Raw genomic sequence first — 57,110 nt, 5'->3', positions numbered from 1 at the left:
CCCTGGCCCTGCTCGTTGCAGGCGTTGTGTCAGGGTGCGCGACGGGCCCCGACCGCAAACCGGGCGACCCGCTGGAACCCATGAACCGCCAGATCTTCAAGATCAACGACGCGATCGATCGGACCATCGCCCAGCCGGTGGCGAAGGGGTATCAGAAGGTCACGCCGCAGCCGCTGCGCCAGGCCATCAGCAACTTCTTCTCGAACCTCGGCGATCTGGGCAACGCTGCCAACAACCTGCTGCAGTTGAAGATCACGGATGCGACCGAAGACGTGATGCGCTTCGCGATGAACTCGACGTTCGGGATTGGCGGTCTGATCGACTTCGCCACGCCGGCCGGCTTGCCGAAACACCACCAGGACTTCGGCTTGACGCTTGGACGCTGGGGCGTGCCGGCGGGCCCGTATCTGGTGCTGCCGCTGTTCGGACCGAGCTCGGTGCGCGACAGCACAGGCTATGTGGTCGACTTCCGCTTCAACCTGATGCACTACATGGACCCCCCGGCGCGCAATCCGCTGTACGTCGTGCAGTTCGTCAGCGCGCGTGCCGATCTGCTCGGCGCGACCAGTCTGTTGGAGGCAGCCGCGCTCGACAAGTACTCGTTCGTGCGCGACGCCTATACGCAGCAGCGCCAGTCGCTGCTGCGCGGTTCCAGTTCGACGCCCGCGCCGCTGCCGAACTACGGCGACCCGGATGCACAAGGCGGCGCGAACACGGCGCCGGCTTCGGGGGCATCGGGCACCGCGCCGGCCGGCTTGCCGGACTACAGCGATCCGGGTGATTCGGCGATGCCGGCGGCACCGGCTAACGGCGCGTCGGGCGCCGCACCTGCGGACTTGCCGAACTACACCGATCCGGGTGATTCGTCGGCGCCGGCCGCGCCGGCCAACGGCGCGTCAAGCACCGCACCGGGTGCGGCAGCAAGCCCTGTGGACAAAGGCCAAGCGGCGCAAGGCGCGCTCAGCGCGAGCGCGGCAAAGGCTGCCAGCGCTCCGGCGGCGGCCGCTGCGGCCTCCGGCACAGCGGCGTCGGTTCCGCCCAAACAGTAGTCGTTGCCGGTCGCGCGGCAACGCAGACTGTTCGTTGGCGCGGCGACACATCAACCGCCGCAGCCAACAAATGCAAAACAGCCCGACCGGCTAACACCGGTCGGGCTGTTTCATTTTCAGCGCTGACTTTGCCAACAACAGTGCGGCTTCGTCTCGGAAGACCCGTGCGCACGCCATGCACACCGCACCCGCTGCCGTCACGTCTGCAGCGCGCCAGGCACTAACCGCATTCAGTGCATCGTATCGGCTTCGAGGCGCGCCGCCACCGTTTCTTCGGCGCTCGCCACCGCCTGCGTCATTGGCTCCGAGCCAGCGCGATAGTCCTGGAACGCTTCGTCCGCATAGCGGATCTGCGTGCGGCCGTGAGGCGCCGGGTCGCCGTTCTCGTCGAGATTCACGAACACCATCTTCTCAACCGTGAGGATGCTCTTGCGCGTGATCTTGTTGCGCACTTCACAGCGCAGCGTGATCGACGTGCGACCGAAATGCGTCGCCGTCATGCCGAGTTCGATGATGTCGCCCTGGCGCGCGGAGCTGACGAAGTTGATCTCGGACATGAACTTGGTCACCACGCGCTGGTTGTCCATCTGGCAAATCGCGTAGATAGCCGCTTCTTCGTCGATCCAGCGCAGCAGGCTGCCGCCGAACAGCGTGCCGTTCGGGTTGAGATCTTCGGGCTTGACCCACTTTCTGGTGTGGAAATTCATTTGGTACCCCTCGTGTGAGGTAGTGCGGGCCGGCATCGAAACCGGAACCTAGGGTTAATACCTATATTGTACCAAATATAAGGGTTTTCCCTAGTGCATCAAAAAAGCCCGGACCAACCATTTGGGGTCGTTTCAGGCAGTCTTTACGAGCTTCGGCGCACCCTTTTTCAGCCGGCCCGCTGCAGCGCGCCGGCCGCAAACAGCGCATGCCGCGCCTGAACCAGCGCCGTGCGGGCGGCACGTGCATCAGCGGCAACCTGCAGCAGCGGCCCGAGTTGGGAGGGTTGTTTCAGCAGTTCGCGCAGGATCGGCGCAATCGCCGTGCTGCCATCGTCGCGCAAGCCGGCCGTGGCGGCCGAAGGCAAGGTGCGCCACGCCGGATCGACAATCGCCCGGCAGACGGCGAACGGCACGCCGTGCGCGGCAGCAATGGCCCCGGCAATGTGCGATTCCATGTCGACCGCGAGCGCGCCGCTCGACCGATGCAGCACGGCTTTGTCGTTGGCGCCCGTCAGCGGCGCCGTGACGCCCGCCAGCAAGCCGCGCCGCAAGCGAGCGCCAAGCGGCGTCGCGGCCAACGCCGCGGCCAGATGCTCCGACCAGAGCACGTCGGTGGCGAAGCGCCCGAGCGGACCTTCGACGGCATTCGCAACGATCACCGCTCCCGGCTCCAGATCGGGGGCGAGGCCACCGGCCGTGCCGAAGCTGATGATGCCCGAGCAACCGCGCGCCAGCGCCGCGCTCAGCGCCCGCTCGAGCAGATCGGCACGCGCCGCAAACACGACTTCGATGCCCTCGCCGCGCACGATGCGCGCCTCGAAGGCCATGCCGGTGACTGCGATCACGGGCAAGCCGCCGGGCTGGGACGACGCAGACGACTGCCTGGAAGCGCTGGAGCGGGTCGACGAAAACACCATCACATCCCGACCACGACGCGCGTCACGCCGTCACGTTTCAGTTGGCGGTAACGCGCCAACGCCCAGAGCGGGAAGAACTTGCGGTAGCCGTGGTAGCGCAGATAAAACACGCGCGGAAAGCCCGTGGCGGTGAAACGGGTTTCGTCCCACAGGCCGTGCTCGCGTTGCTCGCGCAGCAGGTACTCGACGCCGCGCGCCACTGCCGGATGCTCGACGCAGCCCACCGCCATCAGTCCCAGCAGCGCCCAGGCCGTCTGCGACGCCACGCTCGGGGCACGCTCGTAGCCGCGGTAGTCGAGCTTGTAGCTCGTACCGTCCTCGCCCCAGCCGCCGTCTTCGTTCTGGATCGATACGAGCCACTGCGCAGCGCGCTTCATACGCGGGTCGTCGTGTGCGATACCGCCCGCGTTCAGCGCACACAGCGCCGTCCACGTGCCGTAGATGTAATTCATGCCCCAGCGGCCATACCAGCTACCGTCGGACTCCTGCTCGTTGAGGATGTAGTCGTACGCGCGACGCGCCGGCTCGCTGTTGGCGGGCATTTCGCCCAGTTGCGCGAGCATCGACAAGCAGCGGCCCGACACATCGGCAGTAGGCGGATCGAGCAGCGCGCCGTGATCGGAGAACGGAATGTTGTTCAGGTAGTACTGAGTGTTTTCCGGTTCGAAAGCGCCCCAGCCACCATCGCTGCTCTGCATGCCGACCACCCATTCGCGCGCGCGGGCAATCGCTTCGCCGTCGACGTTCGATTGCGTGAGCGCGGCCGAGCGGTGCATCGCCATCACGACCACCGCCGTATCGTCGACGTCCGGATAGTACGGATTCGCATACTGGAACGCCCAGCCTCCGGGGCGCACGTTCGGACGACGCGAGATCCAGTCGCCACGCACGTCGAGAATCTGCAACGGGCGCAGCCATTGCAGGCCGCGCTCGGCCGCCGCCTCGGCGCGCGGGTCGCCGGTTTCGAGCAGCGCGTGCGCGGCAAGCGAGGTATCCCACACCGGCGACAGGCACGGCTGGCAATATGCTTCGTCATCCTTGATGACCAGCAGCTTGTCGATCGACTGGCGAGCAATCGCACGATTCGGATGATCGGCCGGATAACCCAGCACGTCGTACATCATCACAGAGTTGGCCATGGCCGGGAAAATCGCACCGAGCCCGTCTTCGCCATTCAGACGCTCGTCGACGAAGGCGAGAGCCGCCTGGACCGCACGCTCGCGCGTGTACTTCGGAAACAGCCCGTCGACCAGACGCAGCACGTTGTCCACGCCGCGGAAGAACGTGAACCAGCCCTGGCTTTGATGCGGCGCACGCGGCAGCAGGCCGGTCGTGACGGGCGCACCGTGGAACAGTTCGTCGATGCGCACGCCGCGCGGGTTGCGCGCCACCGGCCGCCGGGCGTTGAGCACCAGCAGCGGCACGATCACCGTACGCGCCCAGTAAGACACCTTCGATAGATGGAACGGGAACCACTGCGGCAGCAGCATGATTTCGACGGGCATCATCGGCACGGCGTACCACGACACCACGCCGAACAGCGCCAGCAGAATCCGCGTGAACACGTTCGACGCTTCCGCGCCGCCATGCGCGAGAATCGCCTCGCGGGCGCGGCGCATGTGCTCGGCGTCTTCCGGATCGCCGATCATCTTCAGCGCGAAGTACGCCTTCACGCTCGCGCTGACGTCGAGCGCGCCGTCGGTGAAGAGCGGCCAGCCGCCATTGGACAACTGGATGCGGCGCAGATAGCGGGCAATCTTCTGCTCCAGCTCCACGTTCGGCGTTTCGCCGAGGTAGTGGACCAGCAGCACGTATTCGGCGGGGATCGTCGCGTCGGCTTCGAGTTCGTAGACCCAGTGGCCATCCGGGCGTTGCGCCTCGAGAATCGCGTCGGTTGCGCGTGTGACGGCGGCTTCCAGTGGGGCGGCGGAGTCGTGTGAGTCGTCGCTCATGGTCGGAGCAAGGGAAATATCGTTCATCTGCGTTCCATCGGTTCGTTCAGCAGCATATCCGCGGCCTTCTGGCCGGAGCGGATCGCCCCTTCGATCGTCGCGGGCAGGCCGGTGGCCGTCCAGTCGCCCGCGAGCATCAGGTTATTCCAGCGTGTGCGCGTGGCCGGACGACGCATCTCCTCGCCAGGCAGCGCCGCAAAGGTCGCCTGAGGTTCCGTCACGACCTGCCAGGCCGGCATCGGCTCGGGCGGTAGGCTGGCCGCCTGGGCCACTTCGCCCCAGACCGTTTTCGCGAGCGCGTCGGGCGGGGTATCGACGAACCGCTCGGCGCCGCTGATCGTCACCGAGAGCCGCCCTTCATAGGCGAACAGCCACTCGGCGGTGCCGTTCAGCAGCCCCATCAGCGGCGGCACGCCGAACGGCGGTTCGACCGCGAAGTGAAGACTCACGGTGGCGCTATGGTGGCGCGGCGCCTGCAGACCGGGGACGAGCGTCTGCGCCACCTCTGGCGGCACCGCCAGCACGACCGCTGCGCCGGCTTCAAGCGCGATGCGGTCGTCGGCAAACTGCAACGCGCCGACACGACCGGCCGCATCGAACTCGATTGCCTTCAACGGCGCGCCGAGCCGGATCGCCACGCCGCCATGCTGCAACAGCCGCAAGGCCGGCTCGACAAAAGCGCTGCTCAGGCCGTTGCGCGCCAGCAGCGGCCGGCACGCCGAACCGCCCCCAACGAGCGTCTCGCGCGCCACCGCAGCGGCCAGTTCGGCGCTCGCGCCGCGCGGCTCATGGTTCAGCACGAGCCGGAACAGCGGCTGCAGCAGACGGTCCCACAGCACGCCGTCGCAACGCATGGTCTGCGCCATGGTCCGGCCCGGTTTGGCGAACAGCAGCGGGGCGAGCATCAGGTAGTCGCTCGGATGCGTACTCGGCACCCGTGCCGCCTGATCGAAGACCCACCACGGCAAGCGTCCGGCCGACAGGCGCACGCTCCAGCGCGCCCGTGTGGCGAGGTCCATGAACGGATATTCGGGCTGCGCCGGGCCGCTCAGTTCGTCGGCCGCGCCGATCGCGCGCAGGTAATTCAGCGTCGCCTCGTTCCCCGACAGCACGAGGTGATTGCCGCTATCGATCGTGATGCCAAGCGCACCGTCGTAGTACGAGCGGCACCGTCCACCTGCCTGCGAAGCTGCCTCGTGCAACACGACCTGCGCGCCGCGCCGCTGCAATTGCACGGCGGCGGCGAGGCCCGCGAGGCCCGCGCCGATCACGTGGACAAGCTTCGGCATCAGAAGAAAGCGTACCGGGCAACGATCCACAGCAGGCGCGCACGCGGCTTGCTGACCTTCGTGCGCGGCAGATCGAAGCCGCGCTCAACGGTACGATCGAGAAGACAGCGATAGACCCCGGACATGATGCGCGGCGCGCGGACCTGGTTGCGCGGGGCGGCGTCCATGATCGCGTCGGCCTGGGCAAAGTGCTCGCGAGCCCGCGCCACCAGCTTCGTGCAGACGCGCGGCAGCGACGGATCGTCGGCGATCGTCGCCGGGCTGGTGGTGGCGATGCCTTCCAGCGCAAGCAGCTCGCGCGGCAGATAGCAGCGGTTGATATCCGCGTCTTCGTCGATGTCGCGCAGGATGTTGGTCAACTGCAGCGCCCGGCCCAGGTGATGCGCCAGCAAACGCCCCGGCTCTTCCTGCATCCCGAATATCCTCACCGATAGACGGCCGGCGGCACTGGCGACGCGGTCGCAATACAGGTCGAGGGTGTCCTCGTCCGGTGCGCAGATATCGGCGGCGGCGTCCATCGCCATGCCGTCGATCATCGCGTGAAAATCCTCGCGTTGCAGATGAAACGTGTGAATGTGCCGCGTCAACGCGCGCAACGAAGGGCGCGGCGCGCCTGCATAGCAGTCGTCGATGTCGGCGCGCCAGCGCTCGAGCCCCGCCGAACGCTCGGCGCGCGGCAGGTCGCTGTCGGCAATATCGTCGACAGCGCGGCAGAAAGCGTAGACCTGATACATCGCGTCGCGCTGTGCGGCCGGCAGGATGCGCATCGCAAGATAAAACGAGCTGCCCGATGTGGCGGCAGCGGCGTCGGTTTCTGTATCGTCCACGACAAGATTGGAAACAGCCAAGACGATCTCCGCTGAGGGGCCCTCTGGAGGCGGTCAAGAAGTAGTCAGAAGTCGTGCCTACCCGCAGGGTAAGCCGCGCGCGCGGACACGCGCGAATACACCGGCAAGGGTTGCCGGAAACGGCGAAAAGTATAACAACCTTTACGGGATAACGCAGTTTGAGGGTGGAATCCACCGTTAAGGCGGGTTACACGCGGCACGGCGCGGTGGCACTCCGCGGCGCGGCAGCTCAGATAAACGCGATCGAGCGGTTGCGCCCCTGGCGCTTGGCGCTGTAGAGCGCCGCATCGGCTTCGTTGATCAGCACGTCGTAACTGGGCACGCCAACCCGCGCCGCAGCGCCGCCGACGCTCGCGGTCACCGGCACGGACACGCCCTGCACGTCGACCGGTGCGTCGCTGATCGTGTGCCGGATCTTTTCGGCCACGAGCATCGCATCTTCGATCGGCGTGCACGGCAGCAGCAAGGCGAATTCCTCGCCGCCGAACCGGCCGAACGTGTCCTGCACCCTGACGACCTGGGCGACCCGCTGCGCCATCTCGCGCAGCACCGTGTCGCCGACCCCGTGGCCGAACTGGTCGTTGATCTTCTTGAAGTGATCCAGATCGAACAGCAGCACCGACATCTCGCCGCCGTAGCGCTGCCAGCGCGTGTATTCGTCACGCAGCCGCGCTTCGAAATAGCGCCGGTTCGCAATGCCGGTCAGGCCGTCGCGGTCCGCATACTCCTGCAGCTTGGCGACCGCATCTTCGCGTTCGCGCTGCACGATACTCACGTGCGTCACGTCGGAGATGGTCACGCACACGGCCACCACTTCGCGCTCGCGCATGAGCGGCATGAAGGTGCAATCCTGCTGCATGAAATCGACACCGCCGGTGATCGGCCGGTCATGGTCGAACTTGAACAGATAGGGACGCTGCTCCCACGAACTGAAGGCAAAGCTGCCGAGCTGGAACACGCTCTCGAGCTTGCGGGTCAGCCACACGCGCGGCAACTCGGGGAAACTGGCGAAAATCGACTTGCCGACCACCTTCTCGGCTGACAGACCGCTGTGGTCCTGCATGAAGCGGTTCCACATCAACACGTTCATCTCGCGATCGAGGACAAAGATGCCGAAACCAACGCGCTCGACAACGAGATCGCTCAACGAAGCTGGGGGAACATTCATAGACTGGACAGCAACGCGTCAAGCGCGTGATTCATATGGCGGATCGATTCTTCAGCCATCAGCATGACAAGGTGGGCGCGAAAACTCTGGTCTTCGAGCGCGAAATTGACTTCGACCAGCAGCGCAACTTCCCAGGCGAGCACACCGGGCTGAAACACGTCGTCGAGCGACATCGAATCGCCGAGCAGTCCCGGCGCCGAAAACACCGGCGTGCGACCGAGCTGTTCGAGAATGCATGAAACGCATGCGCCCGTCAGCACGTTGGCGACGTCGAAAATCAGCTCCTGCTGGCTGACCTTCTCATAGGCAGAACGCGGATACGGGTCGTTCACCAGCCCGCAAAGCTGCTCGATACTGCCGCTGCGGCAAATCACCAGCGCCTCGCCCTTGATGTCGGAGCGAAAGCCCTGACGCACCGCGCTCACCGGCTCCTGGATGCCGGTCATCTCGCGCAAGGCGGCCGCCGCCTCGCTCACCTCCACCACCTGCACCCGCGGCACCGACAACTCGATAAACGTATCGAGCAATCGCGCCAGACGTGTCGCGGCCTGGCCCATTGCGAGGTTGGCGACCTCCTGCAGCGCGTCGCGCCGATCTTCGTTGAGGACTGGCTCAGACATACAACCCGTACTCCTTGAGGATGGGTAGTACCGCCTCGGGGGTGACGGGCTTGGCGATGAAGGCAACGGCGCCGAGCGTGCGCACGCGCGCCTGCGCCATCGGCTGCACGTCCGCGGACACGACGATCACGAACGTGTTCAGGTCTTCGTGCTGCATCGCCTCCAGCACCTGATAGCCGGTCAGATCCGGCATCGTCAGGTCGAGGAACATCACGGACGCCTTGCCTTCGCGGTATAGCGCGAGCGCTTCGCGCCCGTTGGAGGCGTAGCTGACGTCCACATCCCAATCCGGCGGCAGCGCCTTTGTGAGCACCTTGCGGGCAAGCAGCGAATCGTCGGCGATCACAATGGGCAATGACATGGCGGAGGGTCGAAAAGCGGGATTGGCTCGGTCGCGTTAACGGCGCAGATCAGAGATTCTTTAGCGGGCTGAACAGGAATGGCCCGAAGGATACTCCGGTGCGAGCGGGAGTGCAGATTGCGAAAAGCAGGGGGCGCCGCGCACGCGGGCGCGTGCGACGGGAATGCTGCGCATGCGCATGAGCGCACGCGGGACGATAACGAAGACCAGCATGTTCGGCCTACCCCGTAGGTGGTTCTGCGCGGCCGGGTGGATCGGGAGTCTATCGACCTGCCGCGCGCGTTTCCGCGAACCCCCTCCGTCACGCTTGCTATGCGTTGTTTGGCTGGCCCTCGCGGCACAAGCATCCGAACATGGCGGACGCAATATTTATCGTGGCAAGATTCTCAAATTAAACTGACGGAAAGGCAACTCGCCAATAACGATTTAACGAACAGGAATTACTCATGTAATGCCAATTTTGGGATTCTTTCAAATCATCAGACGGGAAAATTACGCTGTTTATACTTTTGTGTACGTTTGCGCTTCTGGATTCGTCGCTGTTTGGAAAAAAACTTCCGCATATCGATTACGGTCTATTGTTACCGGCTCAAGAGATCCTACCCGGCAAATTCCGGGTTCTCGTATTATGGTAACCGTAAGATTTTCCGTCCCTGACGATTGCAGCGCTATTTGAAGATGACACCCGACCGGTCCGAGCCGCGCGAAGCGAGCCGCCTCTCCTCCAACCGGCAGGACGAGGCGCTGTTCCCGGTTGTGCCGGAACAGAATTTCCATGTCCGGCGCATGACGCTGATCGCGTTGCTGGTCGCGGCCATCGTCCTGCCGTGCGTCTACGTCGTGACCATGGCGTTTGGCGACCTGCGGGCCCGCGAAGCCGACGCCACCGACCTGACGCTGCGCACCGTGCGCGTCGCCGAAGAACATGCGCTGAAAGTGTTCGACATGAACGAGGCGCTCGATGCACGCGTCGTCGACCTGGTGCAAGGCCTCGACGACGACGGCATCCGCACCCGCCAGGCCGAGATCCACACGAAACTGGGCACCATGGGCGGTGGCTATCCGCAGGTCGCGGCGGTGTCGATTTTCGGCCGGGACGGCGCCTTGCTCGCGAGCAGCCGTTTTTACCCCGCCCCGTCGGTGTCGATTGCCGAACGCGACGACTTCACCGGCATTCGCGACGGCAAGGTGCTCGAGCACGTCTCGAAGGACATGATGGGACAGGTCGCCGGCGAGAACGTCTTCAATACCGGCGTGGCGCGGCGCGATCTGGACGGCACCTTTGCCGGGGTGGTTTCCGTCGCGCTGCGGCCGGGTTATTTCACCAGGTTCTATCAGGAACTGCTCGGCGGCAACGACGCGCCGATAACGATGGGGCTGACCCGCGCCGACGGCTCGATCCTCGCCCACTACCCGTCCGCGCCCGGCCAGCCCACCATGGTCGCGCCGCATACGCCGTTCATCGACGCCCTCACCCAGGGCAGCCGCGCCGGCGTGGTCCGGATGCACTCGGTGCTCGACAACGACAATCTGATCGTCGCCTACCGGCGCGTCGGCGCCTATCCGGTGTACGTGTCGTGCGGCTACCGCACCTCGGCGATCTGGGCGGCCTGGTACCGTCATCTGAGCGTGCTGATTCTCTCGATGTTCACGCCCTCCATCGTGCTGTGGTGCGTGATCTGGCTGTCGCTGCGGCGTCTGGGCGCGGAAGAGGAAGCGTGGGAGCGCTGGCAGGCCGAAGCGTCGATGCGCCGCTCGATCGAATCCGCCTACCGGCAGTCGCGCAAGATGGAAGCGCTCGGCAATCTGGTGGGCAGTGTCGCGCACGATTTCAACAACCTGCTGATGATCGTCTCGGCAAACGTGCAGATTGCAAGGCGGCGCGGCGCACCGGGGCTCGATCGCGAGCTGTCGGCCATCGAGCGGGCGCTCAAGAACGGCCAGTCGCTCACGCGCCAGCTACTCGGCGTGGCGCGCAAACAGCCGCTGCGCAGCGAAACGCTCGCCGTCGACCGGTGGCTGCCGGCCTGCCGCGAACTGCTGCGCGCGTCGCTGGGCGCGAAGATCTCGCTCGTGATGGATATCGGCCCCGACGTCTGGCCGATGCGGGTCGACGTCGCCGAACTCGAACTCGCGCTGATCAACCTCGCCGTCAATGCGCGCGACGCGATGCCCAATGGCGGCCGCTTCACGGTACGGGCGGCCAACATCACGTTCCGTCATGAGGACGGGTTTCCGCTCACCGGCGACTTCGTGCAGGTCTCGCTCGAGGACACCGGTGTCGGCATGCCGCCGGAAGTGCTGGCGCGGGCCTTCGAACCGCTCTTCACGACCAAGCCGAAAGGCATGGGCACGGGCCTCGGCCTGCCACAGGTGTTCGCGTTCTGCGAGCGCTCCGGCGGCCTCGCCGCAATCGACAGCGCGATCGGCGCCGGCACCTCGGTGCGCCTCTACCTGCCGCGGGCGGCGGCCGCCCCGGAGGCCGAGCGTCCCGCCACCGAGCCGGCGGTCGAGGAAGCGGGCGCGCCGCACGGCCTGCGCGTCCTGCTGGTCGAGGACAACGACGAAGTCGCCGCCGGCACCGAAGCCTTGCTGCAGATGATGGGCCACCAGGTCACCTGCGTATTCAACGCCGATACTGCCCTGCGTCTGTTCGACGACGCGCACGCCAGGCACGAGCCATTGCCCTTCGACCTGGTGATTTCCGATATCCACATGCCCGGAACCACGAACGGCATCGATCTGGCGGAAACGGTGCAGGCGTTCGAAAGCCGCTTGCCGGTGATCCTCGTCACGGGCTACGCGGAAGAGCTCGACCGCGCGCGTCACGTCAACGTGCGGGTGCTGTCGAAGCCCTTCGATATCGCCCTGCTCGACAAGCTGCTGCAGGACATTCAGCACGATCTGGCGCAAACCAGCGCGCATCCCGCGGCTTGATTGCGCTGGAGGTGGCTGGGACTGGCCGTGGCTGGCGAGCGATCGTGCGCGTGGGCCGAACGTCGGTTATTTGCGCGTCCGGCGACCCTGTTCAGCCCGGTGGGAATTACCAGCTTTTGTAAAAGCGCCTCACCGGCTTTCCAGCCGACGTCCCGCGTTGCCCCCTATGCGCGACACGGCCCTGTTGCCAGGCCTCTGGGCGACGCCGCGCTTCCCGGCACGATCGTTGCGACTCCTGATGGAGGAAGGCCCCGCGCCGTTGCGACGGCCACCCGGCAAGCAGTGGGGAGACAGCCATGCGACACACCGTGATTGGTCTATTCGACACCTACACCCAGGCGGAAAGCGCGCGCGATACGCTCGTCCAGACCGGCTTCGCCGCCGACACCATCGAACTGCAAGCCAACCCCATCTCCTCGGCCACCGCGGCGAGCGACGCCGCGGCCGGCGCCGGCCTCCTTGCGAATATCGAACGTTTCGTTGCCAGCCTGTTCGCGAAGGAACAGCGCACGGCTCAGGCCGAGCACTACGCGGACGCCGTGCGCCGCGGCGCCGTGCTGGTCTGCGTGAATGCGGCCAGCGAAGCGCATGCGGAGCTAGCGAGCAAAACACTGGCGCGGCTGGGCGCCACCGATATCGGCGAACGCCTCCCAGGCTGGGATGCCGCACTGGATGATCCGGACACGCGCCGCGAACACTCGGTGCTCGACGAACTCGGGCTGAGCAGCGCCGCCCCGGCGCGAGACCACTCCGCCAGCACCGGCAGCAATCCGCCGCGGGATACGCCGGCAGCGCCCGCCGAGCCTCGTGCCGAAGAACAGCGGACGACGCGCACGCTCAGCGAGGCGGCGACGCTCAACACCATCGCCGCCGGCAGTGCACCGGGCTTTGGAGCCGTGTTTACGCCCGTCGATGTCGCGCCTGCGGCGCGACGGCCGGAACCCCTGGAGGGCGAGACCATTCCGGACGAATTTCTCGAGTACGAAGAGGACTTCCGCAATCACTACGACGAGCAATACGCGAGCGGCGACACCCGCTATGAGGACTACGTGCCCGCGTACCGGTACGGCGCGAGCCTCGCCCGCGACGCGGTCTATCGCGACCGTCCCTGGGACGAGGTGGAGCCGGAAGCGCGGCGTCACTGGGAGACCACCTCGCCCGAGGCGACCAATACGTGGGAAAGGTTCAAGGTAGCCGTGCGGCACGGCTGGGATCGGGTGACGGGACATCATCACGTGTGACGTCACAGGGAGAAGCGCCGGGAGCGGCGCGGCGTGCGAAAAGGCGGGCGGCATCGCGCCGCCCGCCGTGTGCGATGTGCAGGGGATGCAGGTCCGCGCTGCAGCTAGCACAGCTACTTAACCCGCAAACCGCTTCACCCACGCAACATAGCGATCGACGAACGTTTGCAGGAACTTGCGGGTGTCGTCGTTGAGGATATTGCCGCCGGCGTCGATTGCCGCAGGGTTATGCTTGATGAACATTTCCGGCTGACCGAGCAGCGCGACATCCAGATAGGCCAGCACATTGCGCAGATGCTGCTGTGCCAACGCCGTGCCGGTCGCGCCCAACGACGTGCCGGCCACGCCACCCGGCTTGCCCGCCCACGAATTCGTGCCCCACGGGCGCGAACCCCAGTCCAGCGCATTCTTCAGCACGCCAGGGATCGAGCGGTTGTACTCGGCCGTGACGAAGAGCAGGCCATCGGCAGCTTCGATCTTCTGCTTGAACTGGCGGGCGACTTCCGGAAAGTCCGCGTCATAGTCCTGGGAGTAGAGCGGCAAGTTGCCGATGTCGAGAAATTCGAATGAGAGGTCAGCGGGGGCAAGGGAAATCAGCGCTTGTGCCAGTTGCCGGTTGTACGACTCCCGGCGCAGGCTGCCAACCACAACGGCGATATGAAGGGCCATGGTTCGTTTCCTCAGTGAAAGCGCGCGCAGCGCGAAAGGGTCCGCGTTCTAATCATAAGCGGCGCCTGCGCGAATTGAGGAGCGAACCCGGCCGAAAAGCGCGGCTGCGGAGCGGAAAAATAAGGGGTTGCATCACTCTGTCTGCGCGGCCCGGTGGATAACCTGGAGTGCCGGGAAGTTATCCACAATTTCACTGAATAACCTTGTGGATAAGTGAGGGATTTGCCTTTCCAGTCAAGCACGTCTCCGGCCTGCGGCGATTTAAGGCAAATGACCATTTTGTTAAGAATCAGCGCGAAAGCGTAACAAGATGCGTCAGGCGGCCCTGACAGCCGCCTGGGCGCCGCGATAGTCGCGCAGGCCTCGCGGCGCCTACGGACTATGGCTGCGATTCTGGCGGCAGGCAATCCTGCCGCAGGTGCGGGCGGCGCCGATACGCGCGAACGACGATCGCTTCCGACACAGCGGAGTCACCGCAGCGCAGATGCACAGCAATGGATCGTGATTTTCGAACGACACGAGACGGCTTGTCAACGGTTGCTGGTCGAGCCACGTGCATGCCCCAAATTAAGGAAAACGGATATTTTGCTTTGCTGAATAAAAATGGGCGCCTTAATAAAGGCGCCCATTTTTTCGGATCAACAAGCCACGCGATAAGCCGCGCCGCGTGGCTGGAAACGCTTACTGACCGAAGAACACGTTGCAGTACGACGCAGGGCCGTTGCACTTGGCCGGAGCAGCGGCGTCGGCAGTGCCCGACACGGCGGCGAACAGTGCAACAGAGGCGATCAGGGCCGACAGGATGCGTTTCATGGTGATATTCCTCAACTCAGCGTGGGTTTCGCGATCGCGGGACGATCGATTCGATGGCTGGAGAATATCGATGAAGCGTCTACATAAAAACAGCGAAGTTGCGAAGACATTCTCTTCAAAAGCGCAATAATCGCCTTTCCAGCAGCGGTCCGAACGACGGCTCGATGCAAGCAGAGGCCGGCACAGCAAGGCGGAGCAGCTATTGCGCCGGACGGCTACTTTCAAATTGAGAAATAATGAATTTCCTGCGCTGCGACTGTCATAAATTCGCCCTCCAGCCGACTCAAACATATTGAGGTCACCGATGGTGGGCGGAGCGATGTCGAATTCCAGTTTGCTCCGGCAGGAACGTGCGAGAGAATGGGCGCCAAGCCCGCCTCGGGCGCTTATAAAAATATTCCCCTATGAAGATGACCGATTCACGAGCAGGCTCGGGCAGGCTAAGCATGCCGGCGGGGATGCCGGCCGCCTCGCACCCAAGCTCGGTACGCCGGAGGCTCGCATGACGCAGACGGCCGGCCCCGCCTTCGACGACCCGCTTTACCTCACGCAACTGCGACGAGACCTGCTGCGCTTTGCCCGGCTCCAATTGCGCGATGCCGCAGCCGCCGAAGATGCCGTCCAGGAAGCGCTCGCTGCCGCGTGGTCGCAGGCCGACCGGTTCGCCGCGCAATCGGAGCATAAGACCTGGGTGTTCGGCATCCTGCGCCACAAACTCGTCGACACGCTGCGCGCCCGCAAACGCACGGTCAACCTGGCGGACCTCGATTCCGAACTCGAAGACGAAGCGCTGCTCGACCGCGAACTGTTCAAGGACAACGGCCACTGGTCCAGCGAGGCCAAACCGCGCCCCTGGCCGACGCCCGAGACAGCGCTACGCCAGCAGCAGTTCTGGCAGCTCTTCGAGATATGCCTCGATCATCTGCCCGAGCAGATTGGGCGGGTGTTCATGATGCGAGAGTTCCTCGATCTCGAAACCGACGAGATCTGCACCGAATTGCAGATGACCGCCAATCACTGCAGCGTCCTGATCTACCGTGCGCGGCTCAGGCTACGCACTTGCCTGACCGAAAAAGGCCTTTCCAGAGAGGATGCGAATGGGGAAGTGTAAAAACATCACGCGCCTGCTATCGGACGCGCTCGACCGGCCGTTGCGGGCGGGGGAATGGATCGCGGTCGGCTTGCATCTGCCGACCTGCAGCGGCTGCCGCAACTACCGCAAGCAGATCAGTCTGTTGCGTGCCGCTTCGCGTGAGATCAGCGGCCGCAACGAAATTCGTTCGGATGACTAACTCGCGGGTGAGCCGAGGGGGCCGCCTAGCGCTCGCCGGGCGGCGTCAGACGATATCGCTCAAGAAAAGCCGCATGCCCGGCTTCGTCAACGTGCGGTGTGCGCGATTCGGTGCTGCCGGGATGCTTCGCAAGCATCGCGCGCGGGCGGATGGGTCGATGCTGGAAGTTGCCGCCACAATTCGGACAGACATTAGACAGCGCGCTCAACGCGCAGACCTCGCAGAACGTGCATTCGTAGCTGCAGATCATGGCGTCGGGTGCGTTGGGGGGCAGGTGCTTGCCGCAGCGTTCGCAGGACGGTCTCAGTTCCAACATCGCAGACTCCCGATTCAGACAGAAAAACGGCGCGTCGTATCACGCCTTCGAATGCCATGCTGTAAAAGCGGGCGCGGGGCAGACGATGTGCCGGTCCAGTCCGGTATTAGTCGCCGCCCGCCGCGCCGGCGCCCTCCGTTCAGGTCAGCACGCCCCACAGCAGCAGGGTGAGCGCGAGGCCGACCACGGAGACAATAGTCTGCAGGATCGACCAGACGAACACAGTCTGCTTCAACTTCAGGCCGAAGTATTCGCGCACCATCCAGAAGCCCGCATCGTTCACGTGGCAGAAAAACACCGAGCCGGCACCGATGGCGAGCGCCATCAGCGAATTGTGGGCCGGGCTGAGGCCCAGCACGACCGGCGCGACGATACCGGCTGTCGTCGTCGTGGCGACGGTGGCGGAACCGGTGGCCTGACGCAATGCGACGGCGATCAGCCACGCCAGCAGGATCAAAGGCATGTGCGCGCCCACCGCGATCTTGCCGATGGCCGTGCTGATGCCGGCAACCACCAGCGCCTGTTTGAGCCCGCCACCGGCGCCGATGGTCAGCAGCAGAGCGGCGATTGGCGGCAGGCTTTTGCGCAGGATGCCGCTCACGCGATCGCGCGGCATGCCTCGCGACCAGCCGAGTGCCACGATCGCGAACAACACCGTCAGACCGAGGGCCACCAGCGGCTCGCCGAGGAAGTTGAGCGCATTGAAGAGGAACGTCTCCGGCTGGAGCAGCAGCTTGGCGACGGTGCGGCCCAACATCAGAATGACCGGCAGCAGGATGGTGATCAGCGAAATGGCGAAGCTCGGAGGCTCGGCTGTGTCGTTGTGGGCCGTGAAGAGTTGGCCCATTTCCTCCGGCTCGACCACGTGCATGCGTTTGGATAACCAGATGCCGTACAGCGGTCCGGCCAGAATCACCGCCGGAATCGCAACGATCAGACCGAGACCCAGTGTGAGGCCGAGGTCGGCGTGCAATGCGCTCACTGCGATCAGCGGACCCGGGTGCGGCGGCAGCAGCGCGTGGAGTGTGGTCATGCCCGCCAGCGCGGGAATCGCGATCCGCAAGATCGGCTGTTGGGAGCGGCGCGCCATCACGAAGATGATCGGCACCATCATCACCAGACCCACTTCGAAGAACAGCGGCAGGCCGATGATGATCGCCACCAGCGCCATCATCCAAGGCAGCAAGCGTGGCGTGGAATGCTTGAGGATCGTCGACACCAGCCGGTCGGCCGCGCCGGACTCGGCCATCAGCGCACCGAGCATCGCGCCTAGCGCAATGATGATGCCCACGTCGCCGAGGAGTGCGCCCGCGCCCTTGCTGAATGCGCCGGCCACTGCTTCGAGCGGCAGGCCTGCGGCAAAGCCCGCGGCGAAGGTGCCGACCAGAATCGACAGAAACGGGGCAAGTTTCAAGACACTGATGAAAACGATGATCAGTGCAAGCCCCAGCACGCACGAAAGAATCAGTTGGGTGTCGTGGGGCGACCACGACGCGAGTGTTGTCGGTAAATGCACGATGTCCCTTTTTGTCGATTGACGCCGCCACGGCTATGCGCGGATGACGGCGATTGTAGCGGGCGGCCGGGCTGAGGCGTAGCGAGGTGTGCTAGCACAGGTGGGCCGGATAATTTTCGGTGCGTAGTGCAGGTTGTTTCGTAGCGTGGTTACTTGCGTCGCTTGCCGGGTGACGTGACTCGATCGTGCCGGCTCACTCGAATAGTGTTTTGACATTCTCGGGCGGGCGGCCGATTACGGCCCGACCATTGCGCACAACAATCGGACGCTGCATCAGGATGGGATGCTGCTCGATCGCTTCGTATAACTGATCGTCAGAAAGCTCGGGGTTGCCCAGACCAAGTTCCTGGAATGCGGATTCCGTGTCGCGCAACATTTCGCGGACTGGACAGCCGAGCATGGCGTTGAAGGTTTTCAGTTGCGCCGCTGATAGCGGGTGTTTCAGATATTCGACGATTTCTACGGGTTCGTTGGCCGTGTTGTAGGTGTTGGTGATCAGTTCGCAGGTGCTTCGGGATTTGGAGCAGCGGGGGTTGTGATAGATCGTGATCATGAGGACAGGTCGGTCGCAAGAGCGCGTTGGGAGGTGGGAATTTTAGCGTTCATTGGAGGGATGGTTTGGTGGCGGAGAGTCGCAAAGTGGGAAGCAGGTGTTGGGGGGCGCCGTCGCCGGGATCGATTGGAGTTGAAGGCGCGCGCTATTGCTGGATGAGTAAATTGCGTTTTATATTTTTATCGCTGTTATCCGTGATTAACCGAGAGGTGGGCGAGGGGGCGGTTTGGATAGCGTAGGCAGGGTACGAGACGCTAGGTCGTGGTGGAGTGAGCGGTCGCGGGTGTGCGAGCGCTTAATGTCAGCACTGACCTTTGGGGGGGAGGACTCGTCGGTTCTGTGCGGCGTCGCGCATCTGCGATGCTAGGCAGCAGGCGCGTTGTTTATGCGCATAAAGTCAATGTCTTGACCGTACCTTAAGCGTCGTTTTGGTGCTGTCGTTCTAGTCTCGCCGTTCTCCTGATCTCGCGGTGGATCTAACCATCAAATCGTCTCGCCGTTCCACCTTGATCTGATCGCACAAAGACCAACCTCCAGATCGCACCACCTAACTACCCAGGCACGATGCCGCAAGAAGTGCCTGAATCATGAGTTCACACGCGGGCGAACCGTAATCACTACCCAGTTGCCTCAGTCCTCCGGGTCCACACACCCAAGGTCGAGCACGCATCTCTCAAGTGGACTCACTCGCCCGACGCAATGGCCACATCACCGCCACGTTGCCAGCCCATAGTTCACCCTGCATCGCTCGCTCATGAGCTTACGCGGCAACTGCTTCAGCAACCGCCTCGGGTCGTTTATGCGCATAAACCTCTGCCGAATGGCTAACGCGTCGTACGTTTACGACAAAACGATTGAAATAGAAAATCATCAAGGTAAAATCCAACAGCGTCTAAAAAGAGGAGGTGAAGATTGGCAGCAGAAATCATCGCGGTAACACAGCAGAAGGGCGGGGTCGGGAAAAGCACTATCGCGATGCACCTCGGCGCTGCCTTCCATGAGAAAGGTAAGCGCGTCCTCGTCGTAGACGCTGACGGCCAAAACACACTGGTGCATTGGACCAGCGCATCCTCCGATAGCGAATCCGGCATCCCCTTCCCGGTCGTCAACCTCTCGGAATTTGGTGGCCAGATCCACCGCGAGATCAAGAAGTTCGTAGCAGACTACGACATCATCGTGGTGGACTGCCCGCCCTCCATCACCGAAAAAGTCTCCGGTGTCGTCTTGCTCGCAGCGACCGTAGCCATCATCCCGACCTCCTCATCGCCGGCCGATTATTGGTCGAGCGTGGGATTGGTGAAGCTGATCCAGCAAGCACAGGCGATGAACGAAGACCTGCGCGCCGTCTTCCTACTGAACAAGACCGAAGAGAAGCGGATGCTGACCCGCGAACTCAAGCGGGCGCTGGAAGAACTGGGCTTCCCGCTGCTGAAGACGCAGATACCCACCCGCGAAGCCTATAAGCAGGCCATGGCCCTCGGGCAAACCGTGCTGCAAATGAATGACCGCGGCGCCAAACTGGCTGCCGCCGAAGTGCGCGCGTTCGCCGACGAGATCGCCGCCCTGCTCCCCTGAATTTATGCGCATAAAGGACACTGAATGAAACCCTCCCAATTTGCTAAAGGCTTTCAAGCACGTCCGGATACGACTAGCAGCGAAAAGCGAACCGCCCTCGACCGGCTCAATGCCATCGATGGCCTGGTACAGAATGCACCGAAGGCCGCCGACCTCGCCGGCCGCTCGAGCCAGCCCACTTCCCCGGCTGTTGTTGCCGAAGCCGATCCGGTGGACACGCTGAACGAATCCGCCGAATACCACGCGTGGCGTATTGAACATGGATACCGTCCGGGACAGGTAATCGAGCTCGCACTTAAAGCGATCAAGCCCAGCCCGTTTAACCCGCGCTATTTCTATCTGAAGTCGTCGATTGCCGAGCTGGCGGTCAACCTGGCGAAGCAGGGTCAGCAGCAAGCGATCCACGTGATCCCTGACTACGACAATCCTGGTACTTACTTCGTCAGCGACGGTGGCCGTCGCGTGCGAGCGTTGAAGGAAGCCAACAAGGAGTCGGTGAAGGCGATCGTGATCGATCTGCCAATCGGCATTCAGAGCTACAAGCTTGGCTACGACCTGAACGTTCAACGCGACTCGCAGACGGTGTTCGATAACGCCATCGTCTGGAAGCGCTTTCTGGACGAGAAGTACTTCCAGAGTCAGAAGGAGCTGGCTGAACATCTTGGACTGGACGAATCGACAGTCGCGGTCGCCTTGTCGATTGCCAAGTTACCCGAAGTGGTGATGCAGGAGATGGTCGCGCGCACAGACCGTTTCGGCTCGAACATGGCTTACCAGGTAGGGCGTTATCACGGCGCCCGCGGCTCCGACGCCACGTTACGGCTGATCAACAAGATCCTGTCGGACGATCTCAGCACGCGACAGGTTGCCGACATCGTGAAGGGTCGCGCGAGCGCTCAGGAAAGCACCAAGGTAGCAGGGCGGCAACGCTATGCGCAGCGCCTTGAGATCAAGCTCGACGGGGTCGCAGTGGGTGATCTGAAGACGTACGGCGAAGACCGTATCGAACTCCGCCTGAAGGGTCTATCGAAAGAGAAGCGTGACGACATCCTGAGGCAGATCGAGCAGATGTTGCAGCAGAAGTAAGGAGAGTGCGGCGCCGGAAGCGGCGCCGCACATAGCAGAGGGGTGTCAGGCCGCGCGCGACTGACTCAAGGTAAAGGCGAGCAGATCGCCGTCAGTCGGCTCGCCCCAGGTCTTACGGGCCAGCCAGTCGAAGAAGGCCGTCTCCGCGAGCTTCGAGTCCAGCCCACGCCTGCGCCAATCGTCGCGCATGTGCGAACCCAGATCCTGCAATTCACTTTCTTCAAATGAGCGGCGCGCCACTTCGCGCTCCGTCTCGCCTTGCTCGTCGTAGAGCGCACGCGCTTCCTTGCGACGATAAGCCGAATACTCTCCCAGCAAGCGCGCCTTCAGATCGTCAGCCGGCGCGGCTACTGCCGCCTTGCCACCGCTTCCCGACGACAAGGCCTCGACCGGCGGGGCATAACCCTTCTTCAACGCGTCCTTGAACAAGGCCGGCGCACTGCGTACCGGCGGCAGCGACGTGCTGCGCATGCGTTGCTCCGTCATCTGCAAAGCGGCGCGGATGCGGTTTTCTTCGCTATCCGCGTAGAGCGTCTGCGCTTCCTTGAGCGGAATGCCGATCTTCACCATCCGGTCGACCAGTGTGCTGTCGAACACGTTCGGATGCTCGTCGAGCGCTAGCATCGGCTGCTTGCGCTCGGTCACACGGAACTGGATCTCGGCAACCCGGCGGCCCTCACGGTGCTCGATCAGCTCGACAAAGATATTGGTGACCGCGTTGACCTCGGCGATAGCCGGCCGCAGGTAATCGCGCTTGAAGTACTTATACTCGCGCTTTGCTTCGTCGCCCGCTTCCGTATCCGGCGTGCCGGAGAGAATCGGCCGCCACCACTCCCACGACTCGCGCATCGTCAGGTGGCTCGGGTTGGTCAGATAGCGCACGCAGATCTCGTACAGGGCCAAGCCCGCGCTACTGCGCAACTGGCTCTGGAACTGGAGGCTCAAACGCGCGTACTGCACCGGGTCGAGCAGCTTTTTCTTGATCTTCGGCGCAAAGGAGAACTCGACCCACACGCGCCGCGTGGTCGGGTCTTCGAGAATTTCCGCATCGGCAATCAGCGTCGAGATGCCCCACTTGCGGCCGGGCTTCTGACTCGAGGTGCCGGTACTCCATTCGACCTGCACCGACACCATGCGACGCAGGTGCTCCTTGACGAGCGCAGTGTCGTTCGAATCGAATGCGGAGTTGGCAACAATATCGGACAGCAGCGCCCGGTAGGTATCGCCGGACTCGTCTGCCTGCTGGGCAACCGCCAGCAGAACATTGAACAGCTTTCGGGTGAGAAGGGTGATCTTGCCGCTCTTGGGCTGAATCGCGATCGCCTCGACGGCTTTGCGCAATTCAGCCGAGCTCGGGCTCACCACATCAGTCTTCTTCGCGCGCTTCGTGGCCATGCGTCGGGTCGAGGAGGGATTTGGCGAGAGCATACCGGCTGTGGTGAAGCACGTCTATAGGGACCCTCTCACCATTCCCGGTGAAGTGAGTTTACGGCGCGTGACTCACCTCGGTTCACTCCCGAAAATACTCACCTCAACCATTTGACGCCAGGTTGCGGGTGTCTTTGCTCCTCGCGGCCCAGGCAAAAATGGCCCGTTCCAGGGTGAATCGTAATCGGGAGGTTTACGCTCCCGTATCGACTCACCTTAAAAATTGTCGCGAATTCGCGACTTGATCAGCACTCCTGGATGGTTCGGCACCCGAGTGCAGTTCGCAACCTGGAGCGAGGACAAAGTGGGGCATTCTCATTCTGGTAGTAGGGAAAATCGTGGCACCAAGACAGCACTCCGAGTCCGGATTCGCCACGGATCACGGCGCCGTCGCAGCCGGGTGGTTTGCCGTGTCACCCATTACGCCTCGGCGCGCTGCGCACGACGCACGGTCAGCGTCCAGCACCGGCCGTACCCAGCGGGCACGTCACTGGACGCGTCTCCTCGCAGGCCGGCCAACAGCAAACCCCTGACGACGCGACCTAAGACCGTCTGGCCGGCCACCTGCCTGCGCTGCCTGCGCCGCCTGCGCTGCCTGCGCTGCCTGCGCTGCCTGCGCTGCCTGCGCTGCCTGCGCTGCCTGCGCTGCCTGCGCTGCCTGCGCTGCCTGCGCTGCCTGCAAACGATAACCAAAGTCATGGTGAGACGGCCACATGGTGTTGATCGCACCGTACAGCTCACGGCGGCGAGTGACGTCAAGACGGCGATACCGTCGACGAAACGTCCGCAGACTCTCGATCAACCTTCGACGGCCTCGACTATCTGCCAGCGCACCCACCTCAGCAGCGCAATCCGCGACAAACCCAGTCGCCACCGGGGGCATACCGAACGACTTTCGCCTGCCATCCCACGATACCCCGGACGCACACCTTGCCTACGCCCCACCGTCAGTCACGATCCCTCGCCTAAGCCCCCGAAAACCCTCACCTTTACTCCAACCGAACCCGCGGAAACACGCGGCCCAAGCCAAATTGCATAGGAATAAAGCAACAAAAGATTCCCGAAAAGCCTCACCTTTGGTCCAAAACGCTCCCTCATGAGTTGACTACAGCAGAGCCCCATCCAACTCCCGAAAAGTCTCACCTTTCCGTTAAAACATGAAAATAATTAATATTTTCATGCACTTACAGAAAACATATCGTGTATCGCTTCAACTAAAAGGGTCCCGAAAAGCCTCACCTTCAGAATCGTTTCCAGCCGCAGCCAGTCGGATCGTCTGCTCGCCGCAAACTCCCGAAAAACCTCACCATCGAGAATTCAGCGCCGACGAATTCGCTCTCACCAATCAAGCTCAGCGGGGCATTTCCCGTAAGTAACTGCAAACTTCCTCCCGAAAAACCTCACCTGAGCTGATTTTCCCCGCCGAATTGGCTCCCGAAAACGCTCACCTCTAGTCCAAACGGTGCAGTTTTGCATGCCCATCGAAGCACCCCGGCGCATCTCCCGAGAAAGCTCACCTTTGCCGGTCATACCTCAAATCCAGGTCGGTTCGGAGTGTCAACCCTCCTCGGAGGCCTGTCTACGCTCCCGGAAAATCTCACCTTAGGGGCTCGATGCTCAAAATTCGGGCATAAATTCGCCTCGCTACCCGTAAATCCTCACCTTGACGGCGCGTTTTCTCCCGCGTTGCCTCACCAAAGGTCTCCGGCGCCCCAAATTTGGGCTGGAAAATGGCTTTAGAATCCGTCCCGAAAGCGCTCACCGCAGCGCTCCCATGTGTTTCAGGTAGTTTTTACGTCCGGCTGGGCCGCACGGCCCGTCTGGTCCCGCAAAACCTCACCTTTGCTAAACCGGCATTTTGTAAGCGTCTCCTGAACCCGCTCACTCAGTGTCCCGCAGGCCCTCACCAGGGTCCCTGAACCTCATCACTCGACTATCCCGCAAGCCCTCACCAGGCGTCCCGTAAAGCTTCACCTGACTCCGCTGAAACCCTTGCCTGGTAAGGATCTGCCGTGGCGTTAACGTTTTTAACAAGGGTTCAAGGGTGTTTACTTTTATTACTCTCAAGAATTTCATCCCCCGTGTGCCCTTCGGACAGCTTCTGTCCTCACCCCACGCCGCCATTCCGCTTCGTGAAACAGTCAGGTTCCGCACAAGAAACCGAAAATCCCGTTTCATTCCAAAGACTTATTGGCTATTCTTCGTTTTGTTTCACGGAAATTCTGCACTAGGGCGCTGCCACGTAGCTCACAACGACTCCCTTCCACACCGATTCGCAAGAAAAGCATTTCTGCCGATAAAGTTGTAGCAAATGATACGTAAATTGTTATGATTCATCGAACCCCAGCCATATCGAGGTGTAAATGAATCTGGACGAGGAACGGCAAGCGATCCGGCAGGAACTCGAAACGATGCGTGAAAGCGGCGCCCGTCGCCAGGAATTGTCGTTGCACGCCTGCAAGCGTCTTTTCTTCGATCTTGGCATCCGGCCATCTATGGCTGCTGTCCGTGATCTGACCCAAACCGGCAGCGCTAGCGATATTCCCAAGGACATCGACAGCTTCTGGGAGCGAATCCGCACCGCCTCACGGGTACGAGTTGGTGCCGGTAACATTCCGAAAATCCTTGAAGACCGTGCCGGAGAACTTCTCGGCGCGTTATTCGAGGAGGCCATCGCCCACGCACGCACGACCTTCGACGGTGAGCGCGCGGATATCCAGACGCAGATCGAGGCGGCGGAGCGGGAGACGCGCGAGGCCGAAATTCGCCGGCAAGCTTCCGAAGAAGCGATTCGCCGCAGCGATGCGCGAGCGGACGCCGCTTGGGAACGTGTTCGCGCGCTTGAAGCAGAATTGGCGACGGCCAATTCGCACGGCACCGCCCACCACGACAGTTTGCAGTCCAGTGTGCGTCGGCTTGACGCTGAAAATGAAACGTTGCGCAAACGCCTCGAAAGCGAGCAATCCACTAACGCGACTTTGCGTGACCGGATCGATGCGCTACATCTCGATTTGCGCCACAGTACCGAACACTATGCGCAGCAGATCAAAGACGCGGTCGCGGAAGCCGAACGGCGTGTAAAGCCCATGCTGGTCGAGCTCGACTCGTTGCGCAGCATGGCAGCGACTTATCAGACCGGTGTGCGCGATGCCAGCCGTAAGGAATTCGAGTTCATCCAGCAAATTGCGGCCGCCAAGGCCCGTGGAGATCGGTTGGATGCGCAACTGCGCGAACAATCCGATGAACTTGACGCGCTCACTAATGAAATGGCGACGTTGCGCGCTCAACAAGGCATAGATCCCGCCGTCGCGGATCTGCTGTGCATACTTGCCAGTTCCGGCCGCTTGAGCGATACCGAAATGGCGACGATCGGCACTGTCGCGGACGGTCATGTGGCGCTGCCGTTGCGCTGCCCAAAATGTGAGGAAGGTGAACCGGAACTCTCGGAGGTCGATCACCGCTACGAACTCCAGTGCCCGGAGTGCGAGCACTCGTCCGGACCGGGACATTCGCGTCTCGAGGCGGTGACGCGGTTTCTGTCGTCCCGACCGGTGACGTCGGTGGCATAGACGGGCCTCACCGATTTCGCCGCCATGCAACAAAAAAGCGGTGAAAGGTGAGCTAATCCGGGACCGTCTGGAACCGAAAAGGTGAGGTTTTTCAGGAAGGCTTTCGCACGCCTACTCGGCCGGATGCGTTTCAGGCGACACCGTTCCTTCCGCGGCGTGGTCTGATTGCACTGCGTCAGAGGTCAGGATTTTTTGCTGATCTGACCAGTTTTTCCAGGCACGGTGCAGCCGGTTAGCAGAAACCGGCTGCATAAAGCCGAGCCATTGCCCGACCAGATCCGGGGCAACACCTGTCTCGAACAGATCCGCCGCGAACGTGTTGCGCAGAGTCTGAGGACTCGCGCGCGATTCACGCGAGTCGGAAAAACCCGCGGCTTCGATCAGCGCATCGACGGAACGCAGCATGGTGGCCTTGTGCATGGGCCGACCGGAGGGCGACGCGGGAAACACCAGATTCCCGGCGAGCTCTGAGAGGCGCCGTTCCGCAAGCCATGCATCCAATGCAGCCACGGCGAACGGCGCAAGCCGCGTGCGTCGGGTCGTCGTTGGATTCGGTGACTCGATCGTCACCCAGGGCGAGCCCGGCAATACGCAACTAACCGTTAGCGATCGAGCCTCGCCCGTCTTCAGTCCACCACCTAGAAACACTGCGATCAGCGCACGATCGCGGCGCTCCCGCCAGCGTTGCGCCGCGGATAGTTCGCTGATGGGTGAGAACAGATGTGCGACCAGTAGCGCCCGCTCCTGCGTAGTCAGAAATCCAGTTGGTTCGTTATCCAGAGCATTGCGCCAGGCGGCCTCACCGTCCTGAGCGATAAACCGTGCAGGGTTGGTCGAGGCAAGCTCGATTTCCCGAACATGGTCGAGTACGCGTTCGATCAAACGAAGATAGCGGACTCGCTGCGGTTTGCGAATCGCTAGCCCGGCGACGAAATCGGCGATCGTGCGCGTATCGACGGTCGTGAGGGTGGTATGCCTGAGCGCCATCCAGTCGAGAAAGAGTCCCCATTGCGCTTGATACACTTCGGCCGACGAGCGGCGAAAGTGTTGCTTCGAGAGCCAGGTGTCGAAAGCAATGCGTGGATGGCGACGCCAGTCTTCGCGTTGCTGATCGAACAGATCCGAGGTGGGGATGTCTCGGTCGGCGGAGCCGGGCGAGTGGGGAGAGACCATAGTCTGCTTAACCGTTAGTTGCGTATTATTGTAGGTCAGACGCCTCCTGTTCGATAGTCAACAAAGTCCGATGAACGGACCGATGGACCGCCCGGCCCAACCAGACCGCGCTCAGCCGCCCCAGGCGCGCGAGCGCCGAACGGCGCCTTGCGCCGGCACAGCCGGCACAGCATTGCGATGCGCTTCTTCATACACGGAAACCGCGAATGCGAACACCGCCGGCAACGCGTTCGAGGCGCCAAAATCCACCGGATCATCGGTCTCGGGATAAGGGAGTGCGGAAGGCCGCTGGAACAGGCCGAGCATCAGCGCGTCATGCCGGCTGGCGAAGCCGAGGTCGGCAAGGGCTTCTGCCTCGATAGCATGGAGTAGCCGCCAGGTTAGTGGAACTTGCTGCACGATGTAGCGCGCAGCAATGCTGCGGACGATGTGTTCGAGATCGCGCGCCGCGGTCTGGAAGCGCAGCGCAGCCAGGCCGTGGTCGGCGTGATGGGTTGTCAGTTCGTTCATTTCGGCTCCGGTCAATCTGGGTATACTGTACAAACATACAGTGCTCAAATCAACCTCGGCCAGATGGCCAGGCATTCAAGCCCGCGTCATCATCCGGGGCGCATAAACTGACGCGAGGTATCCCCGGCGCTCAGCCGTGAATCACCACCAGCAGCGCTTTCGCCTCGCTCTTGCCGGCATTGCGAATGGCATGAGGTTCGTCGGCGACGTAGCGCGCCGTGTCTGCGGCCTTTAGCCGTTTGGTGGTGCCCGCGGCCTCGATCTCGATCGACCCATTGAGCACCGTCAAATGCTCGCGCGTGCCCGGTTCGTGCGCGTTCGACACTAGCGCCCCGCCCGCCTGCAGCGTCAGCTCGTACCACTCGAACTTGCCCGCCAGTTCGATCGGCCCCCACACGCGCAACTGATATTTGGCGTCGTGACCGCTCAACGTCGGGATCTCGTGCGGCCCGGACACGGCAATGGCTTCGGACGCCTTCTGCTGCGCGAACAGTGAATCGAGGCTGACGCCCAGCGCGTTGGTAAGCCGCCAGGCGACCGCGATGGTCGGATTGGCCTTGTCGCGCTCGATTTCCGACAGCATCGACTTCGACACGCCCGCCGCACGCGACAGGTCGTCGAGCGTCATGCGGCGCTCACTGCGCAGCCGCTGGATCTGTTCGCCCACCCGCGGCGGCGCCGCCACGGTTTGGGCTAAAGTGGGTGCAGCGCTGGGTGCCGCGCGCCGGGTTCCCGAACTTGCCATTTTCTAACCCATCGTTTAGAGTTGTTCGACATACCGAACTTGCGTTCGGAAAATCGAAATTGTTCGATAAAACCGATATCTGACTATAGCAGGCCGTCAACGCGCCGAACATCGCGGCTGCGCGGTCTACCTCCCTTCAGGAGACTGATGTATGCGTGAACCTTACCTCGCTCATTTGCGCAGCACGCTCGAGCAGATCCGCGCCGACGGCTTCTACAAGACCGAGCGCGTGATCGCGAGTCCGCAATCGTCTGACGTGCGGCTCGCCGACGGCTCGGAGGTCCTGAACTTCTGCGCCAACAACTATCTGGGCCTCGCCGACGACGCCCGCCTGATCGCCGCCGCCAAAGACGGGCTCGATCGCGACGGCTTCGGCATGGCCTCGGTGCGCTTCATCTGCGGCACCCAGACCGTGCACAAGGAATTGGAGCAGGCGCTCGCCGCGTTTCTGCAAACCGACGACTGCATTCTGTATTCGAGCTGTTTCGATGCGAACGGCGGCCTGTTCGAGACGCTGCTCGACGACTCCGACGCCATCATCAGCGACGAACTGAATCACGCCAGCATCATCGACGGTGTGCGGCTCTCAAAGGCCAAGCGCTTTCGCTACAAGAACAACGATCTGGCCGACCTCGAAGCGAAGCTGAAAGAAGCCGACGCCGCCGGCGCGCGCTTCAAGCTGATCGCCACGGACGGCGTGTTTTCGATGGACGGCATCATCGCCGACCTCGCCGGCATCTGCGATCTGGCTGACCGCTACGGTGCGCTCGTGATGGTGGACGATTCGCACGCAGTCGGCTTCATCGGCGAGCAAGGCCGGGGTACGCCCGAGCATTGCGGGGTGCTGTCGCGCGTCGACATCATCACCGGCACGCTCGGCAAGGCGTTGGGCGGCGCATCGGGCGGCTATGTGGCGGCGCGCAAGGAAATCGTCGAACTGCTGCGGCAACGCTCGCGCCCGTATCTGTTTTCGAACACGCTCACGCCGAGCATCGCGGCGGCTTCGCTCAAAGTGCTCGAGCTGCTTGCCAGCGCGGAAGGCGCGCAATTGCGCGCACGCGTGCGGGCGAACGGCGCGCATTTCCGCAGCAAGATGAGCGCGCTCGGCTTCACACTGGTTCCCGGCGAACATCCGATCATCCCGGTGATGCTCGGTGACGCGCAACTCGCCTCGCGCATGGCCGATGCGCTGCTGAAGGAAGGTGTCTACGTGATCGGTTTCTCGTTCCCGGTCGTGCCGAAGGGCCGCGCGCGCATCCGCACGCAGATGAGCGCGGCGCATACGCCTGAACAGATCGACCGCGCCGTGGATGCATTCGAACGCGTGGGCCGTTCGCTCGGCATCATCTGATCTGGAGGCGCACATGAAAGCACTTGCAAAACTCGAACGCGCTCCGGGCCTGACGCTCACGGACGTCCCGAAGCCCGAAGTCGGCCATAACGACGTGATGATCCGCATCAAGCGCACGGCGATCTGCGGCACGGATATCCATATCTGGAAGTGGGACGACTGGGCGCAGAAGACGATTCCCGTGCCGATGCACGTGGGTCATGAATACGTCGGCGAGATCGTCGAAATGGGCCAGGAAGTCCGCGGCTTCGCGATCGGCGATCGGGTCTCGGGCGAAGGCCATATCACCTGTGGCTTCTGCCGCAACTGTCGTGCGGGGCGCAGGCATTTGTGCCGCAATACCGTGGGCGTGGGCGTTAACCGCGAAGGCGCATTCGCCGAGTACCTGGTGATTCCGGCGTTCAACGCCTTCAAGATTCCGCCTGAAATCTCCGACGATCTCGCTGCGATCTTCGATCCGTTCGGCAACGCCACGCATACGGCGCTGTCGTTCAACCTGGTCGGCGAGGATGTGTTGATTACCGGCGCCGGGCCGATCGGCATTATGGCGGTGGCGATTGCGAAGCACGTCGGCGCGCGTAACGTCGTGATTACCGACGTCAACGACTACCGGCTCGAACTCGCCCGCAAGATGGGCGCGACGCGTGCCGTGAACGTTTCGCGCGAATCGCTGCGTGAGGTGATGGCCGATCTGCACATGACCGAAGGTTTCGATGTGGGCCTGGAAATGTCCGGCGTGCCGAGCGCGTTCACCAGCATGCTCGAAGCGATGAACCACGGCGGCAAGGTCGCACTGCTCGGCATTCCGCCCGCACAAACTGCGATCGACTGGAACCAGGTGATCTTCAAGGGTCTGGAAATCAAGGGCATTTATGGCCGCGAGATGTTCGAGACCTGGTACAAGATGGTGGCGATGCTGCAAAGCGGGTTGGACCTGTCGCCGATTCTCACACATCACTTCCCGGTCGACGATTACCAGAAAGCGTTCGCCACGATGCTATCGGGCGAAAGCGGCAAGGTGATTCTCGACTGGACGGCCTGAGTTTGTCTTGCGCGTCCGGAAGCTGACCGGCAGGCTTGCCTTGCCGTCACGCTTCCGGGCTTTCCTCTCGTCTTCCAACAAATCGCGTCCGGTCGCAAAAGCCTAGGCGCATCGTTTAAGCACCTGCTGCGGTCGGTCGGTCGAATTCCGCCTGAATCCGCACGTGGACGTCATCGCCCACAGCCGGATACCACGTTCCCAACCCGAACTTCGAACGGCTGAAGCTGCCTTCTGCGGAAAAGCCGAGTGTGTTTTGCTTGGTCAGCGGGTCCGGCCCGAAGCCGTTAAAGACCACGTCGAGCGTGACCGGTTCGGTCGCGCCGCGAATCGTCAGGTTGCCTGTGAGCTTGCCGCGTGCCTCACCGGTGCGCTCAAAACCCGTGCTGACGAAGCGGATCTGCGGATATTGCGCCACAGCGAACATGTTGTCGCCCTTGACCAGCTTGTCGAGCAACGGCACGTTGGTATCCACGCTGGCGGCGTCGATGGTCGCCGCGACCGAACTCTTGTCGAGGCCGCCTGCGTTCCAGTCAAGCTGGGCGGTGGCGCGGTCGAAGCGCATCGTAAAGCGCGAATACTTCAGGTGATCGACGTCGAACGTGATGCTCCAATGATGCGCATCGAGTGTGTACTGTCCCACGGGGACGCTCGCTTCGGTTTGCGTCACTGAGTGCGTGACGACCTGTAGCGGCGTACACGCCGCTGCCACCGCCACCGCTCCGATCGATAACGTGCGCACCATGATTGCGCGGACAGCGTAATGCTTCATCGCTTTGTTCCCCTAGTTTGCTTTACGCCACGATAACGCAAGCGCCGCACCCGCGCAGGCATTTTCCACGGGCTTTCAAGTTAACGCTGCGGGCGCCCGAAAAATTCCATCGCTCGAAATCTTCTTGACGAAGGAGAATGATCGTTCTACTCTTCGCTCATGGCTACTTCAAACGAACCCTTGACCCTTGGCAGCGCACGCGAGCGCTTGCTCGACGCTGCTGAAGCGCTGATTTACGCCGACGGCATCCACGCAACCGGGGTGGACGCGATCGTCCGGCAGTCCGGCACGGCGCGCAAAAGCTTCTATACGCACTTCGAATCGAAGGATGCGTTGGTCGCCGCAGCGCTTGAACGTCGTGACGAACGCTGGATGAACTGGTTTACCGAAAACACGCTGCGCTACGGCAAGAGCCCGCGCACGCGGCTGCTCGGCATGTTCGATGTCTTGCGCGAGTGGTTTGCCTCGGAAGATTTCCACGGTTGTGCGTTCCTCAATGCTTCCGGCGAAATCGCCGCGCCCGATGATCCGATTCGCGTCGTCGCACGCGAACACAAGGAGCGCTTGTTGGCGTTCGTGCGCACACAGTGCGGCGAGCATCTGGGCGAGAGCGGCGGCACGGATGGCCGGCGCGCGGCGCGCCTCGCGCGCCAGTGGCTGATCCTGATCGACGGCGCCATCGGCGTCGCGCTGGTCAGCGGCGAAGCCGACGCGGCGCTGGATGCACGCGCCGCCGCAGAGCAATTACTGAGCGCGGAATCCGCGCACACTCGCGCGCCATCCCGGCGTGCGTCCACCTGACCGTTGGAGCAACCATGACCGATAGCATCGAAACCCGTCCACCCGTGCCGTCCTTCACGCGCGAAACCGCGATCCAGAAAGTGCGTGCCGCGGAGGATGGCTGGAATACCCGCGATCCCGAACGCGTGTCGCTCGCCTACACGCCGCAGAGCGTGTGGCGAAATCGCGCGGAGTTCGTGACGGGGCGCGAGGAAATTGTCGGACTGCTGCGCCGCAAGTGGGCAAAGGAGCTCGACTATCGTCTGATCAAGGAGCTATGGGCTTACACGGATAACCGCATCGCAGTCCGGTTTGCGTATGAGTGGCATGACGATTCCGGCAACTGGTTCCGCTCGTACGGCAACGAAAACTGGGAGTTCGACGAGCACGGATTGATGGCGCATCGCCATGCGTGCATCAACGATTTGCCGATTCGCGAAGCCGACCGTCTGTACCGCTGGCCGCTCGGGCGCCGTCCGGACGACCATCCGGGACTGTCCGATCTCGGCTTGTGAGTGTTTGAGCGCCCCCAGACCTGCCGCTTACACGTCAGGCCCCCCGAGGGGGTCAAGCAAACTTGGGGCGGCCCAGCGTTTCCTTGAGAGAAGCGTTCAACACCGGCCGCATGAGCGTGCGGCCCTGCATCCAGATCGTGTGTGTCTAAGGGTGTTCACCGATCTGCCATCGCTTTTCCGCTATTGTGCTGTCTGGGTATGATCCGGGCAGGTCTCATGCCCGCTGTTTCGAGTGCGACCTCAACATTGACCGAAGAGGTTTGAGGTACAGTGCGCGACGGACGGCATGCCAGACAATAACCAGCACATTCAATACACCGGCGCTCGACTGGTGGCGGAGAAGATATGCATTTGCGGCAGACCAGCAACAACATCCGGCGCGCGCTCGTGGCGCTCGTCGCCAGCTTCGCGGTGGCTTCTACCGCGCATGCGGCGGACTGGTGTGGAGGCGGCGTTTGGGTCGACGCAATGCTCGGCTCTTACCACATCAATCCGGATCCCGGCACCAACTTCAACGATTTCAATCCTGGTCTTGGCGTCGAGTGCTGGGTCAACGGTCAATGGGCCGTGACCGCCGGGGGTTTTCGCAACTCGCTGCGCCGTCCTTCATACTACGGCGGTGGGGTTTGGGCGCCGGAGTTCGCGCACTGGGGTGTGATTCGACTGGCCGCGATCGCGGGCATCATCTCCGGCTATAACTATGGTAACTGGGGCCTTGGCCGGAACCACACCGTTGGCCCGGTGGTGGCGCCGATTGTCATGTTCGACTACAAGCGCGTGGGTGCGAACCTGATTTTCATCCCACCGATTCCTTCCGATAATCTGCCGTTCACGATTGGGTTTCAGGTGAAGGTGAAGTTTTGAGGGGTGAGGCGGCGCGTCCATCGCGCATCGCTGCCGAAGCATCCTGCTGTTCGTTAAGGTGAGCTGTTCCAGGATGGTGAGGACTTCCAGGAGCTGGGGTCCAGGAGGTGAGTATTTCCAGGCGTGCTGAGAAATCATAGAGATGGCGAGCGGCTGCAAAATGGTGAGACTTTCCGGAAGTCTGTCTTGAAGAACAGCTCCGGTATCCCCGAGACCCGCTCTCAAAGCATGATTTCTACACGCTGACTTTGCTCGGCGAGCGGGCGCGAGTGCAAGGACCATACTTCGTCGAGGCCGGGCCTCACCAGATCGAGCTCGGTCGACACCCCCGTATCGCGGCGAAAACGTGCCTTGTTTGCGGCTTGCGCCTCCACGATTGCCTGATCCTGCCGGGCCACGTGACGCAGAAAAGGCCACGCGATCATCCGCACCGCCCACTGCGGCGCCCAGCGATTCTCTACATGCAAGGTGCCATGAACCTGCGTCAGCGCTTCGCTGATTGGACTGAAATGAAGCGTGAAGTAGAGTGCGCTACCGTCCTGATAGCGGTATTCAAGTTGGGCCGTGCCAGCCGCCGTGGCGGCAAAATGCGCACGCTCCAGCTCACGCGGCGACTCGAACAAGCGGTACAACCAGCCGCTTTGCTGTGGCTGTCCGCGATAGTCGACCTGCAGCACCCCTGATGAACACGTGACCGTAGCGCTGACGATCTGACGATGACCTTCCCCGCGCACTAGCCCCGGGTGCACGAAGTGCGTGTGCAGCGGATCCAGGAAATTTTCCAGTGCGTCGACCGCATGCGCCTTCCACGTCGTGCTCCAGATAAAGCGGCGGCTCCCCTGCGGCAACCTACGCACAAATTCGGGCAGGTCTCGCGAATTCGGGCCGTTCGCGGTATCAGGTCTGACCCAGATGAGCCCGTCATGCTCCATCACGCCAACCGAACCAACGTGAACCACAGGCTTGCACGATGGCGGCGTCAGCCCAGGTATCGCGATGCAGCGTCCGTCGGCGCCGAAGGTCCAGCCGTGATAGCCGCACTGCAGTCCTGCCGGCGTGATGCGTCCCGCCGACAACGGCGCATGCCGATGCGGGCAACAATCGTCGAGCGCGAGCAGCTCGCCTGACTGCATGCGGGCCAGCACCAGCGGCCGGTCCAGCAGTGTGACGGCCAACGGCTTCGACTTCAGCCGTCGCGACGAAGCGACCACGAACCAGCTTCGATACAGCGCTGGGTTCCATGCGTTCATAGTTGAAAGCGCCTCATTATTGGTACGCCGAGTCGGGTCGTCAGCAACTGCAGGCCGCGCAGCGTGTGGCGCGTCGCCGCCGGCAGATGGCGGCTGAGCACCGCACTGTACTCGATGGCCGGCTCGCCGCCCCTGAGCCGTTTGAAGTGTGCCGCGCCGGCGCTCAGATTGAGGATAGCCTCGCGTTCGAGCGTCGTCTTGAGCACATGCGCCATCAGCAGGCGATACAGGCCTGCGGCAGAAGGCCAGCTCGTGTCGTAGCCGACAATCGGGGCGCTCAGCAACGTGCCCTGCCCGAACATGCCGACCACAGCACGCAGCTCGCCGCTGTCGTCCCTGAAGCCGAAGAATTCAAGCAGTCCTGCACGATGCCACGCCTTCAGAAACGCGGCGGTATAGCTCGGGTTCAGGCGTGAGTACTTGTCGAGATAGAGTTGTGCGTAAAGCGCTTCGCTGCGAACAAAATCCGCGTCGCTAAAGTCGTCGTGGCCGACCGGCGTCAGCGGTGTGGTGCGCAGCAGATGCAAATCGCGCCGCAGGTTCTGATGCCGGGTCGCGTTCTGCTTCATATCGCGAAACAGGTACACCTGGCGCGTGGGGATCAGGTCGAAGCCCGCCGCTTCCAATGCCCGCAGCCAGTGCGCATGTTGCACGTGATTGAGCGAGCGGAACCACACCGCATGGCGCGGCCAGCGCAATTGAGACGCTGCCGCGAGCGCGGCAAAATCGATGCTCTCGGCTGCGGGATACAGATTCGTGCTGATCAGCCAGTTGTTCAGCGATACCGCGTTGTCCAGCTCGGCGCGGCGCAGCCAGCGGTCGGCGATGCCGATCACGCCGCTTAGCGGCGCCGCAAGCATACGAGGCGCGGTGCGGCGGGTCTCTTCAAGCGCATAACGGCTATAGGTCGTCAACGGCGAGCAGACCCATGCGTTGTCCGGCACGTTGCCGTTGACGGTGACTGGCAGGGTCAGGTTGCCGGCCTCGAACGTCTCGATGCGAGCGTCGATGTTGGAGACGAAACCGTGCGTGGCGACGCCTGCGTGCAGCGCCGCGAAGGCCGCGGCCTTCGCAGCGAAACACGCGTGCGGCACGTACAGGCATTCGCTCATGGTTCGGGCAGCTCCTGACCGTCCCACTCGATATCCTGCGTTGCCGCCTCGCGCATATTGCAGTGCTGCGCGAGCGCGAGCCGTGCATACGACACCAGATCGCGGAGGGCGCCGCCGAGCGGACCGCGGTCGCCTGGTGTGCCGATCACGTCGGACGCGCGGCGATAGTCGTGCAGCCAGCGGCCGAATTCGCCGCGCCGTAGCGCGTCGATCAGGCCAATACTCAGCATCATCGCGCTAGCCATGCGCGGCGCGCCCGAGGATGGCTCGATGGGCGCCGTGATCTTGCTGCTGAGCGTGCCGTCGAGCGCCGCAGGCAGTGGATCGTCGAGCGTGAACAGATGGCAGCCGCTGGTCGCGCGCGGATTGCATTCGAGCACGCTCACGCGTCCGTCCGCGTGCTGGATCCAGTCGAACGACAACTGCCCGGTGAAGTCGAGCTTGCGCGCGAAGTTTTCGACGAAGCGGCGAATGGCCTCGATGCGTATTGCCTCGAAATAGAAGCTCGAACTGGTCGACATTCTCCAGCGCGGCCAGTACACGCTATGCGCCACCAACCGGCCGCGATCCGCCACACTGTACGAGCAGAATTCACGACCTTCCGCGAACGCCTGCACGACCCAGTGGCCGAGCGGCGCGAGCGGTGGGGCATCCGCTGGAATGCCATGACGATAGAGCCGAACGTGGACCCCGAAACGGGAGTACTCCGGTTTCAGCACCACCGGCCGGGTGCCGGCCCAGGCGCGTGCTTCGTCAAGCGAGGCAACCCGGGCCGAGTCCGGCACTTCGGCGCCGCAGCCGCGAGCGAGCGCAAGAAAACGCCACTTGCTGTGCACGTCGCGCATCTTGCTGAAGTCTTCGGCCAGAACGCGCACGTGGGCAGGCAAGCGGTCGCGATAGCGCGAGACAAAAAATACTTCCTCGCAGGTCGGCACGATCAGGTCGATGCCGTGCGCCAGCGAGGCGCGCCGCAAGTCGTCCACGAAACCGGCCGGTGCATGACGCGGCGAGGCGACCTGCAGCGTCGCAGTCACCGCGTGCGAGGCGCCGCTGATCTGGCAAGGAATGCTGTCCGCTACCCACACCTTCCATCCCTGATGCGCGAAACGGCGTGCATGGTCGAGCGCGGCAGGCGCCCGGCCACCCAGGATCAGGACGTTACGCGTCATGACGCTGCCCGCCACAGTTGCGAAACGGGCTGCCAGGGATGCCGGCCGGGATCGGTGCGGGCGGCCGCATGTCAGTAGACCATCACCATGCCGCCAATCGTCAGGCCGGCGCCTGAACCGATCAGCATGATGGGATCGCCGCGTTGCACGCGGCCGCCCGCAATCGCGTGATGCAAGGCGGACGGCAGCGACGCGGCGACCTGGTTGCCGTAGTCGGCCAGGATATCGACGGTGCGGGCCGCTTCGATATGCAGCCGCTTGGCGAGGTGATCGAGCGCAAGGCGACTCGCCTGATGCGGCACGACGAGGCGCAGTTGATCGAGCGTCAGCGCCGCGCTGTCGAGCAGGCCGTTGACGAAGCGCGGCAGCTCGCGCGACACCGCTTTGAAAAGGCGCGGACCGTCCATATGGAACAGCGACAGCGGATCGATGCTGCTACTCAGCCGGCGCGGATGATAGCGCGAGCCGCCGGCTTTAATGTGGCAATACTCGGCGCCCTCGGGATAGGTTTCCACGCGCGAAGCGAGAATCGACGAAGCTTCTCCCGGTGCGCTCTTGCGGATCACCGCGGCGGCGGCGCCGTCGCCGAAGATCGCCGATTCGCCGAGCGTCGACCAGTCCAGCGAAAAGGTGGCGATATCGGCGGAGACGATCATCACGTTACGGTAGCGCCCGCTTTCGACCAGATAGCTGAGCGTGTCGAGCCCCACCAGAAACGACAGGCAACTCGCGCCGACATCGAACGCGGCGATCCGCCTGGCGTGGCCGCCGAGCGCCGCGAGGATCATCGCCGCGTTATAGGGCAGCGCCTGGTCCATCGTGGCGGACGCCGAGACCAGACAGTCGATGTCGCTCCAGCGCAGGCCGGCGTTCGCGAGTGCCGCTTCACATGCCTGCACGGCCAGCGTGGCCGAGTTTTCGTGCACGGTGCGATGCCGCGTGCGTACGCCGTAGCGCTTGAACACGGTACCCACCGGCAGGCCGAAGCGCCGGTCGATTTCATCGCTCGTCAACACCTGTTCAGGCACGGCGACGCCTGTTCCGCAGATGCGGATACTGCGTCGATGATTCGTCATATTGCTTCCTCTGCATAGCGCGCCGCGCTTTCCAGCGCCTGCAGCAGCAGCGCCTTGTTCACGGTGAGAAATACCTCGCGGCCTTCCTTGCTCGCCTCCAGCAAGCCCGCCGATTGCAGCACACGAACGTGATGCAGCACCGCGGTCCGGCTGAGCGGGAGCACGTCGGCGATCTGCTTGATCGTCAGCCGTTCACCCGGCTCGAAGAACAGCAGGATGCGCTGCCGGTAGCTATCGCCCAGTGCCGAGAAAACGGCGGCGAATTGCTCCCAGTTCGCAGGAATGTCGTTGGCGTATTCGTTTCGCATATCTACAAATCTAGATATATAGTCATTCTAGGTCAAGTTTTTGTTGACCGGCAATCTGCTGATGAATCGTCGTTGCGAAGGTGGTGGAGATAGCCAGGACGCATCAAAGGTTCGCATCGTCTCCCAATACGGTTGCCGGCCCGAAAACAATACAGTTTGGTCGCGCGATGTCCGGCTGTGTAGGGAGTCCGGTCGGGCGCGCCGATAAAGTCAGCGGGTCTTCAGGGCGCCCGCGCGCCGCTCCCATCCAGAACCCGAGGTAACGAAATGAATGCAGTGAACGAGCAGGCGAACCTGTCGGTGCAGCAACTGGGCCATTTCATCGGCGGCGCGGCAACCGCGTCTGCCAGCGGCCGCTTCAAGGACGTGTTCAATCCGGCCACCGGCAAGGTGACCGGCTCGGTGGCGCTTGCCTCGGTCGAAGAAGTCGACGCGGCGGTCCAGGCGGCCAAGGCAGCCTTCCCCGCATGGAGCGAGACCGCGCCCATCAAGCGCGCGCGCATTCTGTTCAAGTTCAAGGAGTTGCTCAATCAGCACCACGACGAATTGGCGCTGCTGATTACGCGCGAGCACGGCAAGGTGTTCTCGGATGCGCAAGGCGAAGTGGTGCGTGGCATTGAAGTGGTCGAATTTGCGTGCGGCATTCCGAATCTGTTGAAGACCGACTTCACTGACCAGATCGGCGGCGGCATCGACAACTGGAACCTGCGCCAGGCGCTCGGCGTGGTCGCTGGCATCACGCCGTTCAACTTCCCGGTGATGGTGCCGATGTGGATGTTCCCGGTAGCGCTCGCATGTGGCAATACGTTTGTGCTGAAGCCGTCGGAGCGCGATCCGTCGGCGTCGCTGCGCATTGCTGAACTGCTGAAGGAAGCGGGCTTGCCCGACGGTGTGTTCAACGTGGTCAACGGCGACAAGGTCGCAGTCGATGCGCTGATCGAGCACCCGGATGTGGCGGCGATTTCGTTTGTCGGCTCCACGCCGATTGCCGAATATATCCATACCGAAGCGTCGAAGCGCGGCAAGCGCGTGCAGGCTTTGGGCGGCGCGAAGAATCACCTCGTCGTGATGCCCGATGCCGATCTCGACCAGGCCGTCGACGCGCTGATCGGCGCGGCCTACGGCTCGGCCGGCGAGCGCTGCATGGCGATCTCGGTGGCGGTGGCGGTCGGCAATGTGGGCGATCGCTTGATCGAAAAGCTGGTGCCGCGCGTGAAGTCGCTCATCATCAAGAACGGCGAAAACGCCGACGCCGAGATGGGTCCGCTGGTGACAGCCGAACACAAGGCCAAGGTGGCCGGCTATATCGCGTCGGGAGAGTCGGAAGGCGCGAAGCTGATCGTCGATGGCCGCGCGCATCCGGTGGCGAGCGAAGACGGTTTCTTCATCGGCGGCACGCTGTTCGATCAGGTCGGCACGCAGATGAAGATCTACAAGGAAGAGATCTTCGGACCGGTGCTTGCCGTCGTCCGTGTGCCGGACTTCGCGAGTGCAGTCGAGCTGATCAACGCGCACGAATTCGGCAACGGGGTGTCGCTCTTCACCTCCGATGGCGGCGTGGCGCGCGCCTTCGGACGGCAGATTCAGGTGGGCATGGTGGGCATCAACGTACCGATTCCCGTGCCGATGGCGTGGCATTCGTTCGGTGGCTGGAAGCGCTCGCTGTTCGGCGACCACCACGCCTATGGCGAAGAAGGCGTGCGTTTCTACACGCGCTACAAGAGCATCATGCAGCGTTGGCCCGACAGCATCGCCAAGGGCGCGGAGTTCACCATGCCGGTGGCGAAGTAATAGCGTTGCCAGGCAGCGCGGCTTCCGGGTTGCCGCGCTGCGTGAACTTAAGGCCTTACTTCGGCTTACTTACGGAAACAAGACGTAGAGCCGTCAAGCGCCCCGAACGGCGCCATATATATACCTATCGCGCGCAAACCGGGGTTGATCCAGCGGTTATCGGCTGCATCGGCAGCAAACTTTTTGTTTGGATTGTAACGGCGTTGTTAAACACGATTCTTCGTGGGTTGATATGTTGCGGACGTTGCATTTAACGGGCGCTGAGTCGATGGATCTCGCGCTCGCAACACCTCACGAAGGAGAAATACATGAGAAAGTTAGCGATAGTGGCGGCCTTGGCGGCGCTGACGGCAACCTTGAGCGGTTGCTGGTGGGGACCGGGCCCAGGTTGGGGCGGTCCCGGCGGCGGTGGCCCGGGTGGCGGCGGGCCGGGCGGTGGTGGCCCTGGCGGCGATGGGCCACATGGCTCGATCACGGTTCCCGCCCATGTGGCTCAGGGCTGAACCTTGACGATGATTTGAGCGGGCGCGGCGTGCGGCCGCTTTCAGCATCAAGCTTAAGCGTACGCAAAAACGCCCGCCATACCATGGCGGGCGTTTTTGCTTGCAAGTCCACGGGTGTCATTCATGCACCGTTGCGACTGCCGCCGTGTATAGCCGGAAACGTCAACGAAACGACAAAGCCCCCATCAAGCGCATTCTCCGCGTTAAACGTCCCGCCGTTATATCGCACCAGCCGCCGGACGATCGCCAGTCCCAGCCCGCAGTGAGCGTCGCCGCCGCGAGCCTGGTCGAGTCGCACGAAAGGCTGCAAGGCCCGCTCGAGTTGTCCGGCTGGAATGCCGCCGCCGTGATCGCGCACGCTCAACGTGTATTGCTCATTGCGCCTGAAGGTCGAGATTTCCACCGGCGGTTCCCCATAGGTCAACGCGTTCTCGATCAGGTTGGCGAGAATGCGGTCGAGGTCCACCAGTGGCAGTCCGAAACCCTCGCCGGCTTGCAGGTTCACCCGCACCAGCGCATCGTCGGCGAGGCTCTCGCCGTAGTGGCGCCGGCAATGTGCATCGACGCCCGCGCGCGGCGAGGTATCGGCCGTCTCACGCGCGAAATCGAGGAACTGGGTGACGATACGCGACAGCGACTCGGCATCGCGCAGAAAGCCGCTGCGGTTTGCTTCGTCCGGCAGCAGATCGGCACGCACCTGCATCCGCGTGATCGGGGTGCGCAAATCGTGAGCCACACCGGCTAGCATCACCGCGCGTTCCTGTTCGGCCTGGGCGAGGTCATGCACCATCTGGTTGAAGTCGCCGATCAGTTCCTTGACTTCACGCGGCCCGCCTGGCTGCACCTTCGGCGCCCGATGGCCGATGCGGAATTCGCGCGAGGCGAGCGCGAGCCTGTGCAGCGGCCGCTGCAAATACCACGCGCCGAGCAGCGCAATGATCACGGCCAGTGCGAGCATCAGTAACGTCGCACTCATGAAGCGGCGCCCCGGCAACACTGCTTTTTGCAGTTTCAACCAGTCCGGACTACCCGCATATCGCACCCACACGTTGCCGTTGTCCTCGTCGAACACGACTTGACTGCCTGACGGCAGCCTCTTGTGCAGATCGCGGTCGAATGGACCGGATGTGTTCGTGCAAGGCGCGGGGCAGCCCTCTTCGATCTCCTTGCCCGCCGGTACGTAGGAAAGTCCGAGCGTCTGCGCGACACGCGCTGCGCTAAGCCCGCCGTTCTGTTCGGCCTGCACAGCGAGCAGCACGACACGTTCCAGATGACTGGCATCCAACTGACCGCGTTCGAGATCCACGAGAAACAGCAGGGTAAGGTGGACCAGCACGATCAGCCCGACGGTCATCAGGGCAAGGCGGCCAAACAGCGTGTTAAACGGATTCTTCATCGTCACCGTCGCCAGGCACGAACATGTAGCCGACGCCGCGCAACGTCTGGATGCGGCGCGGGTTGGCCGGGTCGTCTTCGAGCAGGCGGCGCAGACGCCACACCGGCACGTCGATGCCGCGTTCGGTTACTTCCGCGTAAGGGCCGTGCAGCAGGTCGACCAGCTTCGTGCGCGAAAGCGCTTCCATCGGATGCTGCACGAAGACTTCGAGCAGCGCGTATTCGCTGCCGGTCAGTTTGAGCGGTTCGTCATCGCGTAACAGCGTGCGTGTTGCGAAGTCGAGCCGGAAGCGCCCAAAGCGGAACGGCTCGCGCCGTTCAGCAGGCTCGGCTGAATAAGGCTGCGCGTGGCGGCGTAGCACGGCATGAATGCGCGCGAGCAACTCTTGCGGCATGAACGGCTTGCCGAGATAGTCGTCGGCACCGAGCTCCAGGCCGACTACGCGATCCACGCCATCGGCGCGCGCTGTCAGCATGATCACGGGAATGGTGTCGCCGCTCAGGCGCAGTTGTCTGAGCGCGGTGAGCCCGTCGACACCGGGCATCATCAGATCGAGCACCACGATTGACGGCCGCTCGCGTTCGAGGCGGCGCGCCAGATTGTTTGCGTCGTGCTGCACCGAAAACTCGACGCCGCGTTGCTGGAAAAAGGTTCTCAGCAGGTCGCGCAGGTCGGCGTCATCGTCGACCAGCAGGACCTTGATGGACGTGTCGGACATGATTGGACCCGAGGAGGTGAGGCCGGATGAGGCCGTAAAGGGCAGCCAGTGTACGCATCAGGGTGGCGGCAAGTGAGGATGGAAATTCCACAACGCCGGGCTGCGCGCCGGCCGCACACCGAAATATAGCGAAATAGGCCGCTGAGCCGGTTTCAGGTTCTTAAGGGTGCTTACAGTTTATTACGGGCCCGCCGCTGCGGGTTGAGCGCGTCACGTTACAGACTGTAATCGAGCCCTAAGCCATCGTAAGCCCGATATAGATAGGCTGCGTTGCTACACGTAATCAGACTGGATTTTCACGTCGCGTTTTCACCTCTGTGTTGCCGCGACGTACCACAGCCGGAAATCAATATGCCAGAAACGATATGCCATGAGCGGGCAAGGTCGCGTCGAGCGACTCGCCTGTCCCACCCTCTCATTACCGCGGTCGCGCTCGCGACGATATTGGTGGTTGCCGGATGCGGGCAGCACGAGCAGATGGGCATGCCGCAGCAGACGGCGGAGGTCGGCACCTTGACCATCGCGGCGCAGAAGGTCGTCATGACGACCGAGCTGTCGGGCCGTCTGTCGGCGCTGAAGGTGTCCGACGTCAGGCCGCAGGTGAGCGGTATCGTCCTGAAGCGCCTGTTCGCCGAGGGTTCGGACGTCAAGGCGGGCCAGGTGCTCTATCAGCTCGATCCGGCCAGCTATCAGGCCAGCTACGACGAGGCACGCGGCACGCTCGAGAAGGCGAAGGCCACGCTCGCGTCGGCGAAGACGAAGACCGACCGCTATGCGGAACTGGTCAAGATCAACGCCGTTAGCCATCAGGATTACGACGACGCCATGGCGGCCATCAACGAAGACCAGGCCGACGTGGTGGCCGATGCGGCGTCGCTCGAATCGGCGCGCGTCAATCTCGTGCGGACCCGCATCACGGCGCCGATCTCCGGGCGGATTGGCTCATCGAGCGTGACCGAGGGTGCGCTCGTCACGTCGGACCAGACGACGGCGCTCGCGACGATCCAGGCCTACGACCAGATGTATCTCGATGTCACACGCACCAGTGGCGACTGGCTGCGGCTGCGCAAGGAGTTTGCGTCGGGGCAACTGAAAAAGGCCGGCAGCAATGGGGCGGTGGTCCGGCTCGTGATGGAAGACGGTACGGACTACGCTCATACGGGCGTGCTGCAGTTTTCTGGCATCACGGTCGATGCGACCACGGGGTCGGTCACGCTGCGCATGACCTTCCCGAATCCAGAGGGCGAGTTGTTGCCGGGCATGTTCGTGCGTGCGAGTCTTGACGAAGGGGTGAACGACGGCGCGATCCTCGTGCCGCAGCTTGCGGTAACGCGTGGCTCGGAAGGCAAGGCGAGCGTGTTCGTCGTCGACGCTGCGGGCAAGGCGCAGGAACGCCAGGTTCGGGCCGATACGGCCTATGGCGACGAGTGGATCGTCACCGAGGGGCTGGCGCCCGGCGATCGTCTGATCGTCAGCGGTCTGCAGCAGGTGCGGGCCGGTTCACCGGTCAAGGTGGTTGCTGACACGCCGCAGCCGCAGGTGCGTGCCGCCTCGGCTTCCTCGGCAACGGGTGCTACGACCACGGCCGCCGCCGCGGCCACCACGCAGCAGTAAGCGGAGACGGCATGGCGAATTTCTTTATCAACCGGCCGATCCTCGCATGGGTCATCGCGATCGTCATCATGCTCGTCGGTACGGCGGCCGTCACGACGCTGCCCGTCGAGCAGTATCCGACCATTGCGCCGCCGTCGATCCAGGTCACGGCGACCTATCCTGGGGCGTCGGCCGAAACCATTGCGGCCACGGTCACGCAGGTCATCGAACAGAAGCTGAGCGGCATCGACAACGTGCTCTATATGTCGTCGACGAGCAACTCGGCGGGGCAGGCGACGATCACGCTGACGTTCAATGCGGGCACCGACCCTGACATCGCGCAGGTGCAGGTGCAGAACAAGGTTAGTCAGGCGACCTCGTCGTTGCCCGAAACGGTTCAGGAGCAAGGCGTCCAGGTCGCCAAGGCCTCGAGCGACTTCCTGATGATCATGACGCTGTCCTCGCCGGGTGGCACCTACAACTCGATCGACCTCGGCAACATTCTCGCGACCCAGGTCGAAGACCCGCTCACGCAGATCAACGGTGTCGGCGACGTCACACTGTTCGGCGCGCAGCACGCGATGCGCATCTGGCTCAATCCGGTCAAGCTCCACAGCTATGGTCTCATGACCTCTGACGTGACCACGGCGATTTCGAACCAGAACGTCCAGCTCTCGGTCGGGCAGGTGGGCGGCACGCCCGCGACGGATTCGCAGGCCATCAACGCGACCATCCTGTCGTCGAGCCTGATGACCACGGCCGACCAGTTCAGCAATATCCTGCTGCGCGTCAACAGCGACGGCTCGAAGGTGCTGCTGAAGGACGTCGCGCGCGTCGAAGTCGGCGGCGACGACTATTCGACGTCGGCACGGCTGAACGGCAAACCGGCCGGCGCGCTCGCGATCAAGCTCGCGACGGGCGCGAACGCGATGACGGTGGCCAAGGCCGTACGCGCGAAGCTCGCGGAACTGCAACCGCAACTGCCGAAGGACGTGGCGGTCAGCTATCCGTACGACACGACGCCGTTCGTGCGCATTTCCATCGAGGAAGTCATCAAGACGCTGTTCGAAGCAGTGATTCTGGTGTTCCTCGTCATGTATCTGTTCCTGCAGAACCTGCGGGCGACGCTGATTCCGACGATCGTCGTGCCCGTTGCGCTGCTCGGCACGTTCGGTGTGATGTCGGTGATCGGGTTTTCGATCAACGTGCTGTCGATGTTCGCGATGGTGCTCGCCATCGGGCTGCTCGTCGACGATGCGATCGTGGTGGTCGAGAACGTCGAGCGGATCATGAGCGAGGAGAAGCTCGCGCCGAAGGAGGCCACCCGCAAGGCCATGGGTCAGATCACGGGGGCGTTGCTCGGCGTGACGACGGTGCTGACGGCCGTGTTTATTCCGATGGCGTTCTTCGCGGGTTCCACCGGCGCCATCTACCGCCAGTTCTCGATCACGATCGTCTCCGCGATGGTTCTGTCGGTGGTGCTCGCGCTCACGCTGACGCCAGCGCTTTGCGCGACGATGCTGCGACCCGTGGGGCACGAGGCGAAACGCGGCTTCGCGGGGTGGTTCAACCGCGTCTTCAATTCGGGCAGCCGCGATTACAGTTCGGTGCTGACGCGCATGGTCGCGAAACCGCTTCGCTACATGGTGATCTATCTGCTGATCGGCGGCGTCGCGGGGATTCTGTATATGACGCTGCCGTCTTCGTACCTGCCGGAAGAGGACCAAGGGTATTTCATGGTGTCGATTTCGGCGCCCGTTGGCACGCCGGCCTCGAAAACCTCGCAGACGGTCGAGGCTGTCGAGCATTACTTTCTCGACAAGGAGCCCGCTGTCCAGCAGATCATCACCGTCAATGGTTTCAGCTTCAACGGTGAAGGGCAGAACAACGCGCTGGCCTTCGTATCGCTGAAGGACTGGAGCAAGCGCAGCAGCCACGACGGCTCCTCGGCAATGATCCAGCGCGCGAACCAGTATTTCGGGAGCAATCGCGATGCACAGGTCTTCGTGCTCAATCCGCCTGCCATCCAGGGCCTCGGCACCCAGAGCGGTCTCGATTTCGAGGTCGAGGATCGGGCCGGAGCAGGGCACGACAAGCTCATGCAGGTGCGCAACCAGTTGATAGGGATGGCGGCGAAGGACCCGGCGCTGATGATGATGCGTCCGGCCGGGCTTGAAGATACGCCGCAGCTTCAGGTCGTCATCGACCGCGAAAAGGCCAGTGCGCTGGGGCTGTCGATTTCCGACGTCAACGACACGCTGCAGACGGCTTTCGGCTCGTCCTACGTGAACAACTATATCGACACCGGGCGCATCCAGAAGGTGTACGTCCAGTCGGACGCGCCTTATCGCATGATGCCGGCCGATATCGGCAAATGGTACGTCAAGGCGAGTTCGTCATCCTCCTCGTCTTCATCTTCATCTTCATCTTCATCTTCGTCATCGTCATCGTCATCGTCTTCTTCGTCGAGCAGCAGCACGACGTCGGGCTACGATTCGTCGATGGTGCCGTTCTCCGCGTTCGCGACGAGCAAATGGAGTACCGGCTCGCCGCAGATCGAGCGTTATAACCGCGAGCTGGCGTCGGAAATGTCGGCGCAGACCCGCCCCGGCACGAGCACGGGGCAGGCTATGACGGCGGTGGAGAAGCTGGCGAAGCAGTTGCCAGCCGGTTTCGGCGTCGAGTGGACGGGGCAGTCGTACCAGGAGAAGCAGTCGGGCTCGCAGGCGACTTACCTCTACGCGATCTCGCTCATCGTCGTGTTCCTCTGTCTCGCGGGCTTGTATGAGAGCTGGTCGATTCCGTTCGCGGTGATTCTCGTCGTGCCGCTCGGCGTGCTTGGCGCGCTGCTCGCGGCACATCTGCGAGGCCTGTCGAACGATATCTATTTCAAGGTGGGTCTGCTGACGACGATTGGTCTGTCGACGAAGAACGCCATTCTGATCGTCGAATTCGCCAAGGACCTTCAGGCGCAGGGCCGTGGTCTGGTCGAAGCGACGCTCGAAGCCGCGCATCTGCGGTTGCGGCCGATCCTGATGACCTCGCTTGCCTTCGTGTTCGGCGTGCTGCCGCTCGTGATCAGCTCGGGCGCGGGGGCATCGGCGCGGCATGCGATCGGCACGGGGGTCGCGGGCGGGATGATCGCCGCCACGGTGCTTGCCATTTTCTTCGTCCCGGTGTTCTTCATCGTCGTCCGCCGATTGTTCAAGGAGCACGAAACGACGTCGGACAACCTGAGCACGGACGGGGATGCAGCATGAGGCAAGGCAACATGAAGACCAAACTGAAACTCACTGCCATCCTCTGCGCGGCATTGCTGTCGGCCTGTACGCTCGACCCGGCTTACCACCGGCCCGACGCGCCGGTTGAGACCACGGCGTGGGCCGAGAATGGCGGGGCCACGGCGGCCGCGTCGTCAGTTCCGGGCGCGTCTGCGGCGGTGACGACATCTGCGACGGCAAATGCGCCGCTTGCGTCGGATCTCGGTTGGCGGGACTTCCTCAAGGACCCCCGCCTGCAACGGCTGATCGAACTGGCACTCGCGAACAACCGCGATCTGCGCGTCGCAGCGCTCGATGTAGAGGAATACGAAGCAAAGTACCGGATTGCGCGGGCAGACCTCGGGCCGACCATCGATGCGTCGGGTTCGATGACGCGTGAGCGCGCCTTGGGGACCGAGAGCGGACTCAATTCGAGCAGCGTCGGCGTCGGCATCTCGTCGTGGGAGATCGATTTCTTCGGGCGGCTGAGCAGTCTCAAGCGTCAGGCACTCGAGGAGTACCTGTCGACCGACGCTGCGCGCACGAGCACGCAGATCAGCCTCGTTGCAACGGTGGCGGGCGACTACCTGCAACTGCTGTCCGACGAGGAGTTGCTGAAGATTACGGCGGATACGGTCAAGGCGGACCAGGCTACCTATGAGCTCACGCTCAACGAGATGAAGATCGGCACGGCCTCGATGCAGGATGTGCGGCAGGCAGAGAACTCGCTCGCTAGCGCGCGGGCTAACCTCGCTTCGTACACACGTGCCGTGGCGCAGGACCGCAACAATCTCGTCGAGGAAATCGGCTGTCCGCTGCCCGACGATCTGCTGCAAGGCCCGACGCTTACCGCAAGCGAGGGGCTGTTCGCAGACGTCAATGAAGGCCTGCCGTCCGACCTGCTGACGCGGCGGCCCGACATCGTGGAGGCGGAGCACACGCTGAAGGCGGCGAACGCCAATGTCGGCGCGGCGCGCGCGGCGTTCTTCCCGAAAATCACGTTGACGGCCTCGGCGGGTACGTCGAGTTCGAGCCTGTCTGGTCTCTTCAAGGCCGGCAGCGGCGCATGGGAGTTTGCGCCGTCGATCTCGATCCCGATCTTCGACTGGGGCAACAACAAGGCGTCGCTCGATGCCACGAAGGTCGAAAAGAACATCGACATCGCCGATTACGAGAAGACGATCCAGACGGCATTCAAGGAAGTGGCGAACGCGTTGGCCGGACGCGCGACCTATGTGGCCCAGGTCGATGCGGACCGCGAGTATGTGACCTCCGCACAGCAATACTACGATCTCGCGCAGGCACGTTACCGCAGCGGCACGGACAGCTTCCTGACGCTGCTCGATGCACAACGCACGCTCTATACGGCCCAGCAGCAACTGGTGTCGGACTCGCTGTCGAAGCTGTCGAACCTTGTGACGCTCTACAAGGTGCTCGGCGGCGGGTGGTCTGAAACCGGCGTGCAGGCTGCGGGGACGGCGCCGAAGATGTGACCGGCTCGAGACCTTCTGGTGTCAGCATGACATCACGTGTGCCAGCAAGGAAACAAGCCAGCACACGTGGACTGCCAAGGTGACGCGCGCCGAGGTCTTGCCTCCCGCGTCGCGCGCTTCTAGTCCCGCACGTACGTCACGACTTCCACCCGGCGGTCCGGCTGAAGGCATCGCACTAGGTCCGCGTTGTCGGATACGAACGACTAAAGGTGAGAATGTTCGGGAGCTTCAATAGGCATCGAGGCAAGCGATAAGAACGCGCTGATCCGGCTGGATCGTCGCGTGACACGGAGTCAGTTGCAGCCGGATACCTCGCACCCTGACGATGGATGCCCGGCGAGGCTCTTACGCACACTTCTGCCACCCCACCCGCCTACCGCCAGTGTTGCCAGCAGCAGCGTGCACAATGCAATACGCAGACTGAACAGGCCTGCTGCGAAGCCGATCAGTGGAGGACCGATGAGAAAGCCCGCATAACCCGCCGTCGCCGCCATCGAGACGCCGACCGCAGGTGTGGTGGTCGAACGGCCCGCGGCGCTGAAGATCACCGGGACGACGTTGGCGAGCCCGATGCCAACCATTGCAAAGCCCGCGCAGGCCGTGATTGCGTTCGTGAAACCCAGCACGAGCGCGAGCCCTAGGGCTGCAAGAATGCCGCCTGTCGCCACCACGCTCGCTGGACCCAGGCGACGGACGGCGGCGTCGCCGACTACACGGCAAGCGGCCATCGCAAAGGCAAACGACGAATAGCCAAGGGCGGCCGAGCCCGCCTGTCCGGCGAGTGCCGAGCGCAGGAATACCGCGCTCCAGTCGGCGATCGCGCCTTCGACCAGCATGCAGAGAAAGGCGAGCGCGGCGAGTCTCATCACACCGGCGCTGGGTAGCATTAGCCCACCTGTCGATTCGGGCTCACGCGGACCGATATCCTTCAGCGCCAGCATCATGCTGCCCAATACGAGCACACCAATCACGCTATCGGGAAGCAGAAGCCCCATCAGTCCCAGATGTCCGCTCACCGCGGCAATCCCATTGGCCTGAATCGCTGCTCCTAGCGCAGCGCCCGTGAGGCCGCCCGCACTCCATGCAGCATGAAACGACGACATGATCGGCGCCTGCCACTTTCGTTCAATGGCGCTGGCATGGCCGTTCATCGATACGTCGAGCGCCCCGTTAGATGCGCCGAGCGCGAGCAGGACGAGCCATAACAGCGGGAGATTGGGCACCAGAGCGGGCAGCGGCAGCGCACAGAAAAACGCGATGCCGAACAGCGCGGTGGCGCGGCCGCTGCCGAAGCGCGGGGCCAGCCGCCCAGCAAGCGGCATCGCGACGATTGCGCCCAGCGCAAAAGCGAACAACGCGATGCCTAGCGATGCATCCGTGAGCGACAACGCCTGCTTCACTTGCGGTACTTCGACGGCCCACGCGCCGATGCCCAGCCCATTGGCAAAGAAGATCGCTGTCGTCGCAGCGCGTTCCGCGGTGAGGTTCATGAGCGGGCCACCACTACGTTGCTGAACGCTTTCTCGAGCGCGCTGAGCCGTTCGGCGGGGACGTCCGGCTCGACAATCAGGTGTTCTACGGCGGCTGCCGGCGCCACGAAAAACGGTGCGGCTGTCATCAACTTCTCGGACGTGACGGCGACGGCGATCTGCCCGCTCGACCTGACCATCGCACGCTTGAGCTCCGCATCTTCGGCATCGAAACCGGCGATCCCTTCTGTCACGTCAACCGCGCACGCGCCCAGAAAACACAGGTCGGCCTTCACCTGCTGAATCTGGAGTAGAGCGGTCGCGCCGAGTGAACCGCCGCCTTGCGGTCCCACGCGTCCGCCGATCAGGACGATTTCGAAGCCCGTGCGGTCGAGCAGATGCAGGCAGGCTTGGGGCGAGTTGGTCAGGACCGTCAGGTTCGCGTCGTCCGGAAGTGCCTGAGCGATGGCGGCGTTGGTCGACCCTGCGTCTAGAAGGATGATCTGTCCGGGCCGGACGATCGAGGCCGCGGCAACGGCGAGGCGGGTTTTTCTGTCGACTGCTTCGCGCATCCGTGTCGAGGCGGAATGCCCGGCTGGCGACAGAAGCAATGCACCGCCGTAGACGCGTTTGCAGTGCCCCGCGTCCGCCAGATCACGAAGATGGCGGCGGATGGTGTGCTCGGAAGTGTTGAATTCCAGCGCTAGGTCGGCTGCCAGTACCCGGCCCTTTGCGCGCAGCTTTTCAAGGATGAGCCGCTGCCGTTCATCGGGGAGAAGGCCTTCGGTGGCTTCGCGTCGGGTTCTTTGCATGATGCGCTCGTGAGGCACAAAATCGATCGTAAACGATCATAAAATATCGTAAACGAGCAGAATTTGCAAAATATTTTGACGGTGTGAGCTGAAGCCTCATGGGAGAACGCCGTGCCAGCCAATGAAAAATGAGTCGCACAGAGACCAGGGGGAATCGGGAACCCTGGCGTTGGCTGCTTCGACCGGGCAACGGATGATTGAGGTTTTCATTTTCTGTGTCGCTCGGTATGGATGACATCGTGTCGGCTATTTGAAGGCATACTTGGGAATGCAGATTAACTGCGGCTGCGAGTAAAGGTGAGGATATTCGGGAGTCTTCGATGGTGATGAAGAGGTGCGCTTTTGAGCGTATGTTGATTTCACCTTTTGCCGTTCATCGGTGAGAGTCTTGCCGCATTCGCCCGTCACCTTTCCAACTGATCGAGCGATGGTTTGCAAAATGGCGAGATAAAGCGCTGCACACGCCTGACGCCCGCTTGACAACTTCTGGCGTATCAACCACTTGCATCGTTTGCTAGAAAGTTATTCACACCCTTGTGAACATTATCTGTTGATAACCTGATCGTACTTGCCCACCGATTGCCGCATCGCGAACACGGTATCCAATCCTAACGCGATCAAACACTTGGAGGAGGGCGATCCGGGCGGCACGATGCGGTGGTATCGGGTTGCATCGGAAAATCACTGGGTGTGACTTTTGGCGCCTCCTCTCATCGCGGCAGCAGGTGAAAATCAGATTTGGCCCATAGGCACGACCCCATTGATTGGGATAGCTTGTTTGCGGGGCGGAAGGAACCGGCAGAGGCTGAGGTGAGCGGGCAGGATGGATATGCATGCGGATCGCCACTTACAAGATGAGGAATGCATAGATAGACTGTCGTTCAATTTCCCTGTGCGTAACCCGGACTGTCTGGCATATGTTGCCTTCGCTCCCAAGTCAGTTGAAGCGGACAGCGCTGCGAAGCGGTAAACAGAGAGCAGGCTGCAGCCACCGCAAATACGGCGCTCCGGTCGGACATAGACACGTTCGCTGACGAGGACCGCTGTACCGTCCGCATTCTTGTGCCCGCCTCCGGGCGCTTGCTCCGTGGCCGAAAAAATAAAATAAACGATATATACTGTTTTGGCGTTTTCCACACGGAGATGACCATGGCCACACCCAGCACCCGAAAATCGACCAGGAAACCCGCTCCGTCGCCCGTTGGCGCGGATGGCAGCGCAGAGGCCGCTCACGCCGCTGCGCCGGCGCCGGAGAAGAAGACCACGGCTGTCAAAACGGCCAGAGCCGCGAGAGCGCCCAAAGCAACCGGAACGAGCAAAGCAGCCCCAGCGCGCAAGTCACCTCGCCCGGCTAAGCCCGAATCGCCAAGCGTCGCAGTGGAGCAAAAGGCAAAGCGTGCGAAGAAGGAGAAGGTCGTCCGCGATAGCTTCACCATGCCGAAATCCGACTACGAGAAAATAGCCGCGTTGAAGCAGAAATGCCTGGATGCGGGCGTGGCCGTGAAGAAGAGTGAGTTGCTGCGAGCCGGTCTGCTGTTGCTTGAAGGGATCCCAGTCGACCGCCTGCTCGATGCGATCGCGGCTGTCGAGACCGTCAAGACGGGTCGGCCGGCGAAGCGCTCGCAGCAGGAGGCGGTGCACTAGCCAGGCGCGCTAAGCCCGCGATGAGCACTCGCGGCGCACACCGCCGCCGCGCTCAAGTGTGCTTGTCCGGAGCCGAATGGTGAGACTTTTCGGGAGCGTGTGCGAAGCGCGTCGATGGTCAGTGTGTTGCCCAGGACCTGGCGTAGCGCTTCGCTTATCACGTTGGGATCAGGCCAACGGTCCCAGCAGTTCGGCAAACCGCCGGGCCGACTATTCCGTTGCAACCGGCGCGTCAACACCGGGCGCACCGGCACCGCGTTCGCTCAATGCGAGTCGCGTGGCACGGCTGCGCCGCTGGAGCCGACGAGGAACTCGAGATCCGCGCCCAGATTCGCTTGCTGAACGCTATCCACGTATAGCTTGTACCAGCCGCGCTGAGGCGTAGGCGGGGCTTGCCACGCGGCGCGGCGGCGCGCGAGCTCTGCGTCGCCCACGTCGAGATGAAGCCGCCGCCCCGCCACGTCGAGTTCGATCATGTCTCCATCTTGCACGAGCGCGAGCGTGCCGCCCGCGGCCGCTTCCGGGGCCACGTGTAAGACCACCGCGCCGTAGGCCGTGCCGCTCATCCGGCCATCGGAGATACGTACCATATCCGTAATACCCTGCTTTAATACCTTGGGCGGCAAAGGCATGTTGCCGACTTCGGCAAAGCCGGGGTAGCCCTTCGGTCCAGCGCCCTTGAGCACCATGACGCAATTGGCGTCGATATCGAGACTGTCGTCGTTGATGCGCGCATGCAGGTCCTCCACGCTTTCGAACACCACCGCGCGGCCGCGGTGCTGCAGAAGCGCCGCCGTGGCGGCCGAGGGTTTGATGACGGCGCCATCCGGCGCCAGATTGCCCTTCAGCACCGCAATGCCTGCATGAGGTTTGAACGGCGCTTCAAACGGGAAAATCACCTTGCGGTCGAAGCACTCAGCCTCGCTGACGTTGTCCCAGATCGTACGGCCATTCACCGTCAGCGCATCGCGGTGGAGCAACTGTGCTTGGCCCAGTTCGCGTAGCACCGCGGGCAAGCCGCCGGCGTAATAGAAATCCTCCATCAGAAACTCGCCGGACGGTTGCAGGTTCACGAGACAGGGCACCTCGGAGCCACGCTCCCAGTCTTCCAGCTTCAGGTCCACGCCAATTCGTCCGGCAATCGCCAACAGGTGCACCACGGCATTGGTCGAGCCGCCGATGGCCGCATTGGCGCGGATCGCGTTTTCGAAGGCTGGTCGCGTCAGGATCTTGTCCATCGTGAGGTCTTCGTTGACCATCTCCACGATGCGGCGCCCCGCCATGTGAGCCAGCACCTGACGACGCGCATCGACGGCGGGAATGGCCGCGTTGTGCGGCAACCCCATGCCGAGCGCTTCGACCATGCTGGCCATCGTCGAGGCTGTGCCCATGGTCATGCAGTGACCGCGCGAGCGGTTCATGCAGCTTTCCGCTTCGATGAACTGCTCCATGTTCATCGTGCCGGCCCGCACCTGTTCGGACATCTGCCAGACGCCGGTGCCTGAGCCGAGCGTCTGGCCGCGATAGCGGCCGTTCAGCATCGGTCCGCCCGAGACGGCGAGCGACGGCAGATTGCACGACGCCGCACCCATCAGCAGCGCGGGTGTGGTTTTGTCGCAGCCGCATAGCAGGATCACGCCGTCGATCGGATTGCCGCGAATCGATTCCTCGACGTCCATCGATGCCAGGTTGCGAAACAGCATGGCGGTGGGTCGCAGATTCGATTCGCCCAGCGACATGACCGGGAATTCCACCGGAAATCCGCCTGCCTCGTACACCCCTTTCTTGACGTACTCGGCCAGTTCGCGGAAGTGCGCGTTGCACGGCGTGAGCTCCGACCACGTATTGCAGATGCCGATGACGGGACGGCCATCGAACAGATGATGCGGCAGTCCCTGGTTCTTCATCCACGAGCGATGAATGAAGCCGTCCTTGTCGGCTTTGCCGAACCAGGCCTGACTACGCAAGGGTTTCTTGGTGGGGCTGTTCACGAGTGTCTCCTTTCGTGTGCTTCATGAGCGCAATGGAATGCGCCCGATGAGCTGTGTGAGCTTCCCGAACTGCGTGAGCGGAACCGATGGATGCGGGGCGGTGGGCCGTTGGCCTCGACTCCATGCGCGATTCGATCAAGATTGTCGCAACGCGCCGCTTGGTATCTGCAATGGACTTTACGAGCGGCTCGGGGCTCAGTCAACCAAAGCGCGGGTGTCCCCCTATCTGAATGAAGCTTTCTACCTTGAGATCGGGCAGGCCAGGCCGCGCGTTCAGTGCAGCCAAGCGGCATCGCCGGAGGAAAGGTGAGAACTTTCGGGAGCGTGAAAGTACGAGGGGCGTGTTGCGGAATACAGCGGAAAAATCGCCTTGCGCAGGCGGGTTGCCTGAGACGCGGATCTGCGGGCCGGCACCGATAGGTGAGAAGATTCGGGAGCCGGCCCGGACAACAGGCTTCGGTGAGCTAGCCGTGCTGGGCCAACTCACGGATATCGGCGACCGGCGTCTGTCCGAACGCGTCGCTCAATACAAAATCGATCAACTGGGCCGCGCATTGCTCAGGTGAAGTCAACTGGCCGCTGCGCTTGAGTTCTTCGAATTTCTCGCGCAATGGGAACTGTTCTTTGCCGCTGCCGCGAATCTCGGCCTGCATGTTGGTATCGACCACCCCAGGCGCGACGCTGCAAATCCGTAGCGCGCGATTGGCGTCGAGCGCGACCGCACGCGCATGGTGATCGAGGGCGGCCTTGGTCGCGCAATAGATGCTCCAGCCGGGATAAGCGTTGCGGGCTGCGCCGCTCGAGATGTGGGCGATGCGCCGGTCGTTGGCCGTCACGCTCGCAGTCGCGACGGCGCTCGCCAGCATCAGCGGCGTCGCCACATTCAGTCCGACCGCGCCGGCAATCGCGCCCGCGTCCTGCGTTTCGAGCGGGCCAATCGGCTGCACCACGCCGGCATTGTTGAACAGCAGCACGCTATGCGCACCGTCGACGAAGCGGCGCAACGCGTCGTCCGCGATCCATTGCGCGACGCGGGCAGGATCGGCGAGATCGAGTTCGACCTCTTCGAGCGTCTGTGGGTAACGCTCCGCGAGTGCGGCGTGACGCGAACGCGAGAGCGCCAGCACGGCAATGTTGCGCGACAGCAGGTGTTCCGCAAGCGCCGCGCCGAGGCCGCGGGTATGGCCGGTGACGATGGCGCGAGTGATAGTTGAGGTCATGAGGGTCGATGGGACGTGCAGATAGAGCCGGGGATTTTCTCACGATGCCCCGTGAGTCTGCAGCGCCGCGCCACTCATGTAGAGCGGAAGCGCTCCCGATACTGCATCGGCGTCGTGCCGATGCGCCGTACGAACACGATGCGCATGCGGTCGGCGGTGCCGAACCCGCAATCGTAAGCAATCGCCTTGAGCGCCGCGGGGCTGCTCTCGAGCAGCTTGCGTGCCGTATCGACCCGCGCCCGTTCGACAAACTCGTGCGGCGTGACGCCGGTTTCCTGCACGAAGACGCGGGCGAAATTGCGAGCGCTCATGCCGGCGACGTCCGCGAGCTGCTTGACGGTGAAGCGCTCGCCGATATGCCCCATCACATGAGCCTGTACCTTGGCCACCGCCGACGTTTCGTCCGCGGGCGCCGTCAGGTAAGGGCTGAACTGGGACTGGCCGCCCTGGCGCTGCGCAAACACGACGAGGCGCTTGGCGACCGCAAGTGCGGTGCGCGGCCCATGGTCCTCGGCAACGAGTGCAAGTGACAGGTCGATGCCGGCGGTCACGCCCGCCGAAGTGACGAGCCGCTCGTCGCGCAGATAGATGCGGTCGAAGTCGACCCGTGCGCGTGGAAATTGGCTGGCCAGTTGCGCGGCGTGCTGCCA

General features: G+C 62.8%; 49 protein-coding genes (2 of these 49 only partly in view). 19 read left to right on the top strand and 30 right to left on the bottom strand.

From position 1 onward, the window contains the following. On the top strand, positions 1-1,049 hold the 3' portion of the coding sequence (locus tag AC1ECK_RS27335; RefSeq protein ID WP_480324741.1) for an MlaA family lipoprotein. Its footprint begins 19 nt before the window's first position; only the last 1,049 of its 1,068 coding nucleotides appear in the window; its start codon lies beyond the left edge, outside the window; its stop codon occupies positions 1,047-1,049. Positions 1,050-1,279: 230 nt separating this feature from the next. Here AC1ECK_RS27335 and AC1ECK_RS27330 read toward each other — a convergent pair whose 3' ends face one another. The 8 genes from AC1ECK_RS27330 to AC1ECK_RS27295 all read right to left on the bottom strand — a co-directional run bounded on the left by AC1ECK_RS27330 (position 1,280) and on the right by AC1ECK_RS27295 (position 8,911). After that, entirely contained in the window at positions 1,280-1,756 is a 477-nt protein-coding gene (locus AC1ECK_RS27330) for an acyl-CoA thioesterase (protein WP_480324739.1), read from the bottom strand. 167 nt (positions 1,757-1,923) lie between these two features. After that, positions 1,924-2,673, bottom strand: a complete 750-nt coding sequence (locus tag AC1ECK_RS27325; protein WP_480324738.1) for a phosphorylase — start codon at positions 2,671-2,673, stop codon at positions 1,924-1,926. Continuing rightward, positions 2,673-4,652 (bottom strand): squalene--hopene cyclase, encoded by a 1,980-nt coding sequence (shc, locus tag AC1ECK_RS27320; RefSeq protein WP_480324736.1) that lies wholly within the window; start codon positions 4,650-4,652, stop codon positions 2,673-2,675. Before shc ends, AC1ECK_RS27325 begins: the two co-directional genes overlap by 1 nt. Beyond that, positions 4,649-5,914, bottom strand: coding sequence for a hydroxysqualene dehydroxylase HpnE (gene hpnE / locus AC1ECK_RS27315; protein ID WP_480324734.1), 1,266 nt, complete (start codon positions 5,912-5,914; stop codon positions 4,649-4,651). Before hpnE ends, shc begins: the two co-directional genes overlap by 4 nt. Continuing rightward, positions 5,914-6,762, bottom strand: a complete 849-nt coding sequence (gene hpnD / locus AC1ECK_RS27310; protein WP_480324732.1) for a presqualene diphosphate synthase HpnD — start codon at positions 6,760-6,762, stop codon at positions 5,914-5,916. Before hpnD ends, hpnE begins: the two co-directional genes overlap by 1 nt. A 229-nt stretch (positions 6,763-6,991) precedes the next feature. Then, positions 6,992-7,930 (bottom strand): sensor domain-containing diguanylate cyclase, encoded by a 939-nt coding sequence (locus tag AC1ECK_RS27305; RefSeq protein ID WP_480324730.1) that lies wholly within the window; start codon positions 7,928-7,930, stop codon positions 6,992-6,994. Then, positions 7,927-8,550 (bottom strand): chemotaxis protein CheC, encoded by a 624-nt coding sequence (locus AC1ECK_RS27300; RefSeq protein WP_480324728.1) that lies wholly within the window; start codon positions 8,548-8,550, stop codon positions 7,927-7,929. Before AC1ECK_RS27300 ends, AC1ECK_RS27305 begins: the two co-directional genes overlap by 4 nt. Continuing rightward, positions 8,543-8,911 (bottom strand): response regulator, encoded by a 369-nt coding sequence (locus AC1ECK_RS27295; RefSeq protein WP_480324726.1) that lies wholly within the window; start codon positions 8,909-8,911, stop codon positions 8,543-8,545. Before AC1ECK_RS27295 ends, AC1ECK_RS27300 begins: the two co-directional genes overlap by 8 nt. A 678-nt stretch (positions 8,912-9,589) precedes the next feature. On the opposite strand from AC1ECK_RS27295, the gene AC1ECK_RS27290 reads away from it, so the two are divergent. Then, positions 9,590-11,848 carry a hybrid sensor histidine kinase/response regulator gene (locus tag AC1ECK_RS27290; RefSeq protein WP_480324753.1) on the top strand — a complete coding sequence of 753 codons (2,259 nt, stop codon included), beginning with the start codon at positions 9,590-9,592 and terminating at the stop codon, positions 11,846-11,848. A 296-nt stretch (positions 11,849-12,144) separates the two neighbouring features. Beyond that, complete coding sequence (locus tag AC1ECK_RS27285) at positions 12,145-13,089, top strand: hypothetical protein (RefSeq protein ID WP_480324724.1); 945 nt, start codon at positions 12,145-12,147, stop codon at positions 13,087-13,089. 117 nt (positions 13,090-13,206) lie between these two features. Here the strand turns inward: AC1ECK_RS27285 and AC1ECK_RS27280 are convergent, their stop codons facing one another. Both AC1ECK_RS27280 and AC1ECK_RS27275 read right to left on the bottom strand, forming a co-directional pair. Then, positions 13,207-13,758 (bottom strand): NADPH-dependent FMN reductase, encoded by a 552-nt coding sequence (locus AC1ECK_RS27280; protein WP_480324722.1) that lies wholly within the window; start codon positions 13,756-13,758, stop codon positions 13,207-13,209. A gap of 681 nt (positions 13,759-14,439) precedes the next feature. After that, positions 14,440-14,862: a hypothetical protein gene (locus tag AC1ECK_RS27275; RefSeq protein ID WP_480324755.1), complete on the bottom strand. Its 423-nt coding sequence runs from the start codon at positions 14,860-14,862 to the stop codon at positions 14,440-14,442. Between the two features lie 211 nt (positions 14,863-15,073). Between AC1ECK_RS27275 and AC1ECK_RS27270 the strand changes: the two genes are divergently transcribed. Both AC1ECK_RS27270 and AC1ECK_RS27265 read left to right on the top strand, forming a co-directional pair. Next, positions 15,074-15,682, top strand: a complete 609-nt coding sequence (locus AC1ECK_RS27270) for an RNA polymerase factor sigma-70 (protein WP_480324720.1) — start codon at positions 15,074-15,076, stop codon at positions 15,680-15,682. Beyond that, positions 15,669-15,863 (top strand): zf-HC2 domain-containing protein, encoded by a 195-nt coding sequence (locus tag AC1ECK_RS27265; protein ID WP_480324718.1) that lies wholly within the window; start codon positions 15,669-15,671, stop codon positions 15,861-15,863. Before AC1ECK_RS27270 ends, AC1ECK_RS27265 begins: the two co-directional genes overlap by 14 nt. Positions 15,864-15,888: 25 nt before the next feature. Here the strand turns inward: AC1ECK_RS27265 and AC1ECK_RS27260 are convergent, their stop codons facing one another. The 3 genes from AC1ECK_RS27260 to arsC all read right to left on the bottom strand — a co-directional run bounded on the left by AC1ECK_RS27260 (position 15,889) and on the right by arsC (position 18,248). After that, complete coding sequence (locus AC1ECK_RS27260; protein WP_480324716.1) at positions 15,889-16,179, bottom strand: DUF1272 domain-containing protein; 291 nt, start codon at positions 16,177-16,179, stop codon at positions 15,889-15,891. A 139-nt stretch (positions 16,180-16,318) separates the two neighbouring features. Next, positions 16,319-17,695 (bottom strand): GntT/GntP/DsdX family permease, encoded by a 1,377-nt coding sequence (locus tag AC1ECK_RS27255; RefSeq protein ID WP_480324714.1) that lies wholly within the window; start codon positions 17,693-17,695, stop codon positions 16,319-16,321. Positions 17,696-17,888: 193 nt separating this feature from the next. Beyond that, positions 17,889-18,248: an arsenate reductase (glutaredoxin) gene (gene arsC, locus AC1ECK_RS27250; protein WP_480324712.1), complete on the bottom strand. Its 360-nt coding sequence runs from the start codon at positions 18,246-18,248 to the stop codon at positions 17,889-17,891. Positions 18,249-19,160: 912 nt separating this feature from the next. Between arsC and parA the strand changes: the two genes are divergently transcribed. Both parA and AC1ECK_RS27240 read left to right on the top strand, forming a co-directional pair. Continuing rightward, positions 19,161-19,823, top strand: coding sequence for a ParA family partition ATPase (gene parA, locus AC1ECK_RS27245; RefSeq protein WP_090681573.1), 663 nt, complete (start codon positions 19,161-19,163; stop codon positions 19,821-19,823). A gap of 24 nt (positions 19,824-19,847) precedes the next feature. Beyond that, positions 19,848-20,909 carry a ParB/RepB/Spo0J family partition protein gene (locus tag AC1ECK_RS27240; RefSeq protein WP_480324710.1) on the top strand — a complete coding sequence of 354 codons (1,062 nt, stop codon included), beginning with the start codon at positions 19,848-19,850 and terminating at the stop codon, positions 20,907-20,909. Between the two features lie 45 nt (positions 20,910-20,954). Here the strand turns inward: AC1ECK_RS27240 and AC1ECK_RS27235 are convergent, their stop codons facing one another. Continuing rightward, positions 20,955-22,304: a RepB family plasmid replication initiator protein gene (locus tag AC1ECK_RS27235; RefSeq protein WP_480324708.1), complete on the bottom strand. Its 1,350-nt coding sequence runs from the start codon at positions 22,302-22,304 to the stop codon at positions 20,955-20,957. 2,396 nt (positions 22,305-24,700) lie between these two features. Here AC1ECK_RS27235 and AC1ECK_RS27230 point away from each other — a divergent pair. After that, the gene (locus AC1ECK_RS27230) at positions 24,701-25,906 is read left to right on the top strand and encodes a DNA-binding protein (RefSeq protein ID WP_480324706.1); all 1,206 of its coding nucleotides are present in this window, start codon (positions 24,701-24,703) and stop codon (positions 25,904-25,906) included. 111 nt (positions 25,907-26,017) lie between these two features. Here the strand turns inward: AC1ECK_RS27230 and AC1ECK_RS27225 are convergent, their stop codons facing one another. From AC1ECK_RS27225 to AC1ECK_RS27215, 3 genes are all read right to left on the bottom strand, one after another. Then, positions 26,018-27,079 (bottom strand): tyrosine-type recombinase/integrase, encoded by a 1,062-nt coding sequence (locus tag AC1ECK_RS27225; protein WP_480324704.1) that lies wholly within the window; start codon positions 27,077-27,079, stop codon positions 26,018-26,020. Positions 27,080-27,190: 111 nt separating this feature from the next. Then, positions 27,191-27,589 (bottom strand): DUF2471 family protein, encoded by a 399-nt coding sequence (locus AC1ECK_RS27220; protein WP_480324702.1) that lies wholly within the window; start codon positions 27,587-27,589, stop codon positions 27,191-27,193. Between the two features lie 130 nt (positions 27,590-27,719). Next, positions 27,720-28,334 carry a helix-turn-helix domain-containing protein gene (locus AC1ECK_RS27215; protein WP_480324700.1) on the bottom strand — a complete coding sequence of 205 codons (615 nt, stop codon included), beginning with the start codon at positions 28,332-28,334 and terminating at the stop codon, positions 27,720-27,722. 151 nt (positions 28,335-28,485) lie between these two features. Between AC1ECK_RS27215 and AC1ECK_RS27210 the strand changes: the two genes are divergently transcribed. Both AC1ECK_RS27210 and tdh read left to right on the top strand, forming a co-directional pair. After that, the gene (locus AC1ECK_RS27210; RefSeq protein WP_480324698.1) at positions 28,486-29,685 is read left to right on the top strand and encodes a glycine C-acetyltransferase; all 1,200 of its coding nucleotides are present in this window, start codon (positions 28,486-28,488) and stop codon (positions 29,683-29,685) included. A 13-nt stretch (positions 29,686-29,698) separates the two neighbouring features. Further along, complete coding sequence (gene tdh, locus AC1ECK_RS27205) at positions 29,699-30,727, top strand: L-threonine 3-dehydrogenase (RefSeq protein ID WP_480324696.1); 1,029 nt, start codon at positions 29,699-29,701, stop codon at positions 30,725-30,727. Between the two features lie 115 nt (positions 30,728-30,842). On the opposite strand, the gene AC1ECK_RS27200 is transcribed toward tdh, so the two are convergent. Further along, a complete protein-coding gene (locus tag AC1ECK_RS27200) occupies positions 30,843-31,496 on the bottom strand; it encodes a YceI family protein (RefSeq protein WP_480324694.1) in 654 nt (217 codons plus the stop codon). A 159-nt stretch (positions 31,497-31,655) separates the two neighbouring features. Here AC1ECK_RS27200 and AC1ECK_RS27195 point away from each other — a divergent pair, with 159 nt between their 5' ends. The 3 genes from AC1ECK_RS27195 (at position 31,656) to AC1ECK_RS27185 (ending at position 33,655) form a co-directional block, all read left to right on the top strand. Then, on the top strand, positions 31,656-32,297 hold the full coding sequence (locus tag AC1ECK_RS27195; protein WP_480324691.1) for a TetR/AcrR family transcriptional regulator: 642 nt from the start codon (positions 31,656-31,658) through the stop codon (positions 32,295-32,297). A gap of 14 nt (positions 32,298-32,311) precedes the next feature. Then, positions 32,312-32,791, top strand: a complete 480-nt coding sequence (locus AC1ECK_RS27190; protein WP_480324689.1) for a nuclear transport factor 2 family protein — start codon at positions 32,312-32,314, stop codon at positions 32,789-32,791. Between the two features lie 345 nt (positions 32,792-33,136). After that, positions 33,137-33,655, top strand: a complete 519-nt coding sequence (locus AC1ECK_RS27185) for a hypothetical protein (protein WP_480324687.1) — start codon at positions 33,137-33,139, stop codon at positions 33,653-33,655. Positions 33,656-33,876: 221 nt separating this feature from the next. Here the strand turns inward: AC1ECK_RS27185 and AC1ECK_RS27180 are convergent, their stop codons facing one another. From AC1ECK_RS27180 to AC1ECK_RS27160, 5 genes are all read right to left on the bottom strand, one after another. Then, positions 33,877-34,905, bottom strand: a complete 1,029-nt coding sequence (locus AC1ECK_RS27180) for a Rieske 2Fe-2S domain-containing protein (protein ID WP_480324685.1) — start codon at positions 34,903-34,905, stop codon at positions 33,877-33,879. After that, positions 34,902-36,017, bottom strand: coding sequence for a hypothetical protein (locus AC1ECK_RS27175; protein ID WP_480324683.1), 1,116 nt, complete (start codon positions 36,015-36,017; stop codon positions 34,902-34,904). Before AC1ECK_RS27175 ends, AC1ECK_RS27180 begins: the two co-directional genes overlap by 4 nt. After that, positions 36,014-37,186, bottom strand: coding sequence for an ATP-grasp domain-containing protein (locus AC1ECK_RS27170; protein ID WP_480324681.1), 1,173 nt, complete (start codon positions 37,184-37,186; stop codon positions 36,014-36,016). The genes AC1ECK_RS27175 and AC1ECK_RS27170 overlap by 4 nt, the downstream gene beginning before the upstream one ends. A 71-nt stretch (positions 37,187-37,257) precedes the next feature. Further along, positions 37,258-38,262, bottom strand: a complete 1,005-nt coding sequence (locus AC1ECK_RS27165) for a 3-oxoacyl-[acyl-carrier-protein] synthase III C-terminal domain-containing protein (RefSeq protein ID WP_480324678.1) — start codon at positions 38,260-38,262, stop codon at positions 37,258-37,260. Further along, positions 38,259-38,570, bottom strand: a complete 312-nt coding sequence (locus AC1ECK_RS27160; RefSeq protein ID WP_480324676.1) for an ArsR/SmtB family transcription factor — start codon at positions 38,568-38,570, stop codon at positions 38,259-38,261. Before AC1ECK_RS27160 ends, AC1ECK_RS27165 begins: the two co-directional genes overlap by 4 nt. A gap of 267 nt (positions 38,571-38,837) precedes the next feature. Between AC1ECK_RS27160 and AC1ECK_RS27155 the strand changes: the two genes are divergently transcribed. Together AC1ECK_RS27155 and AC1ECK_RS27150 are read left to right on the top strand one after the other, a co-directional pair. Next, the gene (locus AC1ECK_RS27155) at positions 38,838-40,361 is read left to right on the top strand and encodes a CoA-acylating methylmalonate-semialdehyde dehydrogenase (RefSeq protein WP_480324674.1); all 1,524 of its coding nucleotides are present in this window, start codon (positions 38,838-38,840) and stop codon (positions 40,359-40,361) included. A gap of 308 nt (positions 40,362-40,669) precedes the next feature. Then, positions 40,670-40,864, top strand: a complete 195-nt coding sequence (locus AC1ECK_RS27150) for a hypothetical protein (protein ID WP_480324672.1) — start codon at positions 40,670-40,672, stop codon at positions 40,862-40,864. Positions 40,865-40,985: 121 nt separating this feature from the next. Here AC1ECK_RS27150 and AC1ECK_RS27145 read toward each other — a convergent pair whose 3' ends face one another. Further along, entirely contained in the window at positions 40,986-42,260 is a 1,275-nt protein-coding gene (locus tag AC1ECK_RS27145) for an ATP-binding protein (protein WP_480324670.1), read from the bottom strand. Further along, complete coding sequence (locus AC1ECK_RS27140; RefSeq protein ID WP_480324668.1) at positions 42,244-42,978, bottom strand: response regulator; 735 nt, start codon at positions 42,976-42,978, stop codon at positions 42,244-42,246. The genes AC1ECK_RS27145 and AC1ECK_RS27140 overlap by 17 nt, the downstream gene beginning before the upstream one ends. A gap of 483 nt (positions 42,979-43,461) precedes the next feature. Between AC1ECK_RS27140 and AC1ECK_RS27135 the strand changes: the two genes are divergently transcribed. Genes AC1ECK_RS27135 through AC1ECK_RS27125 form a run of 3 tightly spaced genes read left to right on the top strand, consistent with a single transcriptional unit; the run spans position 43,462 to position 49,324 of the window. Beyond that, positions 43,462-44,592 carry an efflux RND transporter periplasmic adaptor subunit gene (locus AC1ECK_RS27135; RefSeq protein ID WP_480324666.1) on the top strand — a complete coding sequence of 377 codons (1,131 nt, stop codon included), beginning with the start codon at positions 43,462-43,464 and terminating at the stop codon, positions 44,590-44,592. Between the two features lie 11 nt (positions 44,593-44,603). Then, complete coding sequence (locus AC1ECK_RS27130; protein WP_480324664.1) at positions 44,604-47,831, top strand: efflux RND transporter permease subunit; 3,228 nt, start codon at positions 44,604-44,606, stop codon at positions 47,829-47,831. 11 nt (positions 47,832-47,842) lie between these two features. Then, positions 47,843-49,324, top strand: coding sequence for an efflux transporter outer membrane subunit (locus AC1ECK_RS27125; RefSeq protein WP_480324662.1), 1,482 nt, complete (start codon positions 47,843-47,845; stop codon positions 49,322-49,324). Positions 49,325-49,617: 293 nt separating this feature from the next. Here AC1ECK_RS27125 and AC1ECK_RS27120 read toward each other — a convergent pair whose 3' ends face one another. Both AC1ECK_RS27120 and AC1ECK_RS27115 read right to left on the bottom strand, forming a co-directional pair. Further along, positions 49,618-50,814, bottom strand: coding sequence for an MFS transporter (locus AC1ECK_RS27120; protein WP_480324660.1), 1,197 nt, complete (start codon positions 50,812-50,814; stop codon positions 49,618-49,620). Beyond that, positions 50,811-51,623, bottom strand: coding sequence for a DeoR/GlpR family DNA-binding transcription regulator (locus AC1ECK_RS27115; protein WP_480324658.1), 813 nt, complete (start codon positions 51,621-51,623; stop codon positions 50,811-50,813). The genes AC1ECK_RS27120 and AC1ECK_RS27115 overlap by 4 nt, the downstream gene beginning before the upstream one ends. 1,359 nt (positions 51,624-52,982) lie before the next feature. On the opposite strand from AC1ECK_RS27115, the gene AC1ECK_RS27110 reads away from it, so the two are divergent. Then, positions 52,983-53,249 (top strand): hypothetical protein, encoded by a 267-nt coding sequence (locus tag AC1ECK_RS27110; RefSeq protein WP_480324657.1) that lies wholly within the window; start codon positions 52,983-52,985, stop codon positions 53,247-53,249. Between the two features lie 263 nt (positions 53,250-53,512). On the opposite strand, the gene AC1ECK_RS27105 is transcribed toward AC1ECK_RS27110, so the two are convergent. The 3 genes from AC1ECK_RS27105 to AC1ECK_RS27095 form a co-directional block, all read right to left on the bottom strand. Further along, the gene (locus AC1ECK_RS27105) at positions 53,513-55,240 is read right to left on the bottom strand and encodes an IlvD/Edd family dehydratase (RefSeq protein WP_480324655.1); all 1,728 of its coding nucleotides are present in this window, start codon (positions 55,238-55,240) and stop codon (positions 53,513-53,515) included. A gap of 464 nt (positions 55,241-55,704) precedes the next feature. Further along, a complete protein-coding gene (locus AC1ECK_RS27100) occupies positions 55,705-56,460 on the bottom strand; it encodes an SDR family oxidoreductase (RefSeq protein ID WP_480324653.1) in 756 nt (251 codons plus the stop codon). A 74-nt stretch (positions 56,461-56,534) separates the two neighbouring features. Beyond that, on the bottom strand, positions 56,535-57,110 hold the 3' portion of the coding sequence (locus tag AC1ECK_RS27095) for a GlxA family transcriptional regulator (protein WP_480324651.1). It continues 384 nt past the right edge of the window; only the last 576 of its 960 coding nucleotides appear in the window; its start codon lies off the right edge, out of view; its stop codon occupies positions 56,535-56,537.

The sequence above is a fragment of the Paraburkholderia sp. SSBN10T genome, from assembly GCF_056619545.1.
Note: the sequence above shows the minus strand (reverse complement) of the source record. Positions and strands in the feature narration are given on the sequence as shown.

What these genes read in the sequence shown, in the direction of transcription:
- AC1ECK_RS27330 (WP_480324739.1), bottom strand. Translation starts at nt 1,756, where the DNA reads ATGAATTTCCACACCAGAAAGTGGGTCAAGCCCGAAGATCTCAACCCG.
- AC1ECK_RS27325 (WP_480324738.1), bottom strand. Translation starts at nt 2,673, where the DNA reads ATGGTGTTTTCGTCGACCCGCTCCAGCGCTTCCAGGCAGTCGTCTGCG.
- shc (WP_480324736.1), bottom strand. Translation starts at nt 4,652, where the DNA reads ATGAACGATATTTCCCTTGCTCCGACCATGAGCGACGACTCACACGAC.
- hpnE (WP_480324734.1), bottom strand. Translation starts at nt 5,914, where the DNA reads ATGCCGAAGCTTGTCCACGTGATCGGCGCGGGCCTCGCGGGCCTCGCC.
- AC1ECK_RS27305 (WP_480324730.1), bottom strand. Translation starts at nt 7,930, where the DNA reads ATGAATGTTCCCCCAGCTTCGTTGAGCGATCTCGTTGTCGAGCGCGTT.
- AC1ECK_RS27300 (WP_480324728.1), bottom strand. Translation starts at nt 8,550, where the DNA reads ATGTCTGAGCCAGTCCTCAACGAAGATCGGCGCGACGCGCTGCAGGAG.
- AC1ECK_RS27295 (WP_480324726.1), bottom strand. Translation starts at nt 8,911, where the DNA reads ATGTCATTGCCCATTGTGATCGCCGACGATTCGCTGCTTGCCCGCAAG.
- AC1ECK_RS27290 (WP_480324753.1), top strand. Translation starts at nt 9,590, where the DNA reads ATGACACCCGACCGGTCCGAGCCGCGCGAAGCGAGCCGCCTCTCCTCC.
- AC1ECK_RS27285 (WP_480324724.1), top strand. Translation starts at nt 12,145, where the DNA reads ATGCGACACACCGTGATTGGTCTATTCGACACCTACACCCAGGCGGAA.
- AC1ECK_RS27280 (WP_480324722.1), bottom strand. Translation starts at nt 13,758, where the DNA reads ATGGCCCTTCATATCGCCGTTGTGGTTGGCAGCCTGCGCCGGGAGTCG.
- AC1ECK_RS27275 (WP_480324755.1), bottom strand. Translation starts at nt 14,862, where the DNA reads ATGTTTGAGTCGGCTGGAGGGCGAATTTATGACAGTCGCAGCGCAGGA.
- AC1ECK_RS27270 (WP_480324720.1), top strand. Translation starts at nt 15,074, where the DNA reads ATGACGCAGACGGCCGGCCCCGCCTTCGACGACCCGCTTTACCTCACG.
- AC1ECK_RS27265 (WP_480324718.1), top strand. Translation starts at nt 15,669, where the DNA reads ATGGGGAAGTGTAAAAACATCACGCGCCTGCTATCGGACGCGCTCGAC.
- AC1ECK_RS27260 (WP_480324716.1), bottom strand. Translation starts at nt 16,179, where the DNA reads ATGTTGGAACTGAGACCGTCCTGCGAACGCTGCGGCAAGCACCTGCCC.
- arsC (WP_480324712.1), bottom strand. Translation starts at nt 18,248, where the DNA reads ATGATCACGATCTATCACAACCCCCGCTGCTCCAAATCCCGAAGCACC.
- AC1ECK_RS27240 (WP_480324710.1), top strand. Translation starts at nt 19,848, where the DNA reads ATGAAACCCTCCCAATTTGCTAAAGGCTTTCAAGCACGTCCGGATACG.
- AC1ECK_RS27235 (WP_480324708.1), bottom strand. Translation starts at nt 22,304, where the DNA reads ATGGCCACGAAGCGCGCGAAGAAGACTGATGTGGTGAGCCCGAGCTCG.
- AC1ECK_RS27230 (WP_480324706.1), top strand. Translation starts at nt 24,701, where the DNA reads ATGAATCTGGACGAGGAACGGCAAGCGATCCGGCAGGAACTCGAAACG.
- AC1ECK_RS27225 (WP_480324704.1), bottom strand. Translation starts at nt 27,079, where the DNA reads ATGGTCTCTCCCCACTCGCCCGGCTCCGCCGACCGAGACATCCCCACC.
- AC1ECK_RS27220 (WP_480324702.1), bottom strand. Translation starts at nt 27,589, where the DNA reads ATGAACGAACTGACAACCCATCACGCCGACCACGGCCTGGCTGCGCTG.
- AC1ECK_RS27215 (WP_480324700.1), bottom strand. Translation starts at nt 28,334, where the DNA reads ATGGCAAGTTCGGGAACCCGGCGCGCGGCACCCAGCGCTGCACCCACT.
- AC1ECK_RS27210 (WP_480324698.1), top strand. Translation starts at nt 28,486, where the DNA reads ATGCGTGAACCTTACCTCGCTCATTTGCGCAGCACGCTCGAGCAGATC.
- tdh (WP_480324696.1), top strand. Translation starts at nt 29,699, where the DNA reads ATGAAAGCACTTGCAAAACTCGAACGCGCTCCGGGCCTGACGCTCACG.
- AC1ECK_RS27200 (WP_480324694.1), bottom strand. Translation starts at nt 31,496, where the DNA reads ATGAAGCATTACGCTGTCCGCGCAATCATGGTGCGCACGTTATCGATC.
- AC1ECK_RS27195 (WP_480324691.1), top strand. Translation starts at nt 31,656, where the DNA reads ATGGCTACTTCAAACGAACCCTTGACCCTTGGCAGCGCACGCGAGCGC.
- AC1ECK_RS27190 (WP_480324689.1), top strand. Translation starts at nt 32,312, where the DNA reads ATGACCGATAGCATCGAAACCCGTCCACCCGTGCCGTCCTTCACGCGC.
- AC1ECK_RS27185 (WP_480324687.1), top strand. Translation starts at nt 33,137, where the DNA reads ATGCATTTGCGGCAGACCAGCAACAACATCCGGCGCGCGCTCGTGGCG.
- AC1ECK_RS27180 (WP_480324685.1), bottom strand. Translation starts at nt 34,905, where the DNA reads ATGAACGCATGGAACCCAGCGCTGTATCGAAGCTGGTTCGTGGTCGCT.
- AC1ECK_RS27175 (WP_480324683.1), bottom strand. Translation starts at nt 36,017, where the DNA reads ATGAGCGAATGCCTGTACGTGCCGCACGCGTGTTTCGCTGCGAAGGCC.
- AC1ECK_RS27170 (WP_480324681.1), bottom strand. Translation starts at nt 37,186, where the DNA reads ATGACGCGTAACGTCCTGATCCTGGGTGGCCGGGCGCCTGCCGCGCTC.
- AC1ECK_RS27165 (WP_480324678.1), bottom strand. Translation starts at nt 38,262, where the DNA reads ATGACGAATCATCGACGCAGTATCCGCATCTGCGGAACAGGCGTCGCC.
- AC1ECK_RS27160 (WP_480324676.1), bottom strand. Translation starts at nt 38,570, where the DNA reads ATGCGAAACGAATACGCCAACGACATTCCTGCGAACTGGGAGCAATTC.
- AC1ECK_RS27155 (WP_480324674.1), top strand. Translation starts at nt 38,838, where the DNA reads ATGAATGCAGTGAACGAGCAGGCGAACCTGTCGGTGCAGCAACTGGGC.
- AC1ECK_RS27150 (WP_480324672.1), top strand. Translation starts at nt 40,670, where the DNA reads ATGAGAAAGTTAGCGATAGTGGCGGCCTTGGCGGCGCTGACGGCAACC.
- AC1ECK_RS27145 (WP_480324670.1), bottom strand. Translation starts at nt 42,260, where the DNA reads ATGAAGAATCCGTTTAACACGCTGTTTGGCCGCCTTGCCCTGATGACC.
- AC1ECK_RS27140 (WP_480324668.1), bottom strand. Translation starts at nt 42,978, where the DNA reads ATGTCCGACACGTCCATCAAGGTCCTGCTGGTCGACGATGACGCCGAC.
- AC1ECK_RS27135 (WP_480324666.1), top strand. Translation starts at nt 43,462, where the DNA reads ATGCCGCAGCAGACGGCGGAGGTCGGCACCTTGACCATCGCGGCGCAG.
- AC1ECK_RS27130 (WP_480324664.1), top strand. Translation starts at nt 44,604, where the DNA reads ATGGCGAATTTCTTTATCAACCGGCCGATCCTCGCATGGGTCATCGCG.
- AC1ECK_RS27125 (WP_480324662.1), top strand. Translation starts at nt 47,843, where the DNA reads ATGAAGACCAAACTGAAACTCACTGCCATCCTCTGCGCGGCATTGCTG.
- AC1ECK_RS27120 (WP_480324660.1), bottom strand. Translation starts at nt 50,814, where the DNA reads ATGAACCTCACCGCGGAACGCGCTGCGACGACAGCGATCTTCTTTGCC.
- AC1ECK_RS27100 (WP_480324653.1), bottom strand. Translation starts at nt 56,460, where the DNA reads ATGACCTCAACTATCACTCGCGCCATCGTCACCGGCCATACCCGCGGC.